The organism is Roseicyclus amphidinii (assembly GCF_030163755.1).
GTDB classification, from domain to species: Bacteria; Pseudomonadota; Alphaproteobacteria; order Rhodobacterales; family Rhodobacteraceae; genus Roseicyclus; species Roseicyclus amphidinii.
This window is the reverse complement of the sequence record NZ_JASJOE010000001.1, coordinates 110,290-166,031: the sequence shown is the minus strand read 5'-3', so window position 1 is coordinate 166,031 and position 55,742 is coordinate 110,290. Positions and strand designations below refer to the sequence as shown.

54 protein-coding genes and 1 tRNA gene (2 of these 55 only partly in view) are annotated in these 55,742 nt (G+C 67.1%); 27 read left to right on the top strand and 28 right to left on the bottom strand.

All coding sequences use genetic code 11. The features are described 5' to 3' along the window. Nucleotides 1–216 carry the start of a complex I NDUFA9 subunit family protein gene (locus QQK83_RS00825; protein ID WP_284260700.1) on the bottom strand. Its footprint begins 774 nt before the window's first position, so only the first 216 of its 990 coding nucleotides appear in the window; the start codon lies at nt 214–216; its stop codon lies beyond the left edge, outside the window. A gap of 152 nt (nt 217–368) precedes the next feature. Between QQK83_RS00825 and QQK83_RS00820 the strand changes: the two genes are divergently transcribed. The 9 genes from QQK83_RS00820 to QQK83_RS00780 all read left to right on the top strand — a co-directional run bounded on the left by QQK83_RS00820 (nt 369) and on the right by QQK83_RS00780 (nt 9,521). Further along, nucleotides 369–2,171 (top strand): autotransporter assembly complex protein TamA, encoded by a 1,803-nt coding sequence (locus tag QQK83_RS00820; protein ID WP_284260698.1) that lies wholly within the window; start codon nt 369–371, stop codon nt 2,169–2,171. Beyond that, on the top strand, nt 2,171–5,434 hold the full coding sequence (locus QQK83_RS00815) for a translocation/assembly module TamB domain-containing protein (protein WP_284260696.1): 3,264 nt from the start codon (nt 2,171–2,173) through the stop codon (nt 5,432–5,434). The genes QQK83_RS00820 and QQK83_RS00815 overlap by 1 nt, the downstream gene beginning before the upstream one ends. A gap of 74 nt (nt 5,435–5,508) precedes the next feature. Continuing rightward, nucleotides 5,509–5,595, top strand: a tRNA-Leu gene (locus tag QQK83_RS00810). A gap of 46 nt (nt 5,596–5,641) precedes the next feature. Next, nucleotides 5,642–6,253 carry a ribonuclease D gene (locus QQK83_RS00805; RefSeq protein ID WP_284260694.1) on the top strand — a complete coding sequence of 204 codons (612 nt, stop codon included), beginning with the start codon at nt 5,642–5,644 and terminating at the stop codon, nt 6,251–6,253. A gap of 37 nt (nt 6,254–6,290) precedes the next feature. Then, nucleotides 6,291–6,851 carry an LPS export ABC transporter periplasmic protein LptC gene (lptC, locus tag QQK83_RS00800; protein ID WP_284260692.1) on the top strand — a complete coding sequence of 187 codons (561 nt, stop codon included), beginning with the start codon at nt 6,291–6,293 and terminating at the stop codon, nt 6,849–6,851. Between the two features lie 32 nt (nt 6,852–6,883). Then, the gene (locus QQK83_RS00795) at nt 6,884–7,381 is read left to right on the top strand and encodes an LptA/OstA family protein (protein ID WP_284260690.1); all 498 of its coding nucleotides are present in this window, start codon (nt 6,884–6,886) and stop codon (nt 7,379–7,381) included. Continuing rightward, entirely contained in the window at nt 7,381–8,145 is a 765-nt protein-coding gene (lptB, locus tag QQK83_RS00790) for an LPS export ABC transporter ATP-binding protein (protein WP_284260688.1), read from the top strand. Before QQK83_RS00795 ends, lptB begins: the two co-directional genes overlap by 1 nt. Before the next feature lie 260 nt (nt 8,146–8,405). Then, complete coding sequence (gene hpf / locus QQK83_RS00785; RefSeq protein WP_284260686.1) at nt 8,406–8,981, top strand: ribosome hibernation-promoting factor, HPF/YfiA family; 576 nt, start codon at nt 8,406–8,408, stop codon at nt 8,979–8,981. 75 nt (nt 8,982–9,056) lie between these two features. Beyond that, on the top strand, nt 9,057–9,521 hold the full coding sequence (locus QQK83_RS00780) for a PTS sugar transporter subunit IIA (protein ID WP_284260684.1): 465 nt from the start codon (nt 9,057–9,059) through the stop codon (nt 9,519–9,521). Nucleotides 9,522–9,536: 15 nt separating this feature from the next. Here the strand turns inward: QQK83_RS00780 and QQK83_RS00775 are convergent, their stop codons facing one another. The 8 genes from QQK83_RS00775 to cysQ all read right to left on the bottom strand — a co-directional run bounded on the left by QQK83_RS00775 (nt 9,537) and on the right by cysQ (nt 18,761). Beyond that, a complete protein-coding gene (locus QQK83_RS00775; protein WP_284260682.1) occupies nt 9,537–10,943 on the bottom strand; it encodes a nodulation protein NodH in 1,407 nt (468 codons plus the stop codon). A gap of 33 nt (nt 10,944–10,976) precedes the next feature. Beyond that, nucleotides 10,977–12,677 (bottom strand): DUF5927 domain-containing protein, encoded by a 1,701-nt coding sequence (locus tag QQK83_RS00770; RefSeq protein ID WP_284260680.1) that lies wholly within the window; start codon nt 12,675–12,677, stop codon nt 10,977–10,979. Continuing rightward, nucleotides 12,674–13,684, bottom strand: a complete 1,011-nt coding sequence (locus QQK83_RS00765) for a glycosyltransferase family 2 protein (protein ID WP_284260678.1) — start codon at nt 13,682–13,684, stop codon at nt 12,674–12,676. The genes QQK83_RS00770 and QQK83_RS00765 overlap by 4 nt, the downstream gene beginning before the upstream one ends. Continuing rightward, entirely contained in the window at nt 13,685–14,950 is a 1,266-nt protein-coding gene (locus QQK83_RS00760) for a glycosyltransferase (protein ID WP_284260675.1), read from the bottom strand. A gap of 17 nt (nt 14,951–14,967) precedes the next feature. Then, on the bottom strand, nt 14,968–15,864 hold the full coding sequence (gene galU, locus QQK83_RS00755) for a UTP--glucose-1-phosphate uridylyltransferase GalU (RefSeq protein WP_284260673.1): 897 nt from the start codon (nt 15,862–15,864) through the stop codon (nt 14,968–14,970). 100 nt (nt 15,865–15,964) lie between these two features. After that, nucleotides 15,965–17,182, bottom strand: coding sequence for a glycosyltransferase family 2 protein (locus QQK83_RS00750; protein ID WP_284260670.1), 1,218 nt, complete (start codon nt 17,180–17,182; stop codon nt 15,965–15,967). Continuing rightward, nucleotides 17,182–17,982 carry a 3-deoxy-manno-octulosonate cytidylyltransferase gene (locus QQK83_RS00745; RefSeq protein WP_284260667.1) on the bottom strand — a complete coding sequence of 267 codons (801 nt, stop codon included), beginning with the start codon at nt 17,980–17,982 and terminating at the stop codon, nt 17,182–17,184. The genes QQK83_RS00750 and QQK83_RS00745 overlap by 1 nt, the downstream gene beginning before the upstream one ends. Then, a complete protein-coding gene (cysQ, locus tag QQK83_RS00740; protein WP_417750323.1) occupies nt 17,979–18,761 on the bottom strand; it encodes a 3'(2'),5'-bisphosphate nucleotidase CysQ in 783 nt (260 codons plus the stop codon). Before cysQ ends, QQK83_RS00745 begins: the two co-directional genes overlap by 4 nt. A 128-nt stretch (nt 18,762–18,889) precedes the next feature. On the opposite strand from cysQ, the gene QQK83_RS00735 reads away from it, so the two are divergent. Further along, nucleotides 18,890–19,711: an ABC transporter permease gene (locus QQK83_RS00735; RefSeq protein ID WP_284260661.1), complete on the top strand. Its 822-nt coding sequence runs from the start codon at nt 18,890–18,892 to the stop codon at nt 19,709–19,711. On the opposite strand, the gene QQK83_RS00730 is transcribed toward QQK83_RS00735, so the two are convergent. Beyond that, complete coding sequence (locus tag QQK83_RS00730; RefSeq protein ID WP_284260658.1) at nt 19,666–20,313, bottom strand: alpha-ketoglutarate-dependent dioxygenase AlkB family protein; 648 nt, start codon at nt 20,311–20,313, stop codon at nt 19,666–19,668. The two genes, QQK83_RS00735 and QQK83_RS00730, sit on opposite strands and share 46 nt — an antisense overlap. 182 nt (nt 20,314–20,495) lie before the next feature. Here QQK83_RS00730 and dnaK point away from each other — a divergent pair, with 182 nt between their 5' ends. Both dnaK and dnaJ read left to right on the top strand, forming a co-directional pair. After that, complete coding sequence (gene dnaK, locus QQK83_RS00725; RefSeq protein WP_284260656.1) at nt 20,496–22,409, top strand: molecular chaperone DnaK; 1,914 nt, start codon at nt 20,496–20,498, stop codon at nt 22,407–22,409. Between the two features lie 74 nt (nt 22,410–22,483). Beyond that, nucleotides 22,484–23,644, top strand: coding sequence for a molecular chaperone DnaJ (gene dnaJ, locus QQK83_RS00720; RefSeq protein ID WP_284260653.1), 1,161 nt, complete (start codon nt 22,484–22,486; stop codon nt 23,642–23,644). Between the two features lie 3 nt (nt 23,645–23,647). Here the strand turns inward: dnaJ and QQK83_RS00715 are convergent, their stop codons facing one another. The 3 genes from QQK83_RS00715 to QQK83_RS00705 form a co-directional block, all read right to left on the bottom strand. Continuing rightward, nucleotides 23,648–23,941: a CcdB family protein gene (locus QQK83_RS00715; RefSeq protein ID WP_284260652.1), complete on the bottom strand. Its 294-nt coding sequence runs from the start codon at nt 23,939–23,941 to the stop codon at nt 23,648–23,650. After that, nucleotides 23,941–24,159 (bottom strand): type II toxin-antitoxin system CcdA family antitoxin, encoded by a 219-nt coding sequence (locus QQK83_RS00710; RefSeq protein WP_284260650.1) that lies wholly within the window; start codon nt 24,157–24,159, stop codon nt 23,941–23,943. The genes QQK83_RS00715 and QQK83_RS00710 overlap by 1 nt, the downstream gene beginning before the upstream one ends. A 110-nt stretch (nt 24,160–24,269) precedes the next feature. Next, the gene (locus QQK83_RS00705; RefSeq protein WP_284260647.1) at nt 24,270–26,534 is read right to left on the bottom strand and encodes an NADP-dependent malic enzyme; all 2,265 of its coding nucleotides are present in this window, start codon (nt 26,532–26,534) and stop codon (nt 24,270–24,272) included. A gap of 130 nt (nt 26,535–26,664) precedes the next feature. Here QQK83_RS00705 and mutS point away from each other — a divergent pair, with 130 nt between their 5' ends. Further along, a complete protein-coding gene (mutS, locus tag QQK83_RS00700) occupies nt 26,665–29,310 on the top strand; it encodes a DNA mismatch repair protein MutS (protein ID WP_284260645.1) in 2,646 nt (881 codons plus the stop codon). On the opposite strand, the gene QQK83_RS00695 is transcribed toward mutS, so the two are convergent. Both QQK83_RS00695 and hrcA read right to left on the bottom strand, forming a co-directional pair. Then, nucleotides 29,307–29,864 carry a nucleotide exchange factor GrpE gene (locus QQK83_RS00695; RefSeq protein WP_284260643.1) on the bottom strand — a complete coding sequence of 186 codons (558 nt, stop codon included), beginning with the start codon at nt 29,862–29,864 and terminating at the stop codon, nt 29,307–29,309. The two genes, mutS and QQK83_RS00695, sit on opposite strands and share 4 nt — an antisense overlap. A gap of 30 nt (nt 29,865–29,894) precedes the next feature. Next, nucleotides 29,895–30,977, bottom strand: a complete 1,083-nt coding sequence (hrcA, locus tag QQK83_RS00690; protein WP_284260641.1) for a heat-inducible transcriptional repressor HrcA — start codon at nt 30,975–30,977, stop codon at nt 29,895–29,897. Between the two features lie 79 nt (nt 30,978–31,056). Here hrcA and rph point away from each other — a divergent pair, with 79 nt between their 5' ends. Genes rph through hemW form a run of 3 tightly spaced genes read left to right on the top strand, consistent with a single transcriptional unit; the run spans nt 31,057 to nt 33,531 of the window. Continuing rightward, the gene (gene rph / locus QQK83_RS00685; protein ID WP_284260639.1) at nt 31,057–31,770 is read left to right on the top strand and encodes a ribonuclease PH; all 714 of its coding nucleotides are present in this window, start codon (nt 31,057–31,059) and stop codon (nt 31,768–31,770) included. Beyond that, on the top strand, nt 31,770–32,378 hold the full coding sequence (gene rdgB / locus QQK83_RS00680; RefSeq protein WP_284260637.1) for an RdgB/HAM1 family non-canonical purine NTP pyrophosphatase: 609 nt from the start codon (nt 31,770–31,772) through the stop codon (nt 32,376–32,378). The genes rph and rdgB overlap by 1 nt, the downstream gene beginning before the upstream one ends. After that, the gene (gene hemW, locus QQK83_RS00675) at nt 32,371–33,531 is read left to right on the top strand and encodes a radical SAM family heme chaperone HemW (protein ID WP_284260635.1); all 1,161 of its coding nucleotides are present in this window, start codon (nt 32,371–32,373) and stop codon (nt 33,529–33,531) included. Before rdgB ends, hemW begins: the two co-directional genes overlap by 8 nt. Before the next feature lie 3 nt (nt 33,532–33,534). Here hemW and QQK83_RS00670 read toward each other — a convergent pair whose 3' ends face one another. From QQK83_RS00670 to rho, 6 genes are read right to left on the bottom strand one after another with little or no spacing between them, the layout of a single operon-like run. After that, nucleotides 33,535–34,449 carry a ParB/RepB/Spo0J family partition protein gene (locus tag QQK83_RS00670; RefSeq protein ID WP_284260633.1) on the bottom strand — a complete coding sequence of 305 codons (915 nt, stop codon included), beginning with the start codon at nt 34,447–34,449 and terminating at the stop codon, nt 33,535–33,537. Then, a complete protein-coding gene (locus QQK83_RS00665) occupies nt 34,449–35,249 on the bottom strand; it encodes a ParA family protein (RefSeq protein WP_284260631.1) in 801 nt (266 codons plus the stop codon). Before QQK83_RS00665 ends, QQK83_RS00670 begins: the two co-directional genes overlap by 1 nt. Continuing rightward, nucleotides 35,242–35,868, bottom strand: coding sequence for a 16S rRNA (guanine(527)-N(7))-methyltransferase RsmG (rsmG, locus tag QQK83_RS00660; protein WP_284260629.1), 627 nt, complete (start codon nt 35,866–35,868; stop codon nt 35,242–35,244). Before rsmG ends, QQK83_RS00665 begins: the two co-directional genes overlap by 8 nt. Beyond that, complete coding sequence (gene mnmG, locus QQK83_RS00655) at nt 35,865–37,739, bottom strand: tRNA uridine-5-carboxymethylaminomethyl(34) synthesis enzyme MnmG (protein ID WP_284260626.1); 1,875 nt, start codon at nt 37,737–37,739, stop codon at nt 35,865–35,867. Before mnmG ends, rsmG begins: the two co-directional genes overlap by 4 nt. Nucleotides 37,740–37,742: 3 nt before the next feature. Beyond that, nucleotides 37,743–39,023 carry a tRNA uridine-5-carboxymethylaminomethyl(34) synthesis GTPase MnmE gene (gene mnmE, locus QQK83_RS00650; protein ID WP_284260624.1) on the bottom strand — a complete coding sequence of 427 codons (1,281 nt, stop codon included), beginning with the start codon at nt 39,021–39,023 and terminating at the stop codon, nt 37,743–37,745. Between the two features lie 13 nt (nt 39,024–39,036). Then, a complete protein-coding gene (rho, locus tag QQK83_RS00645; RefSeq protein WP_284260622.1) occupies nt 39,037–40,308 on the bottom strand; it encodes a transcription termination factor Rho in 1,272 nt (423 codons plus the stop codon). A gap of 527 nt (nt 40,309–40,835) precedes the next feature. Between rho and QQK83_RS00640 the strand changes: the two genes are divergently transcribed. Genes QQK83_RS00640 through dnaQ form a run of 4 tightly spaced genes read left to right on the top strand, consistent with a single transcriptional unit; the run spans nt 40,836 to nt 43,561 of the window. Beyond that, nucleotides 40,836–41,444 carry a Maf family protein gene (locus QQK83_RS00640; protein WP_284260620.1) on the top strand — a complete coding sequence of 203 codons (609 nt, stop codon included), beginning with the start codon at nt 40,836–40,838 and terminating at the stop codon, nt 41,442–41,444. Continuing rightward, a complete protein-coding gene (locus tag QQK83_RS00635) occupies nt 41,441–42,277 on the top strand; it encodes a shikimate dehydrogenase (RefSeq protein WP_284260618.1) in 837 nt (278 codons plus the stop codon). Before QQK83_RS00640 ends, QQK83_RS00635 begins: the two co-directional genes overlap by 4 nt. Then, complete coding sequence (coaE, locus tag QQK83_RS00630; RefSeq protein ID WP_284260616.1) at nt 42,274–42,870, top strand: dephospho-CoA kinase; 597 nt, start codon at nt 42,274–42,276, stop codon at nt 42,868–42,870. Before QQK83_RS00635 ends, coaE begins: the two co-directional genes overlap by 4 nt. Beyond that, complete coding sequence (dnaQ, locus tag QQK83_RS00625; protein ID WP_284260613.1) at nt 42,863–43,561, top strand: DNA polymerase III subunit epsilon; 699 nt, start codon at nt 42,863–42,865, stop codon at nt 43,559–43,561. Before coaE ends, dnaQ begins: the two co-directional genes overlap by 8 nt. 1 nt (nt 43,562) lies before the next feature. Here dnaQ and secB read toward each other — a convergent pair whose 3' ends face one another. After that, entirely contained in the window at nt 43,563–44,078 is a 516-nt protein-coding gene (gene secB / locus QQK83_RS00620) for a protein-export chaperone SecB (protein ID WP_284260611.1), read from the bottom strand. Between the two features lie 59 nt (nt 44,079–44,137). Further along, a complete protein-coding gene (locus QQK83_RS00615; protein WP_284260609.1) occupies nt 44,138–44,620 on the bottom strand; it encodes an FxsA family protein in 483 nt (160 codons plus the stop codon). 140 nt (nt 44,621–44,760) lie between these two features. Here QQK83_RS00615 and QQK83_RS00610 point away from each other — a divergent pair, with 140 nt between their 5' ends. From QQK83_RS00610 to QQK83_RS00600, 3 genes are all read left to right on the top strand, one after another. Further along, entirely contained in the window at nt 44,761–45,420 is a 660-nt protein-coding gene (locus QQK83_RS00610) for a Tim44/TimA family putative adaptor protein (protein WP_284260607.1), read from the top strand. A gap of 66 nt (nt 45,421–45,486) precedes the next feature. Further along, nucleotides 45,487–46,455: a murein transglycosylase A gene (mltA, locus tag QQK83_RS00605; protein ID WP_349816208.1), complete on the top strand. Its 969-nt coding sequence runs from the start codon at nt 45,487–45,489 to the stop codon at nt 46,453–46,455. A 3-nt stretch (nt 46,456–46,458) separates the two neighbouring features. Next, nucleotides 46,459–47,070 carry a Smr/MutS family protein gene (locus QQK83_RS00600; protein ID WP_284260605.1) on the top strand — a complete coding sequence of 204 codons (612 nt, stop codon included), beginning with the start codon at nt 46,459–46,461 and terminating at the stop codon, nt 47,068–47,070. 12 nt (nt 47,071–47,082) lie between these two features. Here the strand turns inward: QQK83_RS00600 and hslU are convergent, their stop codons facing one another. The 3 genes from hslU to hslV are packed head-to-tail and all read right to left on the bottom strand — an operon-like array spanning nt 47,083 to nt 50,023. Further along, nucleotides 47,083–48,393: an ATP-dependent protease ATPase subunit HslU gene (gene hslU / locus QQK83_RS00595; protein ID WP_284260604.1), complete on the bottom strand. Its 1,311-nt coding sequence runs from the start codon at nt 48,391–48,393 to the stop codon at nt 47,083–47,085. Further along, nucleotides 48,390–49,469 carry a hypothetical protein gene (locus QQK83_RS00590; RefSeq protein ID WP_284260603.1) on the bottom strand — a complete coding sequence of 360 codons (1,080 nt, stop codon included), beginning with the start codon at nt 49,467–49,469 and terminating at the stop codon, nt 48,390–48,392. Before QQK83_RS00590 ends, hslU begins: the two co-directional genes overlap by 4 nt. After that, nucleotides 49,466–50,023 carry an ATP-dependent protease subunit HslV gene (hslV, locus tag QQK83_RS00585; protein WP_284260601.1) on the bottom strand — a complete coding sequence of 186 codons (558 nt, stop codon included), beginning with the start codon at nt 50,021–50,023 and terminating at the stop codon, nt 49,466–49,468. The genes QQK83_RS00590 and hslV overlap by 4 nt, the downstream gene beginning before the upstream one ends. A gap of 440 nt (nt 50,024–50,463) precedes the next feature. Here hslV and QQK83_RS00580 point away from each other — a divergent pair, with 440 nt between their 5' ends. Further along, nucleotides 50,464–50,877: a type II toxin-antitoxin system HicB family antitoxin gene (locus tag QQK83_RS00580; RefSeq protein WP_284260599.1), complete on the top strand. Its 414-nt coding sequence runs from the start codon at nt 50,464–50,466 to the stop codon at nt 50,875–50,877. 40 nt (nt 50,878–50,917) lie between these two features. Here the strand turns inward: QQK83_RS00580 and crtC are convergent, their stop codons facing one another. After that, entirely contained in the window at nt 50,918–51,790 is an 873-nt protein-coding gene (gene crtC / locus QQK83_RS00575) for a carotenoid 1,2-hydratase (RefSeq protein ID WP_284260751.1), read from the bottom strand. Beyond that, a complete protein-coding gene (gene crtD / locus QQK83_RS00570; protein WP_284260597.1) occupies nt 51,745–53,310 on the bottom strand; it encodes a 1-hydroxycarotenoid 3,4-desaturase CrtD in 1,566 nt (521 codons plus the stop codon). The genes crtC and crtD overlap by 46 nt, the downstream gene beginning before the upstream one ends. Nucleotides 53,311–53,425: 115 nt before the next feature. Here crtD and QQK83_RS00565 point away from each other — a divergent pair, with 115 nt between their 5' ends. From QQK83_RS00565 to bchC, 3 genes are all read left to right on the top strand, one after another. Further along, nucleotides 53,426–54,295 carry a polyprenyl synthetase family protein gene (locus QQK83_RS00565; RefSeq protein WP_284260594.1) on the top strand — a complete coding sequence of 290 codons (870 nt, stop codon included), beginning with the start codon at nt 53,426–53,428 and terminating at the stop codon, nt 54,293–54,295. A gap of 5 nt (nt 54,296–54,300) precedes the next feature. Next, entirely contained in the window at nt 54,301–55,440 is a 1,140-nt protein-coding gene (locus tag QQK83_RS00560; RefSeq protein WP_349816207.1) for a methyltransferase, read from the top strand. A gap of 123 nt (nt 55,441–55,563) precedes the next feature. Continuing rightward, a protein-coding gene (bchC, locus tag QQK83_RS00555; protein ID WP_284260592.1) for a chlorophyll synthesis pathway protein BchC crosses the window boundary here: on the top strand, nt 55,564–55,742 show its beginning. It continues 799 nt past the right edge of the window; 179 of the gene's 978 nt are visible here — the first part of the coding sequence; the start codon lies at nt 55,564–55,566; its stop codon lies off the right edge, out of view.

Below are 55,742 nucleotides of genomic sequence, written 5' to 3'. Positions count from 1 at the left end.
GTCAGCGCCGTGGATTGCCGCGCGCACGCTGTCGTCATCGCGGATATTGGCGAGCACCGGCTCCACCTGCCCCACCACGCCGTAGGGCCGCACGAACAGCGCCTCGTTCGGACGGCGCACCGCGACGCGGACACGCCAGCCTTCCTTGGCCATGCGCCGAGCGATGTAGCGTCCGACAAAGCCGGATCCGCCGAAAATGGTGACGAGCTTCGACATGGATGGTGTCCTCCGGTCACGGTCTTGGCTCGCGTGATAGAAGGGCCATCCCGGCGCGACAAGGCGCAAATCGTCCCAAGGTTGCGCCGGAACCCGCGCAGCGCCCCGGACACGGGTGGCAACGACTCGGTGCAGGGGCTAGGTATGAAGAGATGTTTGCTCGTATCGCCTTGGTCCATCTCGGCGCGCTGGCCTTGTCGGTCTGTGTCGCCGTCACCTCCGCGCCCGCCGCCGCGCAGGAGGTCCGCCTGATCGCGCCCGGCGCATCAGAGGACCTGCAGGACCGGCTGCGCGCCGCCGCGCTGCTGTTGCGCGACCTTGACGAGGGCACGACCCGCACCGGCGCCGATGTCGTCGCCGCCGCGCGTGCCGATTACGCGCGCCTGATCGGCGTGCTCTACGAAGACGGCTACTTCGCCCCGGTGATCGCCATCCGCCTCGACGGTCGGGATGCCGCGGGCATCTCGCCCTTCGATCCGCCCGGCCGCGTGCAGACCGTCGAGATCGAGATCGAGACCGGCGCGCCCTTCCGGCTGGGCGAAGCGCGGATCGGCCCGCTTGCCCCCGACACCGACCTGCCCGAGGGGTTCCGCCCCGGCGAACCGGCGTCCACCCCGCTTCTGCGCGACACCACCGCCGCGGCCCTGACCGCGTGGCGGGCGCAGGGCAACGCCTTCGCCGATGTCGGCGAGCAGTCGATCCGCGCCGACAACCGCGCCGCCGTCCTCGACGTGGCGATCCGCGTCGATCCCGGCCCGGTCATCTCCTTCGGCCAGCTTCTGCCCGAGGGGCAGGAGCGGATGCGCACGGCCCGTATCCTCGAAATCGCGGGCCTGCCCGTGGGCGAGGTCTATTCGCCCGAGGCGCTTGCCCGCGCCGAGGAACGGCTGCGCGAAACCGGCGTCTTTTCCGCCGTGGCGCTGCAACTGCGCGACCCGCAGGCCCGCGATGTCTCGGACGTGGCCGCCGTCCTCGACGAGGCGCCCTTGCGCCGCCTCGGCTTCGGGGCGGAGCTGTCCAGCGACGAGGGCATCCAGCTGTCGGCCTACTGGCTGCACCGCAACCTGTTCGGCGGGGCCGAGCGTCTGCGCTTCGACGCCGTCGTCTCGGGCATCAGCAGCGATACCGACGGCATCGACGCCGAGCTGACCGCCCGCTTCGACCGCCCCGCCACCTTCACGCCCGACACGGACCTCGGTCTCGAGCTGGGTGTCGCCGCGCTGAAGGAACCGCTTTACCAGCTCGATTCGGTAACGCTCGAGGCCGGTCTCACCCACCGGCTGACCGACCGGATCACCCTGCGCGGCGCGCTGGGTCTGGAACGGGCGCGGTTTTCCTCGCCGCTCGGCACCTCCACCATCACCCGGCTGACCCTGCCGCTGGGCGCGACCTACGACGGGCGCGACGATCCGCTGGATGCGCGCGCGGGTCTCTACGGCGACGTCGCGCTGACACCCTTCCTCACGCCGGGCGATGGCGGCGGCGCGCGGCTGACCTTCGACGGCCGCGCCTACCGCGCCTTCGGCGAAGGGGCCACCCGCCTTGCCGGGCGGCTGCAACTGGGCGCGCTGACGGGCGGGACAGTCGCGGATATCCCGCCCGACGAGTTCTTCTATTCCGGCGGCTCGGGCACCGTCCGCGGCCAACCCTACCAGACCCTCGGCGCGCTTCAGGGCGGCATCGCCAGCGGCGGCCGCTCCTTCGCGGGGCTGTCGGGCGAGATCCGACACGACGTAGGCGAGACGAATTTCGGCGTCGTCGGCTTCGCCGATATCGGCGCGATCAGTGCCGACAGCTGGGGCGGCGGCGACAGCGACTGGCACGCAGGCGCGGGCCTCGGGCTGCGCTACGCCACGCCCTTCGGGCCGATCCGCCTTGACCTTGCCACGCCCGTCACCGGCACGAACGCGGGGCGCGAGGCCTATCTCTACATCGGCATCGGGCAGGCCTTCTGATGCGGCATCTTCTGCTGGCCCTCATCGCCGTCACGGCCCTTCTCGCCGCGCCCGCCGCGGCACAGGACGACGACCGCTCGCGCATCGTGCGCTTCCTCGAAGACCAGCTTTCGGACGGCGCGCGCACCGTCACCATCGAGGGCTTTCGCGGCGCGCTGTCGGCCACCGCCGAGCTGGACCGCCTGACCATCGCCGACGCGCAGGGCGTCTGGCTGACGCTGGAGGGCGCGGAACTGAACTGGTCGCGCGCGGCCCTTCTGCGCGGCGCGCTGCAGATCGACCAGCTCACCGCCGAGCGGCTGGAGATCCTGCGCGCCCCCGTCACCGAGCCGGGGCTCGACCTGCCACCGGCCGAGGCGACACCCTTTTCCCTGCCCGACCTGCCGGTCTCCATCGCCATCGACCGCACCGCCATCGCGCGGGTCAGTCTCGGCCCCTCGCTCATCGGGCAGGCGGTCGAGCTGTCGGTGCAGGGCGCGGCGCAACTGGCCGGCGGCGAGGGCAGCGCCGCGCTCGAGATCACCCGCCTCGACGGGCCGCGCGGCGTCTTCGACCTTGCCGCGAGCTACACCAACGACACGCGGCTCCTGTCGCTGTCCCTGCTGCTCGAGGAAGATCCCGGCGGCCTTGCCGCCACGCTTCTGGGGCTTCCCGGCGCACCGCAACTGAGCCTGTCGGTCGCGGGCGAGGACCCGATCGACGATTTCGCCGCCGAGATCGCCCTTTCGACCGAGGGCGTGCCGCGCCTGTCGGGGACGGTGGCGACCGCGCTCACCCCCGAGACCGGAACGCGCAGGGTGACGGCGCGCGTCGGCGGCGACATCACGCCCCTGTTCCTGCCCGATTACCGCGCCTTCTTCGGCCCCGATGTCGCGCTCGACACGCAGATCACGCTGCTGCCCGACGGCGCCGTCGCGCTTGACCGGCTGTCGCTGAGCGCGGCGGCGCTGGAGCTGTCGGGCGAGATGTCGCTCGACCCCGGCGGGCGGCCCCGCGCCTTTGCGCTGACCGGGCGCATCGCCGACCCCGCGGGAACCGGCCCCGTGCGCCTGCCGATCCCCGATGCCGAGATCACCGTGACCGCCGCCGATATCGCGGTGCGCTATGACCGCGCCGCGGGCGACGCCTATGACGCGGTCGCGCGGGCGACCGGCCTCGACCTCGGGACGGCGACGGTCGACGCGATTCGGATCGACGCCGCGGGCGAGATCGCCGAGACGCCCGAGGGGCTGCGCGTGGACGCGCCGCTGCGCGTCGCCCTCGACGGGCTGCGGCACGACGATCCGGCGCTGCAACAGGCGCTGGGACAGGTCGCGCAGCTGACCGCGCGGCTCGGCTGGCGCACGGGCCGGCCCGTGACGCTCGACGCGCTGTCCGCGCGGGCGGGCGACCTTGCCCTGACCGGCGAGGCTGCGCTTGCCACCGGCGAGGCGCAACTGACCCTGACCACCGCGCTCACGGCCGAGGCCGCCGACCTGTCGCGCTTCGCCGCGCTGGCCGAACAACCCCTGTCCGGCCGCCTGTCCGCCACGCTGCAGGCCGAGGCCGAGCTTCTGTCGGGCGCCTTCGACCTGATGCTGGAGGGCACGGGCCGCGACCTGCGCATCGCCGAGGCGCTTCCGCCGCGGCTCTTCGCGGGCGAGACCCGGCTGACCCTCTCGGCGCTGCGCGACGAAACCGGCCTTACCCTGCGCGCGCTCACGCTCGACGGGGCCGAGGCGCGCCTGTCGGGCACCGGTCGCCTTGGCCCCGACGGCGCGGTGATCGGCCTTGACGCGCGGCTGGCCGATGTCGGGCTGTTCACCGACACCTTGAGCGGGCCGGTGACGGCCCGGCTCGACACCACCCGCGGCGCGGGCGAGGACGCGCCGTGGCGCGTGGTCGCCGAGCTGACCAGCGGCGCGGGCATCACCGCCGATGTCTCGGGCTCTGTCGCCGCCGATGCCGCCACCGCCGATCTGACGGCGCGGGGCCAGCTGCCCCTTGCGCTGGCCAACCGCGCGCTGGCGCCGCGCAGCGTCTTCGGCACGCTCGACTTCGACCTGCGCCTGAACGGCGCACCCGCGCTTGCGTCGCTGTCGGGCACGGTCCGCACAGGCGACGCGCGCGTCACCCTGCCCACGCTTCAGACCGCGCTCGAAGGCGTCTCGGCCACCGGCCAGCTGTCGGGCGGGCGCGTCAGCTTCTCGACCGACGGTCGGCTCGGCAGCGGCGGCACGGTGACCGCCGACGGCAGCGTCGGGCTGACCGAGCCCGGCCTGCCCGCCCGGATCGAGATTCGCGGCCGCGACCTGCGGCTGGTCGATCCCACGCTCTACGAGGCGCGCATCGACCGCGCCGATGTCGCCGTCACCGGCGCCCTGACCGGCGCGCTGCAGGTGGGTGGCGAAATCGCGCTGGGCGAAACCGAACTGCGCGTGCCCGAAAGCGGGCTGGGCGGCTCGGCCGCCATCCCGCCGATCACCCACAGCGCGGAAACCGCCGCCGAGCGGCGCACGCGCATCGCTGCGGGCCTCGGCCCACGGGCGCAAGGCGCAGACGGCGGCAGCGGCGGTGGCGCGCAGCGCATCGCCCTCGACCTGGCGATCACGGCCCCCGGCCGCATCTTCATCCGCGGCCGCGGCCTCGACGCGGAGCTGGGCGGGCAACTGCGCCTTGGCGGCACCACCGCCGAGGTCATCCCGGCAGGCCGCTTCGACCTCGTCCGCGGGCGGCTCTCGATCCTCGGCACGCGGCTCGACCTGACCGAGGGCTCCGCCAGCCTCGAAGGCAGCTTCGATCCGTTCATCCGGCTACGCGCCACCACCCGCGCGGGCGACTACCAGGTCAGCATCGAATTGAGCGGCCCGATCAGCGCGCCCACCGTCACCCTCGGGTCCAGCCCCAGCCTCCCCGAGGACGAGATCCTCGCCCAGCTTCTGTTCGGGCGCTCGGTCTCGGCGCTGTCGCCGGTGCAGCTGCTGCAACTGGCCGATGCCGCGGCCTCGCTGGCGGGCGGCGAGGGCCAGGGGGGCATCCTGTCGAACCTGCGCGAAACCCTCGGGCTCGACGATCTCGACATCCAGACCGACGCCCAGGGCAACGCCGCCCTGCGCGCCGGGCGCTACCTGTCGGACAATGTCTATACCGATGTCACGGTGGGCGGCGACGGCGGCGCGGATGTCTCGCTCAACATCGACCTGACGCCGAACGTGACCGCGCGCGGCAGCTTTTCCTCGGACGGAACCTCCAGCCTCGGCGTGTTCTTCGAGCGGGATTATTGAAGTCGCGCATTTTCCCGCACGACCCCCGTTGACACCCCCGCACACCGCCTTTATCAGCCCGCCTCACGACACCTGCCCAGGTGGCGGAATTGGTAGACGCGCTGGCTTCAGGTGCCAGTGATCGAAAGGTCGTGGAGGTTCGAGTCCTCTCCTGGGCACCACTCTTTCTCTCCGCCGCACCGCCTGCGAGATGAAAGGGACTGAACCGTGACGATCCACCTCTATCAGAACGATCTGCCCGATGGCCTCGACCTCGGTCCCGCGGTCGCAATCGACTGCGAGACGATGGGCCTCAACCCCCACCGTGACAGGCTTTGCGTCGTGCAGCTGTCGTCGGGTGACGGCAACGCGCACCTGATGCAGGTCGCCAAGGGCCAGACCGAGGCCCCCAATCTCGCGCGGCTTCTGACCGACCCCGATGTGCTCAAGCTGTTCCATTTCGGGCGCTTCGACATCGCGGTGATGTATCACGCCTTCGGCGCGCTGGCCGCGCCGGTCTATTGCACCAAGATCGCCTCGAAACTGGTGCGCACCTACACCGACCGGCACGGGCTGAAATACCTGCTGCAGGAACTGCTCGAGGTCGACATCTCCAAGCAGCAGCAAAGCTCGGACTGGGGCGCGGCCAAGCTGACCGAGCCGCAAAAGGCCTATGCCGCCTCCGATGTGCTGTATCTCCACCGCCTGAAAGCCGCGCTCGACGAGATGCTGGCGCGCGAAGGGCGCACCGCCACCGCGCAGGCCTGTTTCGACTTCCTGCCGACGCGCGCGCAACTCGATCTTGCCGGTTGGCCCGAGATCGACATCTTCTCGCACTGATCGGCCGATGGCGGCGCCCAACCGATATTCGCGGATCGTGAGCTGGGTCAAACTGGCCCTTCCGCTCATCGCTCTGGCGCTGCTGTCCACGATGTTCCTGTTCTCGCGCACCCCCGACCCCGAGGCGGCGCTGCCCTTCGCCACGGTCGACATCGACGAGTTGCTGCGCGAACAGCGCCTGTCGCAGCCGCGCTTCGCCGGAACGCTCGAGGACGGGCGCGCGGTGACGCTGGTCGCCGCCAGCGCCGCGCCCGAGCCCGCGAACCCCAACCGCATCCGCCTGACCGAGATCGAGGCGCGCGTCACCGTCACCGACGAGAACCGCATGGTGGTCAGCGCCGGCAACGGCGAGATCGACCTTGCCGCCCGCGCGCTGTCGCTCGACGGGCAGGTCTCTGCGGCGACGACCTCGGGCCTGTCGCTCGACACCGCGCGGCTGATCGTCTCGATGGACCGGATGCGCCTCTCCGCGCCCGGCCGGATCGAGATCGTCGCCGAGGGCGCCACCCTGACCGCCGGGGCGATGGAGATGACCGGCCCCGAAGGCGGGGCTTTCCTGAGTTTCACAGGCGGCGTTCGCCTGATATACGACCCTTGAGTGCCCCCCGAGTTCCCCAAGTAGACGTCACCATGTTTCGCCACCTGCTTCCTTCGGCCATCCTGGCCATCGCCCTTGCCACGGCCCACCCGGCATTCGCCCAGGTGGGGATCGGCTTTGGCGGCGTGGCGCATGATGCCGACCAGCCGGTCGAGGTGACCGCCGACAGCCTGTCCATCGACCAGGGCAACGGCCGCGCCGTCTTCGAGGGCAATGTCCTGATCGTGCAGGGCGATCTGCGCATGGCCGCAGGCCGGGTCGAGGTGGTCTATGCCGACACCGGCAGCGGCAACACCGTGCAGGAGGTTCTGGCCTCGGGCGGGGTTCTGGTCGCGCGCGGCGAAGACGCCGCCGAGGGCGCGCAGGCGCGCTACGACATCGGCGCCGCGCTGCTGACGATGTCGGGCGACGTGCTGGTGACGCAGGGGCCCACCGCCATCGCGGGCGACAGCATGACGGTCAACATGACCACCGGGAACGGCACCATCGACGGTCGCGTGCGCACGGTGATCGACCCCGAGGCGAACTGATGGAGGGCGGCAAACCCGCGCTCACCGTGACCGCGGGCGGTCAGGGTCTCGTCGTTCACAGGCTGCGCAAGAGCTACCGCCGCCGCCCGGTGATCCGCGATGTCTCGCTCACCCTCGCCCGCGGCGAGGTTGTGGCGCTGCTCGGCCCCAACGGCTCGGGCAAGACCACGTCCTTCTATTGCATCGCCGGGCTGATCACGCCCGACGGCGGCACCGTCACCATCGACGGACAGGACGTGACGCTCTTTCCGATGTATCGCCGCGCGCGGGCGGGCATCGGCTACTTGCCGCAGGAAATGTCGATCTTCCGCGGCCTTTCGGTCGAGGACAACATCATGGCCATCCTCGAGGTGGTCGAGAAGAACCGCAAGACCCGGCAGGACCGGCTCGAGGAACTCCTGTCCGAGTTCTCCATCGGCCACCTGCGCCGCGCGCCCGCCCTGTCGCTCTCGGGCGGCGAACGCCGCCGCGCCGAGATCGCGCGCTGCCTTGCCTCGAACCCCCGCTACGTGCTGCTGGACGAACCCTTCGCGGGCGTCGACCCCATCGCCGTGGGCGAGATCCGGCACCTTGTGCAGGACCTCAAGACGCGGGGCATCGGCGTTCTGATCACCGATCACAACGTGCGCGAAACCCTCGAGATCGTGGACCGCGCCTATATCCTGCACGACGGCACCATCATCAAGTCGGGCACCCCCGACGAGGTCGTCGACGACGAGACGGTGCGCCGCGTCTACCTTGGCCAGAGCTTCCGCATCACCTGACGCGCCGCCGCTCCGCTTTGCGGAAATCAGACCTGCGCGCCGCTCCGCTTTGCGTTGACAGCGCCCCCGCGCCGTCGCCTAATGGGTGTGATGTTCGCGTTCGCTTCATCCCAGATCCCCGCGTCCGCCCGCCGGACGAAGGCCCGCGAAAACGGCCCGGGATCAGCCATACCAAAACGCAGCCGAACAGCCTCTTGCAGGCGGCAGGCCACCCATTCCGGGCCGGCCACGATCCCCTGCATCTGAAGTCCGGAGGACCCATGCGCTATCAAATCAGCGGAAAACAGATCGACATCGGAGAAGCCCTGCAAACCCATGTGCAGGACAGCCTGGGTGCCGTGGTCGAGAAATTCTCGATGCGCCCGACCGATGCGACCGTGATCTTCTCGAAATCCGGCGCAGAATACGTCTGCGAAGCGACGATCCACCTCTCCACCGGCCTCACCGCCTCGGCCAAAGGCCACGCGCACGAGATCTATGCCGCCTTCGAAGGCAGCGCGGAAAAGATGGAAAAGCAGCTGCGCCGCTACAAGCGCCGCCTGAAAGACCATCACCGCGATAGGCAGGACCCCGTTGAAACCTTCGGAGCGGCCATGTATGTCCTCGCTCCATCCGGTCACGAGGCCGAGGAACAGGAACCCGAGGATCTGCAGCCGATCATCGTGGCCGAGATGGAGACCAAGATCCCCTCGCTTTCGGTCGGCGAAGCCGTGATGCAGATGGAGATCGCGGGCGCGCCGGTCCTTGTGTTCCGAAACGAAAAGCACAACGGGGTGAACGTGGTCTACCGGCGCGATGACGGAAACGTCGGCTGGATCGACCCCCCCGGCAAATGAGACACCGGCGCGGCGGTGGCCCCTCGGCCCCGCCGCGCGCAACCGATCCGGCTTCTGGGTCACGAAGGGGATGGGATGAACCTGTCGTCGTTGCTGAAACCGCGCGCCGTGAAGGTGCTGAGTGATGTGACCAGCAAGAAACGCCTGATGCAAAGCATCGCGGATCTTGCGCATGACCTGATCGGGCTGCCCGAAGGGCAGATCTTCGATGCGCTGCAAGAACGCGAAAGCCTGGGGCCCACCGGCGTGGGCCATGGCGTCGCCCTGCCCCATGCGCGGCTCTCGGACCTGACCGAGGTGCATGGCGCCTTCCTGCGGCTCGAGAAACCCATCGAGTTCGACGCCGCCGACCGGCAGCCGGTCGACCTTGTCTTCGCGCTGTTTGCGCCCGCCGATACCGGCGTCGATCACCTCAAGGCGCTGGCGCTCGTCTCGCGCACGCTGCGCGACCCGTCGCTCTGCGCCAAGCTGCGCGCGAATGCCGACGCGGCGACGCTCCACACCCTCCTGACCGAGCACGAAGCAAGCAAGGCCGCCTGACCGCGGCCCGGCACCCTACATCTTGTTCCAGCGCGGAAAGCCGAGCGTCTGGTAATCGCGCCGGTAGGCGTCGATCGCCGCCTTCTCGATCTTGCCGTCATGGACCTTGGCCAGCGGCACCGCGCCCGGCACCCCCTCGGCCCGCGGCTCGGGCGCATCCGCCACGCCCACCGCGCGCGCCAGCGCGGGCAGCGCGGTGGTCATCTCTTCCTCGCGCAGCAGGTGATGGGGCTGCGCCACCTGCGCCATGCCCTGCAGCGTCGCCGCTTGCGAGGCCCATGCCGCATCGATCCGCAGGCTGGTCTGCCCGGCAAGGTTCATCTTCAGAAACTCGAGGAACCCGGCGAATGCCGCCTTCTGCGACTCGGCGCTCCAGTCGTCGCCTGGGGCACCGGCCGGGATCGGCAGTTTGTAGCGTTGCCGCAGGATCTTGCGCGCCTCGGCATAGGCAGGCCGGTCATCGGGCAGGATGAACCGGTTGAAGGTCACATAGGCCCGCTTCACCGGGTGCCGCAGCACCGTGAAACTGCGATAGGCGGGGTGGGCCCTGATCCACTGTTTCAGGTCCTTCTGCGTCATCTTGCGCAAAAGCCCCTCGCGCCCGACGCCGCCGATCCCCGCCATCCAGTCGATCACCGCCTGTTCCGGCGCGCCCTTGATCGGCATGAACAACAGCCCGACCTCGGGATGCGCCACGAAACCGGGAACCGAGGCCCCGCGCACCGGCTCGACATCCGCGCTGGCGGTCAGGCCGAACCGGTCGACGTCGCGCAGCGCCGCGATCATCTCGTCGTAATTCTCGACCTTTTCCGACAGCGCGCCGGGGTTCTGCCGTTTCAGCGTGTTCGATGCCGCCTCGATCCGCCCCTCGGACCCGAGAAAGGCCGCCAGCCCGTTCAGCACGTCCGGGTCGTTGATATCCTCGTAACGGATCAGGAAGGCCCCCTGCCCGCCCAGCTGCAACCCCCGGCGCAGCCGGTCCTGAAAGGCGGCCAGCCGGTCGGTCAGCTCGGCGAATTCCTCGGCGTCGAAGCGGATCTGCGCGGTCTTCAGGTTCTTGCCATCGGTCAAGCGCCACTGCCCCGTGGCGGTGGCGATCTTGCGGCTGACATAGCTGTCCAGCGGATTGCGCGTCAGGATGATCTTGGCGATCCGCGGATCGGCCAGCACCCGCTCGACCACGCGGTCGTCGTGGTCATGGAACAAACGAAACCCCGGCAGCCCCTCGGTGCCGTCGATGATCCGCTCCAACAGGCCCAGCGGATCGCCCTCGCGGCGGTCCATGTCATAGCCCATCAGCTCGAACCGGTTGTGATGCCCGAGGAAGGTGGGGTTGTAGACCTCGCCGTAACAGGTCACGTCCGGCAGGGCGTTCAGGTTGTCCTCCAGGTAATTCGACCCGGTCCGCATTTCGGCGAACATGACAAAGGCATCAAATCGGCGGTTGGCCATGGATCAGGTCACCAGGTAGGGGCGGTTGCGATCGGCGGGTGGCCGGTGAACCGGACCCTCCATCGGGAAATCGCCCACCGTCATCGGGTTCATGCCCTGGTTCTTCAGCGACTGCAGGAAGCCCGCGAAGCCCGACAGGTCGGCCATGCGCGGCGCTTCGGTCAGGCGCATGGCATTGGCCCCCTCCATCGCGTCGAGGATGCCCTGCAGATGCTCCATCGGTTCCTCGATGAAATCCGCCAGCGTCCAGATGCGGATGTCGGCACGGCTGCGCACATGGCGCAGCGTGTTGACGAAATCGACCTCGTGGCGCTGCATCCGCGCGGCATCCTGCCGGATGTCCGAGAAATTCCGGTTCGACTGGTAGAGCCGCACCGCCCAGGCCCCCGTGATGACCGAGATCTGCGCATTCGCATCCGCCGCCATGAAGGCGCCCGGCCGCTGGTTGTCGCGCGGGCCGAACATGAACACCTGCCGCTCGCCCCGCGTGTTCCAGATCAGGTTCGTCAGGAACCCCTCGGGGTTGTAGTCGCGCAAGGCGGCATGGGCCGACAGGCACCCGGCATAGATCGGCGCATCCCCGGCAAAGCGGGCGCGCGCCGGATCGAAGATGTTGCCATGCACCACCGTGCCCAGCCGCCGCGCGAGCCAGGTCTCGAAATCCTCGAACAGGTCGTTGAACCCCTGGAACACCGAATAGGGCGCGGCGGTCTTGCCGTTCTCCCAATCGGGGTTGGGATAGCGGCTGTGCATGTAAAGCCCCGGCCGCCCCCGCGTCCGCCGCTCCAGCGCGCGCGAGAACACGCGGTCGATCTTGCCCGGCGCAGGTTCGGCCATGCGGCTGACCGTGGCGTCATCGGTCAGGAAGGTGGAATAGAGCCGGTTCGCCTTGGGCCAGATCTTGCGCGCGACGAAACAGTCGGACCGCCGCAACAGATGCAGGTGATCGTCGTAGAACACATGCGGCTTGCCCTGGAAATCGAACTTGGACAGCGTCAGCGACCGGCTTTCGATGGACCGAGAGTAGTTGCGCACCAGCGTCTGGTAATAGCTTTCGTCGGGAATCCACACGAGGCTGAAGAACCGCTCAAGCTCGCGCCGCCGCGGGTCTTGCAGGATCGCCGTCAGCGTCTGCCGCGTCAGGCACCACCATTGGCTGCCCAGGTGCGGCACCACCCCCTCGGGCAGCTTGCGCTTGAACCCCACCTTGCGCTGCAACTCGACATAGCGGTCGAACAGGAACCTGTGCCGCTTCCACGAGAACGGGAACCGCAGGTTGAACCGCTCGTCGTTCAACCCGCCCATGGTCCAGTCGACGTCCCGGATCGTGACGCTTTCGATGAAATCCGTCATCGGCCGCGCCGCAAGATAGGCCCGCAGCTCGTCCACCGGCCTCAGCGGCAGGCACGACCCCGACGCGAGATAGACATGCCGCACGCCCGGAAACTCGGCCAGCAGCTGCTCCGCCGCCCCCTGCGAGGCCTGCACCAGCGACCAGGTTCCCCATTCGCAGCGCACACGCCGCGAGAACCTGACGTTCTCGAGGTCCGACAGCTCCTTGCGGAACGCCTCGAACCGCTGGCGCTTCACCTGCCGGTCGACATGGATCACCACCGGGCAATCCCGCTCGGCCCAATGGCGGGCCACCTGCGCCGCGCGGTGCAGCGCGGTGTGGCAGAGCATCACGAAGCCCAGCGTGCTCATGCCCAGTTCCCCTTGGACATGAGGCCCAGGATCTCGAGCTGGCGCCAGTTGATGTATCGCTCCGACCACTTGGTCCAGAAATCCGGGTTCTCGTTCAGCCCTGCGTGATAGGCCCGATACTCGGCCGAGGCCGCGTAATGCTCGCGCCGCTCCAACTCCTCCGCGGCCTTCCGGGTGAAGGTATCGAGGAACTTCGCGTGCAGCAGCACGCCCGAGGTCTTCTCGCCCCCCCATTCGTCATAGACAAGGTTCAGCCCCCGCGGCAGCAGCATGTGGGTCGAGCTGGCATAGGCATAGCCCTTGTCCCACTTCACCAGCGGCACCTTGTTCAGCGCGGGCGCCTTGGCGGGCTGATCGGCGAAGAACGCCCGCGCGCGCGGCCCGCCCTGGATCCACAGGTTGCCGTATTGCCAGTTGCGCTTGATCGCGTAGTTGCCGGGGTCGAACCAGCAGGCGATCTCGAACGGGTCCTGCCCCTCGGAATAGGGCTGCGCGGTGATCGGCCCCTTGGGATACATGTCGAGGATCATCGCCCCGAAGCTCTTGATCGACGACGCATCGAGCCAATCGGTCAGCGCCGGGATCGGGCGGGTATCGCTGAACGGGTAGACCAGAAATTCGTCCGGATCGACGACAAGGCACCAATGCTGATGGCCGTAAAGCCGCAAAAGCCGGTTGATCCAGTCCATCCCGAACCGCGACCGCTTGTAGCTGGCGGGTGTCGTCCAGACCGAGCAATCGGGCTGCTCGGCAAGAAATTCGCGCGTGCCGTCGGTGCTGTCGTTGTCGACGAACAGGAAATGCGAAACACCCCTGTCACGATAGTAATTCAGGAAAAACTTCAGCCTGACCTTCTCGTTCCGCAGGGTGCAGAAACACAGCACATCCTGCGGCCCGATGGCCTCGGTGCGGTTGGCGACGACGCGCAGCGACCTGCTCTTTCGCCAGGCGCGAACGAGGTATTTCTTGCGCTCAAGGCGCAATGCATACCGTTTCACCGCCTTCATTCACAAACCATCCACTCGAACCACTCGCACCTGACCAAGCGCCGCGCCGACCGTTTCGAAATGACCGGACCAATCCGGCAGGGTCGGGCGACTGGGCAACGGCAGGGCCACCTTGCCCGATATGTGTTGCTCAATCGTTGTCACCCAACAATATGGATCTGCAACGTCAAGGTAAACTGCGCTATTGCCCAGCGTCTCGCGGAACACCGGCAGCTCGCTGCAGATCGGCAACGCCCCCGCGCGCAGCGCCTCGAGCGGGGGGTAGCCGTAGCCTTCGGCCAGCGACGGGAACACAAGCGCCCGCGCCTCGGCCAGGTGGCGGCGCAGCTCGGCCTCGGGCAACGGTCCATGCAGGTGGATCGACCGCCCCAGCAAGGGATGCGACCGCAGGCGCGCCATCAGCCCCTCGACCCGCCAGCCCACCGGCCCGATGATGTGCAGATCGGGCATCCGCTCGGGCGGCAGCCGCTCGGCCAGCCGCTCCCAGACCTCCAGCATCATCGCGTGGTTCTTGCGCGGCTCGATGGTGCCGAGCATCACGAAACGATCGTCGCGCCGCACCACGTCCGGCCGCGGCGCGGGGTCCGGCTCAAGCCCCAGAAGCGCCACGACACAGGGCGGTCGGGCCTGTCTGTCGTGCCAATGCGCGGCAAGCTCGGCCTCGGTCGCCGCCGAGTTGCAGATCACCAGGTCGGCATGGCGCGCGATGCGCGCGATCCGGCCGGCAAAGCGCGCGGGCATGCCATGCTCGACCAGCTCGGGATGCGTGAGCGGGATCAGGTCATGGACCAGCACCGCGACACGCACCCCCGCCGCGGTGGCCAGCGGGGCCAGCGTCGCCTCCGACAGGTTGGCGTGCCCGGTGTTGAGATAGAGGAACCCCCCGCCGCCATGGCGCCGGATCATCCGCGCAAGGCCGCCGCGCAAACACCGGTCACGCGCCACGCCACGCAGCGCGCGTTCGACCCTGTGCCGCGGGTCAGAGCCTTTCCCATACGCCTGCGACAGCAGGTCACCGCGCGGCGGCAACCCGGCCTCGCCCCGCACGAGCCGCGCCAGAAGCGCCCCGCCCTCCGGCCCGAGCAACAGGTATCCGCGCGTCGAGCGCAGAAGGAACCGGGCCGCGGGCCCGCCCTGCTCGAGAAGATGATCCAGATAGGCCGCCTCGACCCGGTCGATGCCCGTCTGCACGCCGCGCCCCGCCCGGCTGACCAGCCGCGTCACGTCGAGCCAGATCGGCCCCGCCTGACCCAAGCCGCCGGGCAACCCCGAGCGACCTTTCGCTACTGCGCCGCCGCGCTGCGCGACGCCATCAGGTCGCTGAGATACTCGGTGAACTCGTCCCGCAGATCCTCGCGCGCCATCGCAAAGGCGACGGTGGCCTGCAGGAACCCGGCCTTGGACCCGCAATCGAACCGTTGCCCGCGGAAGCGGTAGCCATAGACATTGCCCGCGCCCTCGATCTCCTGCGCGATGGCGTCGGTCAGCTGCACCTCGCCGCCCGCGCCCGACTTGATCCGCGTCAGGTTGTCCATGATCTGCGGCGTCAGGATATAGCGCCCGATCACCGCCAGGTTCGACGGCGCGCTGCCCTTCTCGGGCTTCTCCACCATGCCCTTGACCGACACGACGGACCCCATGTCTTCCTTGATGTCCAGCACGCCATAGGCGCTGGTCTTGTCGGCGGGCACCTCCATCGCGGCGACCATGTTGCCGCCGATCTCGGCATGGGCCTCGACCATCTGCTGAAGACAGGGGGTTTCAGCGGCGATCACGTCATCGGGCAGGATCACGGCAAACGGCTCGTCCGCCAGAAGCCGCCGCGCGCACCAGACCGCATGGCCAAGGCCCAGCGCCCGATGCTGCCGGATATAGGCAATCGCGCCCGAATCCATGTTGGTGGTCTTCAGGATCTCCAGCAGATCGGTCTTGCCCTTCTTGCGCAGCGCCGATTCCAGCTCGGGGGCGTGGTCGAAGTAATCCTCCAGCGCGGATTTCCCGCGCGAGGTGACAAAGATGAATTCCCGGATGCCGGCCGCGCGCGCTTCGTCGATGGCGTATTGGATCAGCGGCCGGTCGACGAGCGTCATGATCTCCTTCGGCACCGATTTCGTCGCCGGAAGGAACCGCGTCCCCAGCCCCGCAACCGGAAAGATCGCCTTCGTCACGCGTTTCTTCATCACTGCTGCTCCGTCCGATGCGCCGATATTCAACGTCGCATCTGTCCCACTCTTTACCATTGCCGACTGTCTTACTCATTTCGGGCTTGGGAATAAACGGTTATTCGAGCCGATCCGGGCAGGAAATACGGGCCAACCGGCCCCATTCCCGCGCCCTGCGCGCCGCGGGCGTCCAGGCTTGCAGACGCGGCGCGCTGCGCTCGGCCGGGCCGAACACCCCGCCGCGCTGTTCCCACCACCCGGTTTCGGTGAAACACAACCGGTGCTTGCGCGGTGTCGGCTCGAGCAAAAGCAGCGCCACGGGCTCACCGGCCGCGACATGTCTGGCGGCCTCCGAGCGGCTCGAACCCGCACGATAGACCCATCCGTCAAGGCACCGCATCGCGCCGGGCAGCGCATCGCGCATCGGGCGGAAGGGCCGCCCCGGCGCACCGATCCCCCCCACCTCCGAGGGCCGCCCCCGCCCCGCGGCGATCCCTGCCGCAAGGCTCTCCATCAGCCGCCGGATATCCTCCGGTCCCAGCTTTCGCTTGCGCGCCAGCCGCAACAGACGCGCGCGCTGCGCCGCTTCCAGCTCGGCCAGCCCCGCCTCAAGCGCCTCGGGCGCATGCTTGCGCAGGAACAGCGCCGAGGAGGCACCGATATCGAACAGGTCCAGCGGAACCCGGTCTTCGCGCCGCCGCGCGCTGGCGGCAAAGCCGTGATGCACCACGGCATCCGGCAGATAGCGCAGCCCCAGACCCGCGCGCGACAGCCGCAAGGCGAGGTCCGTCTCGTCGAGATAGAAGGCAAAACCGGTGTCGAACCCGCCGGTTCGGGTCAGAACATCGCGCTTCAGCGCCATGTTCGTGCCATGCAGCTTCAGCGCCTCGCCCGGCGCTGGCGCTTCGCCCTCGCCCAGCCAGCGGTCGCGCCCCTGCGCATCGACCGCCATCCGGCCCCATTGCAACGAAAACCCGTTGCGCCCGATCACCGGCCCGGTCACCGCGGCCGCCCCAAACGTCTCGAACCCGCCCAACAGAGCCTCAGCCCAGCCCGGTTCCGGCACCGCGTCATCGTCGATGAACGCCACAATTTCGCCCACCGCCGCCGCGATACCGGCGTTCCGCGCGGCCGAGATATTGGCCTCCTCCTGCGCCATCAGAACCAGCCGCTCGGCCATCGGCACGCCCTGCGCCACGGCCAGACCGTCGGCATCGGCGACGACGATCACCTCGAACCTCACCGAGCGCATCTGCCCCAGCGCCGTCAGACACCGCGCCAGCGCGCGGGGCCGCCCCCAACTGACCACCACGACACTCAGCCGCGGCGCGCTCATCAGGGCTGGCCCATCTCGGCCAGCATCCCCTCGATCCGCGGGATATCCTCGGGGTTGTTCAGCTCCCAGAACTTCGCCCCGCGCGCCTCGACCTCGACGCAACGCACCGAATGCCCGGCCTCGAGAAAGCGCAGCTGTTCCAGCCCTTCGAGCGTCTCCAGCGGCCCGACCGGCCAGGCGGGATAGGTCCGCAGCGCATCGGGGCGGTAGGCGTAGACGCCCACATGGTGAAACACCGGCGTCGGCGCCTCGGGCGCGTAGCTTTCGGCGGCGAAGGGGATCACCTCCTTCGAGAAATAGAGCCCCCGCATCGCGCGATCGACGACCGCCGTGGTCCCGCCCACGCGCCCGGCGGCCCGGTCGGCCTTCAAAGCGGCCAGCGTCTCGCCATCGCAGCGCAGGATCGGCGTGGCCACCGCGGCCCCCGGATCGGCGCGCAGCCCGGCGATCAGCGCCTCGAGGAACCAGGGCGGCGTCAGCGGCGCGTCGCCCTGCAGGTTCACCACCATCTCGACACCCTCGCCCAGCTGCGCCAGCGCCTCGGCGCAGCGCTCGGTGCCGTTGCGCGCCTCGGACGAGGTCATCAGCACCTGCGCACCAAAGCCGCGGGCGGCCTCGGCGATGCGGTCGTCATCGGTGGCGACATGCACCGCGTCGAACCCATCCACCGCCATGGCCGCGCGCCAACTCCGCTCGATCAGGCTCCGGGCGACCCCGGTCGCACCGCGCAGCAGGGCGAGCGGCTTGCCCGGATAGCGGGTCGAGGCATAGCGCGCGGGGATGACACAATGCACGCTCATGCCGGTTTCAACTCCACGCCCGGCGCATGGGCGATGAAAAAGCCGTTGGCGAAGCCCGGCTTGCCATAGGCAAAGGGCGCGTGATCCTCGAAGCGGATCACATGGCCCCCCGCGCCCCGCAGCACCGCGTCGCCTGCCGCCGTGTCCCACTCCATCGTGCGGCCGAGCCGCGGGTAAAGATCGGCCTCGCCCGTGGCCACAAGGCAGAACTTGAGCGACGATCCCGCGCTTTTCATGTCCGCCACGGCATATTTGCCGATGTAGTCATCCGTCGCCGCGTCGCGGTGCGATTTCGACGCCACGACGAACAGCGCGCCATTGTCGGGCGTTCTGACCCGAATGGGCGTTACAGAGCCTGTTTTTTCAGGGTCGAACGGCCCCGCCTCCTCCACGCTGCGCCCCTCGGCATCGGTGTAGAACAGCCGCCCCTTGGCGGGCGCATAGACCACGCCGCGAACCGGCACGCCGTCCTCGACCCACGCGATGTTGACGGTGAAATCGCCACGGCGCTGGACGAATTCCTTGGTCCCGTCCAGCGGATCGACGATCAGGAAACTGGTCACCTGCTGGTCATGGCTGCCCGATTGCTCCTCGGTCACCAGCGCCCGGTCGGGAAAGGCCGCGCGCAGCTGCGCCGAGATCAGCGCGTCGGCGGCCTCGTCGGCCTCGGTCACGGGGCTGTCGTCGGATTTCGCCTTCACCTCGAAATCATCGGCCTCGTAGATCTCCATGATGCGGTCGCCCGCCTCGATCGCGGCCTTGCGAAAAACCCGCATCATTTCTGCGTAATCCAAAAGCGCCTCCATTTGGCCTTGATTGTGTGCCAGGACTTCCCGCGTTATCGTCGCCACGGCACGTCCGGGCAAGGGCCGAGAGCGTCTGGGTAAGAGTAAGGGGCACAGCCTTCATGTTCGAGGCACGGCGCACGCAATCGACCTTCAGCCTTGCGCTGAACACGCTGCAACTCGCCTATATCTCGGCGGCGCGACAGGTGCGCCAGACCCACCGCAACGCGGTCTGGGCGATCCTGCTCAAGGTGATGCAGTCACTGCTCTTCATCGCGGCGTTTTACGTCATGTTCACCGTGCTGGGTCAGCGGTCGGTCTCGGTGCGCGGCGATTTCATGCTGTATCTTCTAACCGGCATCTTCGCCTATCTCACCCACATCCAGGCCGTGCGCCAGATGATGAACGCCGAAAGCTCCACCTCGGCGATGATGCAGCACGCGCCGATGAACACGCTCGTCTCGATCCTGTCGACCGCGCTCAGCTCGCTCTATGCCCAGACCATGAGCCTTTTCGTGCTGCTGCTGGTCCTGCACACCATGTTCAACCCGGTGGTGATCCACGATTGGCCCAGCGCCTTCATGATGTTCCTGCTCGCCTGGGCCTCGGGCTGCGCGATCGGCCTGGTGCTGATGGCGGCAAAGCCCTGGGCCCCCGAAGTCGTGAACATCATCCAGCTGGTCTACATCCGCGCCAACATGATCGCCTCGGGCAAGATGTTCGTGGCCAACATGCTGCCCACCTCGGTCATCGCCTTCTTCGACTGGAACCCGATCTTTCACGTCATCGACCAGGGGCGGGGGTTCGTCTTCGTCAATTACTTCCCGCATCACAGCAACTGGCAATATCCGCTCTATTTCACCCTCGTGACGCTGATCATCGGCTTCATGGCCGAGGCCTATACCCGCAAGCATGCCTCTTCCAGCTGGGCGGCCGGGCGCTGATCCACCACCCGCAGCGTCAGGTTGATCCGCCCGCCCCGCGGCAACAGCGTGGACGAGCCAAAGCGCAGCCGGTCGATGCCGTGATGCGCCAGCCGTGCCGCGCCGCCCATCACCGCGACATCGCCCGAGCGCAGCCAGATCGACCGCGTCGGCCCGCCGCGTTCGACCCCGCCCACGCGGAACAGCGCCTCGTCCCCCAACGAGATCGAGACGACCGGCATGTCTAGATCCGCCTCGTCCCGGTCCTGGTGCAGGCCCATCTTCGCCCCCTCGCCATACCAGTTCACAAGGCAGCATTGCGGGTCGCGGTCGACGCCGCTGACCGCCCGCCACACCGCCAGCACCGAAGCCGGGATCGGCGGCCAGTCCACACCCGAAGGGTGCCGCGGCTCGTAACGGTAGCCCTTGCGGTCGCTGACCCAGCCATAGCGCCCCGCCGCCGTCATCCTCACCGACATCTTCTGCCCGCGCGGCGTTTCCGGCGTGAAGAACGGCGCCGCCGCCGCGACGGCGCGGATATCTTCGACCATCGCCGCCTGCGCGCCCGCGTCCAGCCAGCCGGGCCAGACCGTCACACCGCCGACATCCACGCTCTCCGCCATGCGATTTTCCCCCGTTTTCCACGCAGCGGCCCCGCTTGCAGGCCCCTGACCCCCCTCCTATATACCCTCCGAACCGGTCGGGCGTGCTTCCCGGCCAAATCAAACAGGATCACGAAGGCGGCATTGGGGGCCGAAGCGGACCCGACACCGCCCGTTCGCTTGAAAGAAGGGACCAGACCGACATGGCCAAAGTCATTGGTATCGACCTCGGCACCACCAACTCCTGCGTTGCCATCATGGACGGCAGCCAGCCCCGCGTCATCGAGAACTCCGAAGGCGCACGCACCACGCCCTCCATCGTGGGCTACACCGAGGATGAGCGTCTCGTGGGCCAATCCGCGAAGCGCCAGGCGGTGACCAACCCCGAGAACACGATCTTCGCCGTCAAGCGCCTGATCGGCCGCCGTCTGGGCGACGCCGAGGTGGAGAAGGACAAGAAACTTGTCCCCTACAAGATCGTGGACGGCGGCAACGGCGACGCCTGGGTCGAGGTGCGCGGCGAGAAATATTCGCCAAGCCAGGTTTCGGCACAGATCCTCACCAAGATGAAGGAAACCGCCGAAAGCTACCTCGGCGAGGACGTGACGCAGGCCGTCATCACCGTGCCCGCCTATTTCAACGACGCCCAGCGCCAGGCGACCAAGGACGCCGGCAAGATCGCCGGCCTCGAGGTGCTGCGCATCATCAACGAACCGACGGCCGCGGCGCTCGCCTACGGTCTCGACAAGAAGGACACCAAGACGATCGCGGTCTATGACCTCGGCGGCGGCACCTTCGACATCACGATCCTTGAAATCGACGACGGCCTCTTCGAGGTGAAATCGACGAACGGCGACACGTTCCTCGGCGGCGAAGATTTCGACATGCGGATCGTCAACTACCTCGCCGACGAGTTCAAGAAAGAGCACGGCGTCGACCTGACGACCGACAAGATGGCGCTGCAGCGCCTCAAGGAAGCGGCCGAAAAGGCCAAGATCGAGCTGTCCAGCTCGTCCCAGACCGAAATCAACCAGCCCTTCATCTCGATGGGCGCGAACGGTCAGCCGCTCCACATGGTCATGAAGCTGACCCGCGCCAAGCTGGAAAGCCTCGTGGGCGACCTGATCAAGGCTTCGATGAAGCCCTGCGCCGCCGCCCTCAAGGATGCAGGCCTGTCCAAGGGCGACATCGACGAGGTTGTCCTCGTCGGCGGCATGACCCGCATGCCCAAGGTTGTCGAGGAAGTGACCAACTTCTTCGGCAAGGAGCCGCACAAGGGCGTGAACCCCGACGAAGTGGTCGCCCTCGGCGCCGCGATCCAGGCCGGCGTGCTTCAGGGTGACGTCAAGGACGTTGTCCTGCTCGACGTCACGCCGCTCTCGCTCGGCATCGAGACGCTGGGTGGTGTCTTCACCCGCCTGATCGACCGCAACACGACGATCCCGACGAAAAAGGCGCAGATCTTCTCGACCGCGGAAGACAACCAGAACGCGGTGACCATCCGCGTTTTCCAGGGTGAGCGCGAGATGGCCGCCGACAACAAGATGCTCGGCCAGTTCAACCTCGAGAACATCCCGCCCGCCCCGCGTGGCGTGCCGCAGATCGAGGTGACCTTCGACATCGACGCCAACGGCATCGTCTCGGTCGGCGCCAAGGACAAGGGCACCGGCAAGGAGCAGAAGATCACGATCCAGGCCTCGGGCGGTCTGTCCGACGAGGATATCGAGCGCATGGTGAAGGAGGCCGAGGAAAACGCCGACGCCGACAAGAAGCGCCGCGAGCTGGTCGAGACCACGAACCAGGCCGAAAGCCTGATCCACGCCACCGAGAAATCCATCGAGGAACACGGCGAAAAGGTCGATCCCTCCACCGTCGAGGCGATCGAGCTTGCCATCAAGAACCTCAAGGAACAGCTCGAGACCGGGGATGCCGGCAAGATCAAGGGCGGCATCCAGAACGTGACCGAGGCGTCGATGCGCCTGGGCGAGGCGATCTACAAGGCCAGCCAGGACGACGGCGACAGCGATGACGCCGACCCGGACGCCGCGCGCCCCGTGGATGACGACATCGTCGACGCCGATTTCGAAGACCTCGACGACGACCGCAAGCGCGGCTGATCGCGTGACGTGACCCTCATGAGACCGGCCGGGGTTCACCCCTGGCCGGTCCCTGCGTTCAAGGAAAGGGCGACATGGCAAAGCGCGACTACTACGAGGTGCTCGGAGTTTCGAAAGGCGCCTCTGCCGACGAGATCAAGAAGGGCTATCGCACCAAGGCGAAAGAGCTTCACCCCGACCGCAACGCCGACAACCCCGACGCCGAAAACCAGTTCAAGGAAGTGAACGAGGCTTACGACGTCCTGAAAGACCCCGACAAGAAGGCGGCCTATGACCGCTTCGGTCACGCGGCTTTCGACGGCGGCATGGCAGGCGGTGCGCGCGCCGGTGGCTATGGCGGGCGTCCCGGACAGGGCGATTTCGCCTCGGCCTTCTCCGACGTGTTCGAAGATCTCTTCGGCGATTTCATGGGCGGCCAGCGCGGCGGCGGCGGACGCAGCCGGGCCAGCCGCGGCTCAGACCTGCGCTACAACCTGAAAATCAGCCTCGAAGAGGCGCATTCGGGTCTGTCCAAGCAGATCACCGTTCCCACCTCGGTCGCCTGCGGCTCCTGCAACGGCTCGGGCTCCGAGGGCGGCGCCGAACCGACCACCTGCCCCACCTGCTCGGGCATGGGCAAGGTCCGCGCGCAACAGGGCTTCTTCACGGTCGAACGCACCTGCCCGACCTGTTCGGGCATGGGCCAGATCGTCAAGAACCCCTGCCGCACCTGCGGCGGCGCCGGTCGCCAGCAAAAGGACCGCGCGCTGTCGGTCAACATTCCCGCCGGCGTCGAGACCGGCACCCGCATCCGCCTGTCCGGTGAGGGCGAGGCCGGCCTGCGCGGTGGCCCCTCGGGCGATCTCTACATCTTCATCGAGGTCGCCGATCATCCGCTGTTCCAGCGTGACGGCATCGACCTGTTCTGCCGCGTTCCTGTCTCCATGACCAAGGCCGCCCTCGGCGGCGAGGTCGAGGTGCCCACGATCGACGGCGGCCGCTCCCGCGTGAAGGTGCCCGAAGGCTCGCAATCGGGCCGCCAGATGCGCCTGCGCGGCAAGGGCATGCCCCAGCTTCGCGGCCCCGGCGTCGGCGACATGTATATCGAGCTGGCCGTCGAAACCCCGGTCAAGCTGACCGCGGAGCAGAAAGAGCTTCTCAGGAAGTTCGAAGAGATCGGCAACCAGACCAACAACCCCAACGCCAGCGGGTTCTTCGACAAGGTCAAGAATTTCTGGGACGGGATGACGGGCTGACGCTCAGACGCCGGTGAACAAGAAATCCACGGCGCGGCGAATCGTGTAGTCGTGCTCCGAGAAATCACCCACGGGCCTGGCCAGGGTGGTATCGGGCACGGCCGCCATAAGGCTGGTATCCATAAGGTATTCTGTTCCGTCGAACAAAAAGATCGGTTCGAGGTTTGGAAGGGGCGGCCCGCTTTCCGCGCGAGCAATCAAGGGCGCAACCAGCCGCGTGGGCGTAGTTACCAGATCGGACTGCAAATCGAGGACAAGACGCCCGTTCGGCAAACGATAGACCTTGTTCTGCGCCATCAGTCGATCTTGAGAACCTGGTATTCTGCCAGCGGCAGCCCGTTTTTCTCGATCCACTTGCGCTTCGATTCAAGCGCCTCGGCATTCTCTTCCTGCCACGCCTTCTGCTGCGCCTTGCGCAGGGCCTCCTCGGCGATGGCCGAGACGTTCATCCCCCGCGCGCGCGCACCGGCCAGAACCTTGGCGTCGACGCTGATGTTGGTCCGCTGCTTGCCCATGGTGTGCGCCCTCCGTGTGCAGCGATGATACACACGATTGCCGCACATCCCAAGCCCGCATGCCGTATGCACGCGGTGTGTACGGCATGTGCACGCGCTGTGACCGGGCGTCAGCGCCGCCCGATCTCGCAAGCCGCCATCACCGCCATGTTCAGGATGTCATTCGCGGTCGAGACCGTCGAACAGATCTGGATCGGGCTTTTCAGCCCGGTCAGGATCGGCCCGATCACCGTCGCGCCCGCCATTTCCTGCATCAGCTTCACGCTGATCGACGCCGAATGCCGGGCGGGCACGACCAACACATTTGCAGGCCCCGACAGCCGCGTGAACGGGTATTGCGCCATCACTTCGGGGTTCAGCGCGACATCGACGGCCATCTCGCCATCATACTCGAAATCCACACCTTTTTGGTCCAACACCTCGGGCGCGCGATGCATCTTCTCGGACCTCTCACTGACCGGATAGCCGTAGGTCGAGAAGCTGACAAAGGCCACCCGCGGCTCAAGCCCCAGGTCGCGCGCCACCTGCGCGCCGCGCTCGGCGATGAGCGCCAGGTCCTCTTTCTCGGGCCATTCATGCACCAGGGTATCCCCGATCAGCACGATCCGCCCCTTGTGCAACAGCGCGGTCACGCCGACCGCCCCGTCCTGCGCCCGCGCGTCGAAGACTTTGCCAATCAGATCAATTACATGAGCCGATTTCCGCGTCGCCCCCGTGACCAGCGCATCGCCATGCCCATGCGCCAGCATCAAGGCCGAGAACACATGCCGATCCCGCGCCGCAAGCCGGTGAATATCCGCCCGGTCATGCCCCTTGCGCTGCAGCCGTTGGTAAAGAAACGACTTGTAGCTCTCGAGATGTCGGGTGTTGGCGGCGTTCACCACCTCCAGCTCCCGCACCGCGTCGGCAAGCCCCGCCGCCGACAGCTTTTCCTTCACATCGGCCTCGCGCCCCACGACCAGCGCCTTGCCCAGCCCCTGCCGCTGATAGGCCACCGCCGCGCGCAGCACGCGCACATCGTCGCCCTCGGCAAAGATCATCCGCGCCTGCGCCGATTTCGCCCGCGCATAGATCCCCTGCAGGATCGAGCTCGTCGGGTCCATCCGCGCGCGCAGCCCCTTGGCATAGCCCTCGAGGTCGATGATGGGCCGCCGCGCCACGCCCGTGTCCATCCCGGCGCGCGCCACGGCGGGCGGGATCGTGTAGATCAGCCGCGGGTCGAAGGGCGTGGGGATGATGTAGTCGCGGCCAAAGGCGAGCTTGCGGCCATAGGCCATCGCCACCTCGTCCGGCACATCCTCGCGCGCAAGTTCGGCAAGCGCATAAGCGCAGGCGATCTTCATCTCGTCGTTGATCGCGCGGGCGTGGATATCCAGCGCCCCGCGGAAAAGATAGGGGAATCCCAAGACGTTATTGACCTGGTTGGGATAATCCGACCGCCCCGTTGCCACGATCGCATCGACGCGCACCTCGTGCGCCTCTTCCGGCGTGATCTCGGGGTCGGGGTTCGCCATGGCGAAAATGACCGGGTTGTCGGCCATCGACTTCACCATCTCGGGCGTCACCGCGCCCTTGACGGAGACGCCAAGGAACACGTCCGCGCCCACCATCGCCTCTTCCAGCGTGCGCAGCTCGGTCTTGACGGCATGAGCGGATTTCCACTGGTTCATCCCCTCGGTGCGGCCCTGCCAGATCACGCCCTTGGTGTCGCAGACGATGCAGTTCTCGTGGCGCGCGCCCATGGTCTTGAGCAGCTCGATACAGGCGATTCCGGCGGCACCTGCGCCGTTCAGCACGATGCGGCAATCCTCGATTTTCTTGCCCGAGATATGCAACGCGTTGATCAGACCCGCGGCGCAGATCACGGCGGTGCCGTGCTGGTCGTCGTGAAAGACGGGGATGTCGCATTCTTCCTTGAGGCGCTGCTCGATGATGAAACACTCGGGCGCCTTGATATCCTCGAGGTTGATGCCGCCGAAGGTCGGGCTCATCAGCTTGACCGCGCGGCAGAACTCGTCGGGGTCCTCGGTGTCCAGCTCGATGTCGATGGAGTTCACATCGGCAAACCGCTTGAACAGAACCGCCTTGCCTTCCATCACCGGCTTGGAGGCCAGCGCGCCAAGGTTGCCAAGCCCCAGAACAGCCGTCCCGTTCGAGATCACGGCAACAAGGTTGCCCTTGGTCGTGTAATCATAGGCCGTCTCGGGCCGCTCCGCGATCACCTCGCAGGGGACGGCGACGCCGGGGGAATAGGCAAGGCTCAGGTCGCGCTGTGTCGCCATCGGGACCGAGGCCGAGATGTCGATCTTTCCCGGAAACGGGTCGAGGTGATAGGCCAGCGCCTCGTCACGGGTGATCTTGGTCTTGTCGGCCATGGCGCGGCGCCCTCCCTTTTGCCCGAAGGCCGGTTTATCCAACGTCACCCGCCCCGGCAACAACAGCCTTTTGCCGCTTCAATCCCGCGCGCGGCTTGCGTAGGGTCCACAAGCGATTGCGGGGGGTGGCATGAGCCAAGTGACGCCGATGATGGCGCAATACCTGGAGATCAAGGGGCAGCATGCCGATGCGCTCCTGTTCTACCGGATGGGCGATTTCTACGAGATGTTCTTCGACGACGCGGTCGCCGCCGCCGCGGCGCTGGATATCGCGCTGACCAAGCGCGGGCAGCATGCGGGCGAAGACATCCCGATGTGCGGCGTGCCCGCGCATAGTGCCGAGAGCTACCTGTTGACCCTGATCCGCAAGGGGTTTCGCGTGGCGATCTGCGAGCAGATGGAGGACCCCGCCGAGGCGAAGAAGCGCGGCGGCTCCAAGGCCGTGGTCCGGCGCGAGGTGGTGCGGCTGGTCACGCCCGGCACCCTGACCGAGGACACGCTGCTCGAGGCGCGGAGGCACAATTACCTTGCCGCATTCGCCGAGATCCGGGGCGAGGGCGCGCTGGCCTGGTGCGACATCTCGACCGGCGATTTCCACGTCCTGCCCTGCGCGCCCGTGCGGCTTGGCCCGGAACTGGCCCGGCTCGCCCCGCGCGAGGTGCTGGTCTCGGACGGCATGCCGCCCGAGCGCATCGCCGCGATGGAGGAGATCGGCGCGGCCGTCACGCGGCTTGCGCCGACGAGTTTCGACAGCCGATCCGCCGAGGCGCGCATCGCGCGGCTGTTTTCCGTCGCCTCGCTCGATGGGTTCGGCAGCTTCACCCGGCCCGAGGTCGCCGCGATGGGGGCGCTGATCGACTATCTGGAACTGACGCAGAAAGGCAGCCTGCCGCTGCTGCGTGCGCCGCGGCGGCAATCGGCGGGGCAGGTTCTGCAACTGGACGCCGCCACGCGGCGGAACCTGGAACTGACACAGGCGCTGTCTGGCGGGCGGGCGAACACGGTGCTGTCGGTCATCGACCGGACCCTGACCGCAGGCGGCGCGCGGCTGTTGGAGCGGCGTTTGTCGGGGCCGTCAACCGACCTTGGCGTGATCCGCGCGCGGCATGATGCGGTCGGGTTTTTCGTGTCTGACACGCTGATCAGAGACGAAATCGAGACCCATTTGCGCCGCATCCCCGACCTTGACCGCGCGCTGTCGCGGTTGGCGCTCGACCGCGGCGGGCCGCGCGACCTGGCCGCGATCCGCGACGGGCTGGCGGGGGCCGGGGCGCTTCATGCGGCCTTGGATCATGTCGACCTGCCCGAGGTTCTGGCCGAGGCAAAACAGGGTCTGACGGGCCATCAGACCCTGTCCGACCTGCTCGACCGCGCGCTTGTGGCCGAGCCGCCCGTGCAGCTGCGAGACGGCGGCAGCATCGCCCAAGGCTACAGCGAAGAGCTGGACGAGGTCCGCCGCCTGCGCGACGAGGGGCGCGGCGTGATCGGGGGAATGCAGGCCGAGTATATCGAGGCGACGGGTGTCTCCTCGCTCAAGATCAAGCACAACAACGTGCTGGGCTATTTCATCGAGACCACGGCGACCCATGCGCAGAAGATGCTGTCGCCGCCACTGTCCGAACGCTTCATCCACCGCCAGACCACCGCCAACGCCGTGCGCTTCACCACGCTTGAGCTGTCCGAGCTGGAAACCAAGATCCTCAACGCCGGCAACCGCGCGCAAGAGATCGAGCGCGCGCTGTTTCAGTCGCTGCGCGAGGCGATCCTGGCCGAACATGACGCCATCGGCAGCACCGCCCGCGCGCTGGCCGAGTTGGACCTGAGCGCCGCGTTGGCCCGTCGCGCCGCCGAGGGCAACTGGACCCGTCCCGCGATGCATGACGACCGCCGCTTCGACATCCAAGGTGGGCGGCACCCGGTGGTCGAGGCCGCGCTGTCGCGCGAGGGCGCGCCCTTTGTTGCCAATGACTGCGCCTTGAACCCCGAGGGCGACGGCGCGGCCATCACCCTTCTGACCGGCCCGAACATGGCCGGTAAATCCACCTACCTGCGCCAAAACGCGCTGATCGCTATTTTGGCTCAAATGGGTGGTTTCGTCCCTGCCGAACGGGCCGAAATCGGCCTTGTCAGCCAGGTGTTCAGCCGCGTTGGTGCGGCCGATGACCTTGCCCGCGGGCGCTCGACCTTCATGGTCGAGATGGTGGAGACCGCGACGATCCTGAACCAGGCGGACGACCGCGCGCTTGTCATCCTCGACGAGATCGGGCGCGGCACGGCGACTTATGACGGGCTGTCCATCGCCTGGGCCACGCTGGAACATCTGCACGAGGTGAACCGCTGCCGCGCGCTTTTCGCCACGCATTACCACGAGATGACGGGCCTTGCCGCGCGGCTCTCGGGGCTGCGGAACGCGACGGTTGCGGTGAAGGAATGGCAGGGCGACGTGATCTTCCTGCACGAGGTGCGCGAGGGGGCCGCCGACCGATCCTACGGGGTGCAGGTGGCCAAGCTTGCGGGCCTGCCCGAAAGCGTGATCGCGCGCGCCCATGACGTGCTCGAGGCGCTGGAAAAGGGCGAGCGCGAAGGCGGCGAGCGCAAGGCGGTGATCGACGATCTCCCGCTCTTCGCCGCCGCGCCCGTCGTCGCGCGCCCCGTGAAACAGGACGGGCCGTCGCCCTTGCAGGAACGCCTCGCCGCCGTGCATCCCGACGAGATGACGGCGCGCGAGGCGTTGATGCTGCTCTACGAGCTGAAGGACCTGGCCGAGAAGCCTTAGCCGGGGTTCGAGGACACGCCGACCTGCGCAGGCCGCACCAGCCGGTCATGCAGAAGGAAGCCCTCGGCCATCACCTGCAGGATCTCGCCCGCCTTGGTGCCGGGCACGGGGGCCTCGAACATCGCCTCGTGGCTTTGCGGATCGAACTGGTCGCCGACCTCGGGCACGATGGGCGTGACGCCGTGCTTGGTCAGCACCTTGAGCAATTCGCGCAGCGTTAGCTCGACGCCTTCCATCAGCGCCCTGTCGGCATCTCCCGCGGCCTCACCCGCGCTGTCGAGCGCGCGGCGCAGGTTGTCATAGACCGGCAGCAGGTCGCGCACGATGCGCGTGCCGCCATACCGCTCGGATTCGCGGCGGTCGCGCTCGGCGCGTTTGCGGACGTTCTCGGATTCGGCCAGCGTGCGCAGAAGGCGATCCTTCAGCTCGTCGCGCTCGATGCGCAGCGCATCCACCTCGTCGAGCGGCGCGTCAGCCGTCAGATCGACCTCGGGGGCTTCGCCCTCCTGCAGGGTTTCCTCTGTGGCCATGTTCTCCTGCCTGGTGTCGGACATGATTGCCTCGTCTACCTTCCTTTGTCCGGCCTAGCCGCGATCGGCGATCAATTTGCCGACCAGCTGCGCCGTGTAATCCACGATCGGAACGATGCGCCCGTAATTCAGACGGGTCGGCCCGATGACCCCCACCGCGCCCACGATCTTCCGGTCCGCGTTCATATAGGGAGAGACGACCAGAGCGGAACCCGAAAGTGAGAAAAGCTTGTTCTCGGAGCCGATGAAAATGCGCACACCCTCGCCCGTTTCAGCCAGCTCGAGAAACTCGGCGATGTCGCGCTTGCGCTCGAGGTCGTCGAACAACAGACGGATGCGCTCCAACTCTTCAGCCTGCGCCGCGTCGGCCAACAGGTGCGACCGCCCCCGCACGATCAGGCGGGCGGCATCATCGCCTTCGGCATCCCAAACGGCCAGCCCCGCCTCGATCATGTGATTGGCGATCTCGTCGATCTGGGCGCGGCGGCTGTCGACCTCGCGCTGCATCTCCGTGCGCAGGCTGCCCAGCGTGCGGCCGGCCAGATGCGCGTTGAGGTAATTCGCCGCCTCGCGCATCGCGCTTGGGGTATGGCCGGGCGGCGGCTGGAACAGCCGGTTCTCGACATGCCCGTCGGCATGGACCAGCACCACCAGCGCCCGGTCAGGCGACAGCGGAACAAAGTCGATATGCTTGATCGGCGCCTCGTGCTTGGGGGCCAGAACCACGCTGGCCCCATGCGTCGCCGCCGACAGGGCCGACCCGATGCGGTCCAGCGCGCCGGTCACGTCGCCGGTGTTCGAGCCAAGCGTGTCGTCCAGGTTCTGACGATCCGCTTCGCCCAGTTCGCTCACCTCGAGGAAGCCGTCGATGAACATCCGCAGCCCCAGCTGCGTCGGCACCCGCCCCGCCGAGATATGCGGGCTGCCCAGCAGGCCGAGGTATTCCAGGTCCTGCATCACGTTGCGCACCGTCGCGGCGGAAACCTGTTCCGACAGGCTGCGCGTCAGCGTGCGCGAGCCCACCGGCGCGCCGGTTTCCAGATACCCCTCGACCACGCGGCGAAACACCTCGCGCGAGCGGTCGTTGAGGTCGTTCATCACGTTGGACGGATCTGGCTTGCGATCAGGTGTCTTCATGGTCTTGCCGGCCATTCGGGCTTGCGTCGCGGGGGGGGCGCGGACTATCCCCGCCTCACGGATCATCAGGGGAATATCTATGCGTCCTTCCGGCCGAAACCTAGACGAAATGCGCGAGATCGTGATCGAAACCGGCGTCACGCGCCATGCCGAGGGGTCGTGCATGATCCGCTGCGGGGGCACGCATGTGCTGTGCACTGCGACGCTGGAAGAACGCGTGCCGCCCTTCCTCAAGAATTCGGGTCTCGGCTGGGTTACCGCGGAATACGGCATGCTGCCCCGCGCCACCCACACGCGGATGCGGCGCGAGGCGGCTTCGGGCAAGCAATCGGGCCGGACGCAGGAAATCCAGCGCCTGATCGGGCGCAGCTTGCGCGCCGGTGTGGATCGCTCGGCGCTGGGCGAACGGCAGATCACCATCGACTGCGACGTGATCCAGGCCGATGGCGGCACGCGCTGCGCCTCAATCACCGGGGGGTGGGTCGCGCTGCGGCTTGCCGTCAACAAGCTGATGAAGGCGGGTGATATCACCTCCGATCCGATCACGGATCACATTGCCGCGGTGTCCTGCGGGATCTACGCGGGCCAGCCGGTGCTGGACCTCGACTATCTCGAGGACAGCGAGGCGGGGACCGATTCGAACTTCGTGATGACCGGAGCCGGTGCGCTGGTCGAGGTGCAGGCGAGCGCCGAGGGTTCGGCCTTCTCCCGCGGGCAGTTCGACGAGATGTACGGCCTGGCCGAGCAAGGCATCGCGGCGCTTGTGGCAGCGCAGAAAGCGGCGACCAGCTGATGCGACGGTTCACCGGTGACCACCTGCTTGTGGCGACCCACAACAAGGGCAAGCTCGAGGAGATGGAGGCGCTTTTGGCGCCCTTCGGCATCCGCGTGACCGGCGCGGCTGACCACGACCTGCCCGAGCCCGAGGAAACCGGAACCAGTTTCGTCGAAAATGCCCGCATCAAGGCCCATGCCGCGGCCAAGGCCACCGGCCTGCCCGCCCTGTCCGATGACAGCGGGATCGAGATCGACGCGCTGAACGGTGCGCCCGGTGTCTACACCGCCGATTGGGCCGAAACGCCAAACGGGCGCGATTTCGTCATGGCGATGCGGAAAACCCACGAGTTGCTCGAGGCGCAGGGCGCGCCGCACCCCCGCACCGCGCGGTTCTGTTGCACGTTGGTGCTGGCATGGCCCGATGGCCATGACGAGGTCTTTCCCGGCGTGATGGAGGGTCAGGTCGTCTGGCCGATGCGGGGCGAGCAGGGTCACGGTTATGACCCGATTTTCCAGCCCGCGGGTTACGACGTCACCTTTGGCGAGATGGACCGCTGGGAAAAGAACAAGATCAGCCACCGCGCCCGCGCGGTCGAACAATTGAAACAGGCACTTGGTGGCTGAACACTGGCAGGCCGGGGGCTTTGGCCTTTATGTTCACTGGCCCTTCTGCCAGGCGAAATGCCCCTATTGCGACTTCAACAGCCATGTCGCCGCCCAGATCGACCAGTCGCGGTGGTTCTCCTGCTATCTATCTGAAATAAAAAGATATTCCTCTGAGGTTCCGGGCCGCACGCTGACCAGCATCTATTTCGGTGGCGGCACGCCTTCACTGATGGCGCCCGAAACGGTGGCCGCGATCCTCGAGGCGATCCGCGCGGAATGGCCGGTCGCCAACGATCTGGAGGTCACGCTGGAAGCGAACCCCACCTCGGTCGAGGCGGGCCGCTTTCGCGGCTTTCGGGATGCGGGCGTCAACCGCGTTTCCATGGGGCTTCAGGCGCTGAACGACGCCGATCTTCGCTTGTTGGGAAGGCTCCATTCGGCGGCGGAGGGTCGCGCGGCCTTCGACATCGCGCGCAGCGTCTTTCCACGCGTCAGCTTCGACTTGATCTATGCGCGCCAGCACCAGACCCTCGCGCACTGGCGCAGCGAATTGACCGAGGCGCTGGCGCTCGCCGCCGATCATCTGTCGCTGTATCAACTGACCATCGAGCCCGGCACCGCCTTCGGTGACCGGCACGCCCGTGGGCGGTTGCCCGGCCTTGTCGATGACGACACCGGGGCCGAGATGTATGACCTGACGCAGGAGATGTGCGAGGCCGCGGGCCTTCCGGCCTATGAGGTGTCGAACCATGCGGGCGACATGGCGCAATCGCGGCACAACCTCGTCTATTGGCGCGGCGGCGATTACGTGGGCATCGGCCCCGGCGCGCATGGGCGGTTGACGCTACAGGGTCTGCGCCGCGCGACAGAGACGGAACTTTCGCCTGCCGGTTGGCTGCGCGCCGTCGAAACCCGCGGCAGCGGAGAGACCCTGCGCGAGGTGATTTCGCCCGAGGCGCAGGCCGAGGAATACGCGATGATGTCGCTGCGCCTGTCCGAGGGTCTGGACCGCGCGCGCTATAGGGCGATACGCGGTCGGGATTTCGACCCTGACTTGCTCGGCAGGCTCGACTCTCTCGGCATGATCAGCGTCACGCTGGACCGGATCACCGCCACGCTTCAGGGTCGGCGCATCCTCAACACGGTCCTCGCCGAGCTGCTGGTGGACTGAGCCCTAACGGTGACCGCCAAGAATGCGGATGAGGTCATCGAGCTTTTCGAGATCGGCGTAGCGGATCGTCACCGCCCCACCCCCGCTTGCCGCGTCATGCGCAATCGCAACCGGCATCCCCAGCGTGGCGCTCAGATCCCCCTCGAGCGCGACGGTGTCGGCGTCCTTTCCCCCGGTCGGCGGCCGCTTTTTCGCCTCGCCACCCGGTTTCGCCTTGGCGCGCTTCTCCACATCCCGAACGGACAGCCCCTTGGCCACCGCCTCACGGGCCAGGGCCAGCGGATCATCGGCCGTCAACAGCGCGCGGGCGTGACCGGCGCTCAACCGACCGGCGCGCAGCATCTCCTGGATTTCCTCGGGCAGGCCGAGGAGACGCATCATGTTGGCGATATGGCTTCGGCTTTTGCCGAGCGCGGTCGCCAATTGCTCCTGCGTATGGCCGAAACGGTCGATCAGTTGCCGGTAGCCCAAGGCCTCTTCCAGCGCGTTCAGGTCAGCGCGCTGGATATTCTCGATGATCGCAACCTCGAGCACCTCGGTATCGTCAAAGTCCCGCACGATCACCGGCAGATCATGCAATCGCGCGCGTTGCGAGGCACGCCAACGGCGTTCGCCGGCGACGATCTGGAATTTCGACGCATCGCGCGGGTCCACCCGCACGATCAGGGGCTGAATCACCCCCTTTTCGCGGATCGACTCGGCCAATTCGTTCAGCGCATCCTCGGCGAAGGTCCGGCGCGGCTGGTCGGGGTTCGGCACGATCCGGTCGATGGGCACCGAACGCACGCCGCGCGGTGCCGCCTCGGTCGTGTTGCTCTCTGCATCCGTTTCGCTCGAGACCGCCTGCGGCGTCTCGATATCCGCCATCAGGGCCGACAGGCCCCGCCCCAATCCGGTTCTTTCGCGCCGCTTGACCATCAGGCCGGCTCCTTCCGTTTCGCATGCCGCGCCAAGACTTCCTCGGCCAGGTCGATATAAGCTTGGCTGCCCTTGGACGCCGGGTCATACGCCAGCACCGGCAAAGCGTAGGACGGCGCTTCGCTCAGGCGCACGTTGCGCGGAATGCGGGTGTTCAGCACCAGCTCACCCAGCGTGCCGCGGGCATCTTCCTCGACCTGCTGGCTCAGGTTGTTGCGCTGGTCATACATCGTCAGCACCACGCCCTCGATCCGGAGGCCAGGGTTCGCCGTCTCGCGCACGTCGCGCAGGGTCAGCATCAGTTGCGACAGCCCCTCGAGCGCGAAAAACTCGGCCTGAAGCGGAACCAGCACCGCGTCTGACGCGACAAGCGCGTTGACCGTCAGCAAACTCAGCGAGGGCGGACAATCAATCAGGACGTAATCGTAAGCCGCCAGACCATCGGTCCGCAGCGCATCCTTGAGCAGGAAAATCCGGTTCTCGTGCTGCCCAAGCTCGACATCGGTCGAGCTGAGGTCCGTGGTGCCCGGCGCAATATCCAGCCGCTCGACCCCTGTCTTGCGGATCACCGACGACAAGGGCGCCTCTTCGTGCAGCAACTCATAGGTGGTGTTGTCGCGGTCGCGCGCCGAGATGCCAAGGCCGGTCGACGCATTGCCCTGCGGGTCGAGATCGACGATCAGCACACGTTCGCCCAGATGCGCCAGCGCCGCGCCAAGGTTGATCGCGGTGGTCGTCTTGCCGACCCCGCCCTTCTGGTTGGTGATCGCTATGACCCGCGGGGCGGAGGGCTCAGACATGGCGGAGGTTTTCCAGTTTGAGAAGGACCGCATCGGCATCGGTGACGCTGGGCACGGTTGTCACATCCATGTGCCAGTCGCGCCGCGCGGTTTCAAGTTCCTCGGCGTGGCGGGCGCCTTTCTGGAACAGGCAGATGCCGCCGGATGACAGGTGCGGCACGGCATAGCCGCAAAGCGTGGCAAGCGGTGCAAGGGCACGTGCGCTGACGATATCCGAATTGGACGGGCGCGCATCCTCCACCCGGCGGGTCAGAACACCAACGGTCACGCCCATCTGTCGCGCCGTTTCGCGCAGGAACGCCCCCTTGCGAAGGTCGGATTCGACCAGCGTAACCTGAAGCTCGGGCCGCCTTTCGGCGGCGATGGCCGCGCAGACAAGGCCGGGGAATCCGCCGCCGCTGCCAAAGTCGATCCAGCGCGTCGCGGTCTCGGGGGCGTGGTCGAAAACCTGCGCGCTGTCGAGCATGTGGCGCAGCCAGAGCTGCGACAATGTCGTGGGCGAGACAAGGTTGATTGCCCCCTGCCATTTCGTCAGGAGCTGGGCGTAGAGCTCCAACCGCTCGAATGTTTCACGTGAAACACGCGCGGCCAGCGCCGCCTTTGCGTCATCCTCGGTCATGCGCGGCGGCGCTCGTCCTGGCGGATGCGCGTCAGAATCAACGCCAGCGCCGCAGGCGTCATCCCGTCGATCCGCCCGGCCTGCGCCAGCGTCCGCGGGCGAATCCGCTCCAACTTGCCGCGCAGCTCGTTCGAAAGGCCGCCGATCTCACCATAAGCGAGCGCGTCGGGAATCACCTGGTTCTCATCGCGGCGCAGCGCCTCGGCATCGCGGGATTGGCGGTCGACATAGGTTTTATACAACGCCTCGATGGCCAGCTGCTCACGAATCTCGGGCTGCATCTCGTCCAGCTCGGGGATGAGCGGCGCCAGGTCGGTAGGCGTGACATCGGGAAAAGCAAGCAATTCCATACCGTTACGGCGCTGACCATCCTGGTTGATGGTAATGCCCGTCTCGGCCACCTCGCGCGGGGTGAACCGCGCGTTTTCCAGGACTGTGCGCCCGGCCGCCAGCCGCTCCATCTTTTCCCCGAAGGCGGCGCGCCGCGTCTCGTCGATCAGGCCAAGACCATCGGCCAGCGCGGTCAGCCGCTGATCGGCGTTATCCGCCCGCAGCGTCAGACGGTATTCGGCGCGCGAGGTGAACATGCGGTAGGGTTCGCTGACGCCCCGTGTGACCAGATCGTCGATCAACACCCCGATATAGGCGTCGGACCGACCAAGGATCACTGGCCCCTCCCCCCGCGCCTGCCGCGCGGCGTTGAGGCCGGCCATCAGCCCTTGCGCCGCGGCCTCTTCGTAGCCGGTGGTTCCGTTGATCTGCCCGGCGAGGAAAAGGCCGCGCAGCGCAGGAAGCTCGAGCGAGGCATCCAGCGCTTGCGGATCGACGTAGTCGTATTCGATGGCATAGCCCGGTTGCAGGATCTCGGCCTGTTCCAATCCGGCGATGGAATGGACGTAATCGGCCTGCACATCCTCGGGCAGCGAGGTCGAGATGCCGTTGGGATAGACAACATCGCTATCGAGCCCCTCGGGCTCGAGGAAGATCTGATGCGAGCTCTTGTCGGCGAAGCGCACCACCTTGTCCTCGATCGAGGGGCAGTAGCGCGGGCCGACGCCCTCGATATGACCGCCGTACATGGCGGAGCGCGAGAGATTCGCGGCGATGATCTCATGGGTTTTCGCATTGGTATGCGTGATCCCGCAGGAGATTTGCCGGACCGAAGGCGCGCGCGATAGGAAGGAAAACAGCGTCGGGTCATCATCGCCCGGCTGCATCTCCAGCCCGTCCCACGCGATGGAGGAGGACCGCAACCGCGGCGGCGTGCCGGTTTTCAGACGCCCGAGCGGAAGCGCCAGTGCGTCGAGGCGTTGGGCAAGGCGTTGCGACGGGCGGTCGCCCATGCGCCCGCCATCCATCCGGCGGTCGCCGATATGGATGACGCCGCGCAGAAAGGTTCCGGTGGTGAGAACAACGGCGACGGTGGGCAGCTCGCTGTCATCGGCAAGGCGAACGCCGGCGATGCGGCCGCCCTCGACGATCAGGTCTGCGACCTCCCCCTCGATGATCGAAAGGTTGGGCTGATCGGCCAGCAAATCCTGGATCGCGGCGCGATAGAGCGCGCGGTCGGATTGGGTGCGCGGGCCGCGGACGGCGGGTCCCTTACGGCGGTTCAGCAAGCGGAACTGGATACCCGAACGGTCGGCGGCCAAGCCCATGATCCCGCCCATCGCGTCGATCTCGCGCACGAGATGGCCCTTGCCAAGGCCCCCGATGGCGGGATTGCAGGACATCACACCGATCTTCGCGCGCTCCATCGTGACGAGCGCGGTTCTGGCACCCGCGCGGGCAGCGGCATGGGCGGCTTCGGCACCCGCATGGCCACCGCCGATCACGATGACGTCGAAACGCTCATGTTTCACGTGAAACACCTTTCACTTGCCGATGCAGAACTGCGCAAAGATTTCTCCGAGGACGGCCTCTACATCTACACGCCCGATCAACGAGTCAAGCGCGGCCAATCCGTCGCGCAGGTGATAAGCGATGATCTCGGCCCCCTCGCCCGCGGTAAAGGCGCGCTCGGCAAGTTCCAGCGCGCCCCGCGCCGTCTGCATCGCCTGGCGGTGGCGGTCATGGCTGGCAACGGTTCCTTCGGTCACGCGCCCGGCCAACCGGTCCGCGACATCCGACAGGATGCGGTCAACCCCGTCGCCGGTCAGTCCCGACACCCCCTCCCCCGTCAAGTCGGCCTTGGTGCGATAGGTCAGGTCGATCTCCAGCCCCGGCTCGAACGGCGCGCCTTGCGCCGTGCCGTCCTGCAGCAGGATGCGCAGATCCGCGGCGGCCGCCCGTTCCCGCGCGCGGGCGACGCCGATCTGTTCAAGCCGATCCTCGGACTCGCGCAGGCCCGCCATGTCGAGGAAGGTCACCGGCAACCCCTGCAGGTCCACGCGCACCTCGAGGATATCACGGGTCGTGCCGGCGATCTCGGAGGTGATGGCAATCTCTCGGCCCGCGATGCGGTTGAGAAGCGTGGATTTCCCCGCGTTCGGCGGCCCGACGATGGCAACCTCGAAACCCGCGCGCAGCTTTTCCGCTCCGTCAAAGCCCGAAAGCTGGCCGTCAATGGCCGCGATCACGCCGTTGATCAACGCGCCGACCTCGGGCGAGACATCGACGGGCACCTCTTCGTCGGCGAAATCGATGGTCGCTTCGATCAAGGCCGCCGCGCGCAGCAAATCGCGGCGCGTGTCCTCGACGAAATCGCGCATCGCGCCAGTGAACAGCGATTGCGCCTGACGGCGCTGCCCTTCGGTTTCGGCCGCGATCAGGTCGGACAGGCCTTCGACCTGCGCCAGGTCAAGATTGCCGTTCAGAAGCGCGCGCCGGGTGAATTCGCCGGGTTCAGCCATGCGGGCAAGCCCGGTGGCGGCAATCGCCGCCTCGACCGCGCGGATCACCGCGATACTGCCGTGCGTTTGCAGCTCGACCGTATCCTCGCCCGTGAAACTGCGCGGCGCGTCGAACCGCAGGACAAGCGCCTCGTCCAGAACCGCGCCCGCCGCATCGCGCAAGGCGCGCAAGGCGAAGCGCCCCGGTCCCGGAAGGTCACCACTCAACCGCCGCGCGACCTCATGCGCCTCCGGCCCCGAGATACGGAGAACGGCCACGCCCGATTTCCCCCGGGCGGTGGCCAGGGCGAAAATCGTCTGCATCGGCCCCTGCCCCTTACGCGTTCATCGAATCGAAGAATTCGGAGTTCGACTTGGTCTGCTTGAGCTTCGAGATCAGGAACTCGATGGCGTCTGTTGTGCCCATCGGGTTCAGGATGCGCCGCAGGACATAGGTTTTCTGCAGGTCGGACTTGTCGACCAGCAGATCCTCTTTCCGGGTGCCGGACTTGAGAATGTCCATCGCCGGGAAGACGCGCTTGTCGGCGACCTTGCGGTCCAGCACGATCTCGCTGTTGCCGGTGCCCTTGAATTCTTCGAAGATCACCTCGTCCATCCGGCTACCCGTGTCGATCAGCGCGGTGGCGATGATGGTGAGCGAGCCACCCTCTTCGATGTTGCGGGCCGCGCCGAAGAACCGCTTGGGCCGTTGCAGCGCGTTGGCATCCACGCCGCCGGTCAGAACCTTGCCCGAGGACGGAACCACCGTGTTGAAGGCGCGGCCAAGGCGCGTGATCGAGTCGAGCAGAATCACGACGTCGCGCTTGTGTTCCATGAGGCGCTTGGCCTTTTCGATCACCATCTCGGCCACGGCGACGTGACGCGTTGCGGGTTCGTCGAAGGTCGAGGAAATCACCTCGCCCTTCACGCTGCGCTGCATGTCGGTGACTTCTTCCGGGCGCTCGTCGATCAGAAGAACGATCAGGTAGCACTCGGGGTGGTTCTTCTCGATCGAGGTGGCGATGTTCTGCAGCAGAACCGTCTTGCCGGTGCGCGGCGGCGCCACGATCAACGACCGCTGGCCCTTGCCGATGGGCGCGACCAGGTCGATGATGCGGGCCGAGCGATCCTTGATCGTCGGATCCTCGATTTCCATCTTCAGGCGCTCGTCCGGGTAAAGCGGCGTCAGGTTGTCAAAGGCGACCTTGTGGCGCGCGCGCTCGGGATCCTGGAAGTTGATCGCCTGCACCTTCACGAGGGCGAAATACCGCTCGTTGTCGCGCGGCGCAGTCATCGTCCCCTCGACCGTGTCGCCGGTGCGCAGGCTGTGCTGGCGGATCATGTCGGGGCTGACGTAGATGTCATCGGGGCCCGGCAGGTAGTTGGCCTCGGGCGAGCGGAGGAAGCCGAACCCGTCCTGAAGCACCTCGAGCACACCATCGCCCGAGATCTCCCAGCCCTCGTCCGCGCGTTCGCGCAGGATCTCGAACATCATCTCGCCCTTGCGCATGGTCGAGGCGTTCTCGATCTCAAGCTCCTCTGCCATCGCCAGCAGGTCCTTGGGAGACTTGGCTTTCAGATCGGCCAGCTTCAGCGTCATCGAAGTCATGGGAATATCCTGTCGCAGGGCGGCCCGAATGGGGCGATCCTGTCTGTCATCATCGGTCGGAAGATGCGCTTTCGGACGAAAGGCCTGTTTCGTCTATGTCTCGGCCTTCTGTCTGTCAAGCTTGGTGCCCGAGGCGGCCAAGAGTCATAAAAAAATAAGAATATAAAAAGATTGTTGTGTCTTTAGGACCGTTAGGAAGCCGGAAAACCCGGTTCGTCACAAGTTACCCCCAGTCTTGTCCCGGTGGCGAAAACTATCCCCGCCACGATGGACCGATCTTGAGAAACGCGGATTTTCACATATTTAATAAGTGTTTAAGATATATGAGACCTGTGGATGACAAAGGGAAAACGGTGGATGATCGGGGTCATCCGCGGCAGGTCAACAGCGCGACGTGAATGTCTTGTCCCCGTGGACAACCCCCGGAGCGGAGCCGCGAAACCCCTCCTCGCACCGGGAGCCTTCCCGCTGCCGCGAGTCATCAACCGGATTGTCGGCCATAACTCCCCTCCGTTATGCACAGACCTATGGACAAGACATTCGCGCCCCACGGGCCCCTGACCCTCGCCTCGGCTTCGGCCATCCGCCGTCAGTTGCTGGAAACGGCGGGCGTTACGCTGTCGATTCGCCCCGCCCGCATCGACGAAGGCGCGATCCGCGACGCGCTGCTGGCCGAGTCCGCCCACCCGCGCGACGTTGCCGACGCGCTGGCCGAGTTCAAGGCGCGCAAGGTCGCCGGTGAGGGGCTGACGCTGGGCTGCGACCAGGTTCTCGCGCTGAAGACCGCGATCTTCGAAAAGCCCGACAGCCGCGAGATGGCGAAGGATCAGCTGACGCGCCTGTCCGGGCAGACGCATCACCTCTATTCCGCGGCGGTCATCTACGACGGGGCCGAGCCCGCCTGGCGGCATGTCGGGCTGGCGCGGATGACGATGCACAGCCTGACCGAACCCGAGATCGACGCCTATCTCGACCGCGCCTGGCCCGAGGTGGCCAGCTCGGTCGGAGCTTACCAGGCGGAAAGCATCGGCGCGCGGCTGTTCAGCCGGATAGACGGCGACTGGTTTTCCGTGCTTGGGTTGCCCCTGCTCGACATCTGTTCGTTCTTGCGATTACGTGGTTGGAGATTGACATGATCCGTCCCGAGATTCCGCTGGCCGGCGTGATCGGTGATCCGATTGCGCATTCCCTGTCGCCGAAGCTGCACGGGCACTGGTTGCGCCGCTACGGTCTGCGCGGGCATTACGTGCCGCTGCACATCACCCATGCCAATCTTGCCGATGCGTTCCACATGCTGCCGCACATGGGGTTCGTCGGGGTGAACGTCACGATTCCGCACAAGGAATACGTGTTGTCGCTGGCCACGACGGTCACCGACAGGGCCGCCTTGATCGGTGCCGCCAACACGATCAGTTTCATGTCGGACGGACGCATCCAGGCCGACAACACCGATGGGCAGGGGTTCTTGTCGAACATTCGCCAAAGCCTGCCCGGATGGACCGCCTCGAACGGGCCTGCGCTGGTGCTGGGCGCGGGCGGCGCGGCCAAGGCGATCGTCTCGGCGCTGATCTCGGACGGCGCGCCGCGTGTGATCGTGGCGAACCGCACGCGCGCGCGGGCCGATGCGTTGAAGGATCAGTTCGGCGCACGGGTCGAACCGCAGGACTGGACCCGCATTTCCGATTTCGTGCCGGACTGCGCGTTGATCGTGAACACCACCTCGCTGGGGATGGAGGGGCAGCCGCCGCTGTCGCTGAACCTGTCGCGGGTGTCGCCGCTGACCGTGGTGACGGATATCGTCTACAAACCGCTGGAAACCGACCTTCTGCGCGCCGCGCGCGAGGCCGGATGCGAGACCATCGACGGGCTGGGCATGCTTCTGCACCAGGCGGTGCCGGGCTTCGAACGCTGGTTCGGCTATACCCCGCTGGTGGATGACGATCTGCGCCGGGCGGTGCTGGCAGAATGACCCATCGGCTTGGGCTGACCGGCTCCATCGGCATGGGCAAATCCACGACGGCGCAGATGTTCCGCGACCATGGCGTGCCGGTCTGGGATGCCGACGCGGCGGTGCATCGCCTTTACGCGCCCGGCGGCGCGGCGGTTGCGCCGGTCTCGGCGCTGTGTCCCGAGGCGCTCGAGGGCGGCGGGGTCAGCCGCGACAGGCTGAAGGCGGCGCTTGCGCAAGACCCTGAATTGCTGGGCAGGCTCGAACAGGTGGTGCATCCGCTTGTGGCCGAGGATCGCCGCGCCTTTCTGGCCGCGCAGGGCGATGCGGCGCTGGTGGTGCTGGACATCCCCCTGCTGTTCGAGACGGGACACGCCGATGTCGACAGCGTTCTGGTCGTCAGCGCCGACGCCGAGACGCAGCGCGCCCGTGTCCTTGCGCGCCCCGGAATGACCTCGGAGATGCTGGACCGCATCCTTGCGCGGCAGATGCCCGATGCCGAGAAGCGCGCGCGCGCGGATCACGTGATCGAGACGAAGACGCTGGAACAGACCCGCGCCGCCGTGGCAGACCTGATCGAGACCCTGACCCAAGCGGAGCGGCCCGATGCGTGAGATCGTCCTCGACACCGAAACCACCGGCCTCGACCCGTTCGACACGCCCGCGCACCGGATCGTCGAGATCGGCGCGGTCGAGCTGTGGAACCAGGTGCCGACCGGCAAGACCTATCACCAATACATCAACCCCGAGCGCGACATGCCGGCCGAGGCTTTCGCCGTGCATGGCATCGGCGAGGAGTTCCTGGCCGACAAGCCGCGCTTTGCCCAGGTCGCGCAGGCCTTTCTCGAGTTCCTGGGCGATGCGCGCATGGTGATCCACAACGCCAGCTTCGACATGCGGTTCCTGAACGCGGAACTGGAATGGGCGGGGTATCCGACCCTTCCCGACAATCGCGCGCTGGACACGCTGATGATCGCACGGCGAAAGTTTCCCGGCTCGCCCGCGTCGCTGGATGCGCTGTGCCGCCGGTTCGGCATCGACAACTCGAACCGCACGCTGCATGGCGCGCTTCTCGACTCCGAGATCCTGGCCGATGTCTACCTGGAACTGACCGGCGGGCGTCAGCCCGATTTCGCGCTGTCCACGGGCGGCGGCCGGAACCGCGCCGATACCGCCGCGACCGAGTGGCGTCCGCGCCCTCGGCCCACGCCCCTCCCCTCCCGCGTCACGGAAGAGGAGCGCGCCGCCCATGCCGCCTTCGTGGCGGAGCTGGGGAACGGCGCGCTCTGGTCGAAACAGGGTTAGATCAGGCGTCGGCCTTGGGGGCCGCCGCGGCGCGCTGCGCCAGCTGCTGACGGTAGAGCGCCAGGAAGTCGATGGTGTCGAGGTTCAGCGGCGGGAAGCCGCCGTCGCGGGTTACGTCCGACACGATGCGGCGCACGAAGGGGAACAGCATCCGCGGGCATTCGATCAGAAGGAACGGATGCAGCTGCTCGTTGGTGACATTCTCGACCTTGAAGATGCCGCCGTATTCCAGCTCGAGCAGGAAGACCGACTGCGGCGTCTCTTCCTTGGTCTTGCTCTCGATCTTCAGCTTCATGATGACGTCGTATTGATCGTCGGTCTCGCGCTTGCGCGCGTCCAGCGCGACCTGCACCTGGATGTCGGGCTGCGCGTTGGTCTTGAGCGCCTTCTGCGCCGCGATGTTCTCGAAGGACATGTCGCGCACGAACTGGCCGAGGATCTGCAGCTTGGGCAGAACCGGTTGGCCGTCGGACGCTGCGGCGGTTGCGGGCGAGGTGCTCCCGTTGGTATCGGACATTTTCGTCTCCAGACGTCAGGATATGTTGCCGCGGGGTCTAGCAGCCCCGGTCAGGGGGCTCAATGCCTCGTCCAGCCCGAGGGGCCGTTGCGCGGCGGCTCGTCCACGTCCTCGACGGTGTAGCTGACGTCGATCACCTCGTCGCGCGGGTGCGGCGGGTGGCCGGGCCGATGGCCGCCCATCGACATGCCGCGGACTTGAACGCGCTTCCTCAGTTCGCGCAGCACGATGTTGCGCACCGCGGGCACCAGCAACGCGAAACCGACGGCGTCGGTGAAAAAGCCCGGCGTCAGCAGGAGCGCGCCGGAAAACAGGATCATGGCGCCATGCGCCAACGGCTCGGTCGGGTCATGCAGCGTTTCGAAGCTGCTGCGCAGCCGTGCCAGCGCCAGCGCCCCCTGCGAGCGCACCAGCGCCGTGCCCGCGACCGCGGTCAGAACCACGATCAGCAAGGTCGGCCACAGGCCGATCGCCCCGCCCACCTGGATGAACAGGCCGATCTCGATCAGCGGCACGAGGAGAAAGGCGAGAAACAGCCACATGAACCGGCTCCGTCAGCTTGGGCGCGTCGCCGCGCGGTCGAAAGGCGGGCCACGGTCATGGACTTGACCCGACCCCTGCCTTACATATGTGCCTTGCGATATCGATTAACAGAACCCCGACGCCCTTTCGAGGATCCTTCATGAACTCGTCCCTGCTGTCCTTGCTGGTGCTTGCCGGCATAGCGATCTTCCTCATCCTGCGCCTGCGCAGCGTGCTCGGGACACGTGAAGGCCATGAAACGCCGGCAGCCCCGCGCCCCGGCCCCAGCGAAACGCGCCGCCGCGACTTCGAGGTGATCGAGGGAGGCCCCGACCGCGACATCACCGACCATGTCGAGGATGGCAGCGAAAGCGCCCGCGCACTGGCGGCGATGAAGCTGGCCGAGCCGGGCTTTTCGGTGTCCGAGTTCCTGCAGGGCGCCCGCGGTGCCTATGAAATGATCCTCATGGCCTTCGAGAACGGCGACGTGGACGAGCTGCGCCCGTTCCTCGCCGAGGACGTGATGGAGACCTTCGAGACCGTGATCCGCCAGCGCCAGGAGCAGGGGCTGACGATTGACGCCTCCTTCATCGGGGTGCGCGAGCTGACGCTGGACAGCGCCAGCTTCGACCGTGCGACCGGTGTGGGCGAGATTACCGTGCGCTTCGTGGGCGAACTGACTTCGGTGGTCAAGAATGCCGACGGACAGGTCATCGAGGGCGATCCGAACGAGATCAAGCGTCAGCGCGACGTCTGGACCTTTGCCCGCAACATGGGCGCCGAAAATCCCAATTGGGAACTGGTCGCTACCGACGGATGAGCGATGCGCGGGCTCGCTGCGATCCTTGGCGCCTGCCTTTCCGTCCTGGCATCCATCGGGCCCGCCATGTCTGAAGAAACGGTCGAACTGCTGTCCTTTTCCGATCTCGACGGGTGGGCCGAGGATGACCATGCCGCGGCCCTTTCCGTGTTCCGCGGCACCTGTGCCGATCTCGACGATCCCGAGTGGCGTCCGATCTGTGCCTTTGCCGAAGCCGCCGCCGATCCGCGCAGCTTTTTCGAGCTGTTCTTTCGACCCGTCGTGATCGGCGGCGATGCCCCTGCCCTGTTCACCGGCTATTACGAGCCCGAGCTCGACGGCTCGCTCAGGCCGACGGCGCGGTTTCGCTACCCGCTCTACCGCGTTCCGCCCGAAGCGCGGGACGGTCAATGGGTCAGCCGCCGCGAGATCGAGGAGGGTGGCCTGCTCGAGGGGCGTGGCCTCGAGATCGCCTGGGTCGATGACCCGGTCGAGCTGTTCTTCCTTCAGGTGCAGGGATCGGGGCGCATCCGGCTGCCGGACGGCTCGGTGATCCGCGTGGGCTATGGCGGGCGCAACGGCCAGCCCTACCGCTCCATCGGGCAGGAACTGGTGCGCCGCGGCGTCTACCAGCCGCACCAGGTCTCCGCGCAGGTGATCCGCGCCTGGGTCCGGCGCAATCCGGCCGCGGGGCGCGAATTGCTGTATCACAACCCCTCCTACATCTTCTTCCGCGAGGTGGATATCAGCGATCCGGGCCTTGGCCCGCTGGGCGCGATGAACCGCTCGATCACGCCCCTCAGGACCATTGCGGTCGACCCGCTCCATACGCCGTTGGGCGCGCCGGTCTGGATCGAAAAGGACGGCGCGGGGCCGATGCGCCGGTTGATGGTCGCGCAGGACACCGGCGGGGCGATCCGTGGCGCGCAGCGCGCCGATATCTTCTTCGGCTTCGGCGATGCGGCGGGCGAGGCCGCGGGCACGATCCGCGATCCGGGGCGGATGGTCGTCCTGCTGCCCATCGAGCTGGCGCATCGCCGCGCGCCGGACGCCTGAGACGTGGCGCGCCGCGGAAAGAAGGGCCTGAGCGCCGAGGACCGCGAGCTGTGGAGCCGCGTGGCCCAAAGCGCCACGCCGCTCGACCGCTCGCGGCTGCGCACCGGCCTGCCCGAGATGCCGGGCGCGAAAGCGCCACCCAAGCCCAAGCCATCCGATCCGGTGGGCGACCGGCTCCCGGCCTTTCGCCTCGGCGAAAAGGCGACGCAGGCGGCGCACCCACAGCAGCCCGCGCGCGACCTGTCCATGCGGCTGGCGCAAGCGCCCGTGCGGATGGATCACGGCATGCATCGCAAGATGCTGCGCGGCAAGCTGTCGCCCGAGGCGCGGATCGACCTGCATGGCATGACGCTGGCCCAGGCGCATCCGGTGCTGATGCGCTTCATCCTCGAGGCCCATGCCTCGGGCAAGCGGCTGGTTCTCGTCATCACCGGCAAGGGCAAGGACCGCGACGAGGGCGGTCCGATCCCCATCCGCCGCGGCATCCTGCGCCACCAGGTGCCCGGCTGGCTGCACGCGCCGCCGCTGGGCGCGCTTGTCCTCGAGATCCGCGAGGCGCATCTGCGCCACGGCGGCGGCGGGGCCTATTACGTCTATCTCAGGAAGGGCCGCTGACGGCCCCCCGGTTTACAGCACGTAACGGCTAAGGTCCGTGCTCCGCGTCAACTCGCCCAGGTTGGTCTCGACGAAATCGGCATCCACGGTGACCGTGTCCCCCGCCCGGTCGGGCGCGGTGAAGCTCAGTTCCTCGAACACCCGCTCCATCACCGTGTAAAGCCGCCGCGCGCCGATGTTCTCGACCGACTGGTTCACATCGGCCGCGATCTTGGCCAGCGCCGCGATGCCGTCGGGGGTGAAGCTGACACTCACCTCCTCGGTCGCCATCAGCGCGGTGTATTGCAGCGTCAGGGCGTTGTCGGTCTCGGTCAGGATGCGGACGAAATCCTCCTCGGTCAGCGCGCGCAGGTTCACCCGGATCGGCAAACGGCCCTGCAACTCTGGCAACAGGTCCGAGGGTTTGGCGATGTGAAACGCACCCGACGCGATGAACAGGATATGGTCCGTCTTCACCGGCCCCAGCTTTGTCGACACGGTCGTGCCCTCGATCAGGGGCAGCAGGTCGCGCTGCACCCCCTCGCGGCTCACGTCACCGCCGCGCACGTCTTGCCGGGCGGCGACCTTGTCGATCTCGTCGATGAAGACGATGCCGTTCTGCTCGACCGCTTCCAGCGCGGTCTTCTTCACCGCGTCATCGTCCAGAAGCTTGTCGGCCTCTTCCGCGATCAGCAGATCGTAACTGGCCGCGACGCTCAGGCGCTTTTTCACCATTCGCTGACCAAAGGCTTTCCCGAAGATATCGCCGAGGTTCATCATCCCCCCGCCCATGCCCGGCGGCTGGCCGGGGATCTCTAACCCCTGCATCGGGTTCGAGGTATCGGCGACCTCCAGCTCGATCACGGTGTCGTCCAGCTCGCCCGAGCGGAGCTTCCGGCGGAACATCTCGCGCGTCTGCTCGCGGGCGTCCTTGCCGGCCAGCGCCTCGATCACGCGTTCCTCGGCGGCGTCATGGGCGCGGGCCTTGACCTCTTCGCGCATGTGCTCGCGCACCATGACCTGCGCGGCGTCCACCAGATCGCGGATGATCTGCTCCACGTCGCGGCCGACATAGCCCACTTCGGTGTATTTCGTGGCTTCGACCTTGATGAAGGGCGCGCGGGCGAGTTTCGCCAGACGCCGCGAAATCTCGGTCTTGCCGACGCCGGTGGGGCCGATCATCAGGATGTTCTTCGGATACACCTCTTCGCGCAGGTCATCGCCCAATTGCTTGCGCCGCCAGCGGTTGCGCAGCGCCACGGCAACGGCGCGCTTGGCGTCGCGCTGGCCGATGATGAACCGGTCGAGTTCCGAGACAATCTCGCGGGGGGTCAGGTCGGTCACGATGCGGACTCCTGTTGGATCAGGTCATAGGGGGGCAAGCGGTCCTTGCCCGGAAAACGGGGTAGCGCGTGCATGACACGGCGGCGCAGCGCCTCCCATTGCGCGCCGAGCAGCACGAGGCCTGCGCCGAGGATGAGAATGATGAAGAACGCCTGCCCTTCCACCACGGTGATGGCCAGCGCCACGACATAACCGACGCCAGCCACGAGGAAGGACCGGCGGTCGATCACCACGGCGAAAAGCGCCATGAGCGCGATGAAACCGGTCAGGAGCAGTTGCGCCGCGACGGTGCCGGTGTCGAAGAGCGTCAGCGCCACGGTGTTCACGATGGCGGGCGCCGCGATGACATGCAGCCAGAAGCCCGAGGCAGCGCGGCGCGTCACCCGGTGCGGGTCCGACATGTCGAAGCCAAGCGCGATGATCAGGCCGACAAGGCCGAGAAGGATGGTCATCAGCGCAAAGGGACCGTCCGCCGACAAAAGGAAGATGTCGCGCGGGTCGCTGGGGAAATTGCCGCCCAGCGTGGCGAGGCCGAAGGTGGTGGCAAAGACCGACAGCGCGATCAGCGCGACGGTGAAGGGCACCCGGAACAGAAGGTAATAGCCCGACAGGCAGACCGCCGAGAGGCCCGCCGCCGTGGTCAGCGTCGCGGGTGTGCGCATGTCGAGCATGGCCGCGAAGGCGAAGCCGAATTGCGCGGCCAGAAGCCCGAAGATGATCGCCAGCGCGATCGAGGGGGCGACCATCCGGCGCGTCAGCGTGAAATACCGCGCCAGCCAGATCACGCCGCCCATGCCGATCACGGCATAGACCATCCCGAGGATATAGCCCTGCGTCGTGCCCAGAAGCGTCATCCCCGTGACCCCGGCATAGCCGAGGTAGAGGATCGTCAGACCCACGACGATGAAGATCTCGTTGAAGCCTTTGAACAGCTCGAAGGGTTCATCGAGGCCCGACATATGCGCCCGCACGCCCGCGCGCTGCTGGGCCAGCACCACGAGCGAAGCCGCTTGCGCCTCGGTCAGGGTTCCGGCGGCCACGGCAGCGCGGATGTCGTCGCGGGTGATGTCGGTCATCCGCCGATCTTTTCCACGGTCAGGTTGCCGTTGGTGTAGACGCAGATTTCCGCGGCAATCGCCATGGCGTCGCGCGCCACGGTCTCGGCGTCCTTGTCGCTGTCCATCATCGCCCGCGCCGCGGCCAGCGCGTAATTCCCGCCCGAGCCGATGGCGGCGACGTCATGCTCGGGTTCCAGCACGTCGCCCGCACCGGTGATGATGTAGAGCTCGCGCCCGTCGGTGACGATCAGCATCGCCTCGAGCTTTTGCAGGTACTTGTCGGTGCGCCAGTCCTTCGCCAGTTCCACGCTCGCGCGTTGGAGCTGCCCCGGCGTCGCCTCGAGCTTCTTTTCCAGCCGTTCCAGCAGGGTGAAGGCATCGGCGGTCGACCCGGCAAAGCCTGCGACCACGTCATAGCCGCCGGGGCTAAGCCTGCGCACCTTGCGCGCGCTGCCCTTGATGACGGTCTGGCCAAGGCTCACCTGCCCGTCACCCGCGACGACCACCTCGCCGCCCTTGCGGACGCCGATGATCGTGGTGCCGTGCCAGCCGGGGAAATCGCTGTCTGCCATGGGGTCTCCTGCCGTTGTCCGGACCTATATGGCGGGCGGGCCCCCAGCCCGCAACCTCCCGGCCCGCGCACCGCCGTAGGCCGGGCTTCAGCCCGGCACCCCTACAACCACCCCGGCCAGCCGCGCTTGACTTGCCAAACCCGTGGCGCGCAAGCTTCTGGCATAGTGGTAAGAGGTCACCGTGGTAAAACCGTCCAGGACACTCTCGGACATGGGAACAAACCCGAGAGCAGACTGGACCATTGGTGACATTGAAAGGATTTGCAGCCACTACGGGATCGACTGCGTGCCGCCCACCGGCGGCGGAAGCCACTACAAGATCAACATCCGTCATCTTGAAGGCATCTTGACGGTTCCTGCGAAACGACCAATTAAACCTGTGTATATCAGGAAATTCACAAGTTACGTGGCCGCCCACCGAAGCGCCGGGGAGAGTAGCGATGGATGATTACGTCATTGTGATATTGCCCCTCAGCGAAGAGGACGGCGGAGGTTTCGTCGGCCTTGTGCCCGATCTGCAAGGCTGCATGTCTGACGGCGAGACGCGAGAGGAGGCTCTGGCCAATACCCAGCAGGCGATGCAGGAGTGGATTGAGCTGAAACAGGGGCTTGGAGAACCACTTCCCGAGCCTGGCATCGCGGTCAAGCGGACATCCGAACAGGGCAAGGCGCTGATGCGCGCATTGCAGGCGCTGATGTCGGTTCTTGACGTGAAGGACGGCCGTATCGCAGAGCTGGAAAGCGCGCTGGAGGCGGCGGTTCACGATGTGTCATCGAGTTGGGAACGAAACCTTCCCTTGTTCGAGTCGCCTGCGGGTTTCCTGTATCGGGCAGATACGACGCACTGGCTTTAGCCGATCTGCATGGCCACGAGCAGCGGCTTGAACGGCACCCCTACAACCACCCCGGCCAGCCGCGCCTGCGCGGGACGCGCACGGCGAGCATCGGCATCAGCCAAGGGCCCCGGAAGCGGTCGAGGTCGAGCGCCTCGAATACGCCCACGGTTTCCTCGCCGTTGATCCGCGTCTGCACCGCAGCGCGGTTGTAGAAGGGGGCGTCGAGCATCGCCTTGATCTGCCGCGGCCTGTAGCCGGCATCGGCCCGCGTCTCGCGCCGCACCATCCAGCCGGGGCGTTTCAGCCGCGCCTTCGGCGGCATCTCGATCGCGCGGGGCGTGCCGTCCTCGGCGAAGCCGATGGCGGCGGCAAGCTCGGTCCCGTCGCGGCGCTGGGCGTCGTAGAAACAGGCCGCGCCGTCGCGCAGGGGGAACCGGCCCCAGGTCCAGTAGCTGAAATCGGCCTCCAGCGCGCGCGTCCCGAAATTCGCGTCGAAATAGCCGTGGCCGGTCCAGCTCCAGCCGGGGCGGTTCAGGCGCACCTCGATATCCGCCTTGGGGGCGAAGGGCCGCCAGACATGCGCGCCGTCCGGCGTGAGGGCCATTTCCACCTGCGTCAGGGCGCTCGGCCGCACGATCACCTCGCCGGTGATGCGCTGGGCGTGGGGCGTCGACATCTCCTCGATCTCGATGCGCAGGTGATCGCCCGCCCAGACCATCGCCGAGGGGCCGATCTGGATCCGGTCGCGCGACAGGCCAAGGGCATCCTGCCCCCGGTCGGTCATCGTCCAGCGACCGCCGCGGCCGTAGGTGACCACGTTCAGGCAGCAATGGTTGGCCGGGGTCTTGCGCCCCGACCAGCGATACCAGGGCGAGAAAACCGACCCTATGAAGCCGATGATGGAGATCGCGCGCTCGCCATCGTCGCTGATCCCGTCGACATACCACCAGGCGTAGCCGTCCGGCGGGACGTCGAGGTCGAAGCAAGGTCGCTCAAGATCGCCGCGGCCGCGTGCTGCCCGGAGAGGCAGGCCATCGGTATCCCCGCCCCCGGATGCGCCCCGCCCCCCGCGAGATAAAGACCCCTCAGCGTCGTCCGCGCCGTGGGGCGCTGGAAGGTCGCCATCATCCCATGTGGGGAAAGCCCGTAAAGGGAACCGTCCGACGCCGGAAAGGCCCGGTCGAAATCCCCCGGCATGGTCAGCGCGGTGATGTCCGGCGTCGGGGAAAACCTCAGCCCCATCCGGGCCAGCGTCTCGAATGTATGTGTCCGGCATCTGTAGGCGTCCTCCGGGGTCGACGGGTGCCCGGGCGGCCCGTTCAGGATGATCTCGAAACGCTCGGGGCCTTGGGGCGCGTCGCCACCGCGGTCCTGGGCGCAGACATAAAGCGTGCCGTCTGCGGGCATCCGCCCGGCGGCAAGGTCGTCGAACTCGCGCTTGGGGTCGGTGCAGAAGAACACGTTGTGATGCGCAAGCTCCACCCCAGCGGGCGTGGCGGCGAAGCCCCAGACAAAGGCCGAGAGGCTCCGCGCCTCCACCCCATTGCGGGGGACGGCGGCGGCGGGGCCTTGGCCCAGGTGACCGTCGACCAGCGCCTTGGGGTCGCCGTTGAAGACGATCAGGTCGGCGGGGATGCGGGTGCCATCCTCCAGGTGGACCGCGCAGACCTGCCCATCCTGCTGTTCGATCCGCGCGGCACGCGCGTTGAAGCGGAAACGCGCGCCCTTGTCCTGCGCAAGGCGTTGCATCGCCTGAGCCAGCCTGTGCATCCCCCCTTCGACGCGCCAGACGCCGCTGGCCTCGGAATGCCAGATCAGGCCGAGAACGGCCGGGCTGAGATAGGGGGAGCCGCCGACATAAGTGGCATAGCGCCCGAAAAGCTGCCGGAGGCGGGGGTCGGTGAACTGTGACGACAGGCTCGCGGCAAGGCTGCGCCCCGGCGCCATCGCGGGGATCAGCGCGGGGTTTTTCAGAACATGCGCGGTCAGCGCAGGAAGGCTGGGCTTTTGCGCAAGCATCACCGGCCCTTCGAAGGCCTCGAACAGCCGCCTTGCCCGGTCGGAGAAGCGGCGGAACTGCGTTTCGGCCCGCGCGCCGCCGAAATCCCGGAGCGCGGCGGCGCTGCGTTCTGGATCATGGAACAGGTCGAGCGTGCTGCCGTCGCGCCAGTGGTGGCGCGCGAGGATCTCGTCGGGAATGAGCGTGACATGATCCGACAGCCGCGCACCGACATCGGCAAAAAGCGTCTCGAACATGCCTTTCAGGGTCATAACCGTCGGCCCGATATCCACCGGCCCCGCCACGCTGTCCCGCGTGCGCATCTTGCCGCCCGGCCCGGCGGCCATGTCCAGCACCGTCACCGACAGCCCGGCATGGGCCAGCCGCATCGCGGCGGATAACCCGCCGATCCCGGCCCCGATCACGACCGCCTGCCTGGTGGCACCTGTCACGCCATTCTCCAATCCATGTGTCAGATTATGTTGACACCTTGGGTCGATTTGTCCACCCTAGTTTACAACACCCGTGTCAATCCGCACGGATTCTTTTTGGACAGAGGGGGCGACCATGCCTTTGAAACCCCGGATCGAAGCGGCCATTGCCAGCGCCATCCGGCAGGGACAGGCGGGCGCGGCCCCTCCGAAACTCGCCTCGGCGCTGGATTACGCGGTCAGCCCCGGCGGCGCGCGCATCCGGCCGACGATCTGCCTGTCGGTGGCCATGGCCTGCGGCGACAAAAGCCCGGCCCTGTCGGATGCGGCGGCAACCGCGATCGAGCTGATCCATTGCGCCAGCCTCGTCCATGACGACATGCCCTGTTTCGACAATGCCGACACCCGCCGCGGCAAGCCGGCGGTGCATCGCGCCTATGGTGAGCCGCTGGCGCTTCTGACGGGCGATTCGCTGATCATCATGGCTTTCGAGGTGCTTGCCCGCGCCGCCGCCGACGATCCGGCCCGCGCGGTGCAGCTGATCCGCATCCTGGGCGAGTCCACCGGCATGCCGGGCGGCATCTGCGCCGGCCAAGGATGGGAGAGCGAGGCCAAGATCGACCTTTCCGCCTATCACCGCGCCAAGACAGGCGCGCTGTTCACCGCGGCCACGCGCATGGGTGCGGCGGCGGCCGGCGAAGAGCCGGACGCCTGGACCGAACTGGGCGCGCGCATCGGCGAGGCGTTCCAGGTTGCCGACGATCTGCGCGACGCGCTCTATGACGAGGTGACGCTGGGCAAGCCCGCGCAGCAGGACGAGATCAACGGCCGCCCCAACGCCGTCAGCCAGCTGGGCGTGCGCGGCGCGATCCGGCGGCTCGAGGATATCCTGTCGGGCGCGATCTCATCGATCCCCTCCTGCCCGGGCGAGGCCGCGTTGTGCGAGATGGTGCGCAAGACCGCCGAACGCCTGACGCCGGTCCTTCCGGCGCATCAGACGGTCTAGGGCGCGTGGCGCTGGCCGATCACACCGACCCCGACAGGCCGCGCCTGCGCGACAGGCTCTATGCATGGAAGACGGGCCTTTTGCGCTCGCGCCGGTTCCAGAACTGGGCCGCGCGCACGCCCTTTGCCGCGCGGGTCGCGCGCAAGGATGGCGAGGCGCTGTTCGACCTGGTGGCGGGGTTCCTGCACAGCCAGGTGTTGATGGCTTTTGTCGAGCTGGATCTCGCCGAACACCTGTCTAACCAGCCGCGCAGGGTCGAATCTCTCGCGCTTCTGACCGGCATCAACCCCGACCGGATGCGCGTCTTGTGCCAGGCCGCCACCGCGCTGGGCCTGATGACGCGGGGCCGCGACGGGCGCTATGCGCTGGGCCGCCTTGGCGCCGCGCTGCCCGGTATTCCGGGGCTGGCGCAGATGATCCGACACCATGACGTTCTCTACCGTGACATGGCCGACCCGGTCGGCTTCTTCCGCGATGCGCCCGAGACGGAACTGGCTGCCTTCTGGCCCTATGTCTTCGGCGCGACCGGCCAGATCGACCCGGAAACGGCCGCGACCTATTCCGAGCTGATGGCCGAAAGCCAGACCCTCGTCGCCGAGGAGGCGCTGCGCGCCCTCGACCTGCGCGGGATCGGGATGCTGCTCGATATCGGCGGCGGCACCGGGGCTTTCCTGACCGCGGTCGGCAAGGCCTATCCGGCGCTCAAGCTGCACCTCTTCGACCTGCCGCAGGTCATCGCGCCCGCGACGGACCGCTTCGCGCAGAACGGCCTGACCGAGCGTGCGACCATCACCGGCGGGAGTTTCCGCACCGATGCGCTGCCGCAGGGGGCCGATGCGATCAGCCTGATCCGCGTGCTTTACGATCATTCCGACGACACCGTGCGGATGCTGCTGGCCAAGGCGCATGCCGCGCTTCCGCAAGGCGGGCGGATCATCGTCTCGGAACCGATGTCGGGCGGCGCGCGGCCCGAGCGCGCGGGGGATGCCTATTTCGGCCTCTATTGCATGGCGATGGGCACCGGCCGCGCGCGCAGCGCCGCGGAGATCGCGCAGCATCTCGAAACTGCAGGTTTCGCCGATATCCGCCCGCGCAAGACCGCGCGGCCCTTCATCACTTCGGTGGTCGAAGCGCGGAAGGCGTAAAGAAACGCTGACAGGTATGTCTATTGAGATTGACATACAAGAGTGTCAGGTTAAACTGACAGTCAAGTTGCCGCAGGATCAGGATTCTCCTCCAAACCTGCCAAAAGACCGGGAAAGACCCTCGTGAAGACCACCGCCGTCATACTGGAAGGACCGAAAACCCTTGGATTGGGACAGGTCACGCTGACCGATCCGGGCGAGGGTGACCTGGTTGTCGACGTGCGGCATTCGGGGATTTCCACGGGAACCGAGAAACTTTTCTGGTCCGGCCAGATGCCCCCCTTTCCGGGCATGGGCTACCC

What these genes read in the sequence shown, in the direction of transcription:
- QQK83_RS00820 (WP_284260698.1), top strand. Translation starts at nt 369, where the DNA reads ATGTTTGCTCGTATCGCCTTGGTCCATCTCGGCGCGCTGGCCTTGTCG.
- QQK83_RS00815 (WP_284260696.1), top strand. Translation starts at nt 2,171, where the DNA reads ATGCGGCATCTTCTGCTGGCCCTCATCGCCGTCACGGCCCTTCTCGCC.
- QQK83_RS00795 (WP_284260690.1), top strand. Translation starts at nt 6,884, where the DNA reads ATGTTTCGCCACCTGCTTCCTTCGGCCATCCTGGCCATCGCCCTTGCC.
- lptB (WP_284260688.1), top strand. Translation starts at nt 7,381, where the DNA reads ATGGAGGGCGGCAAACCCGCGCTCACCGTGACCGCGGGCGGTCAGGGT.
- hpf (WP_284260686.1), top strand. Translation starts at nt 8,406, where the DNA reads ATGCGCTATCAAATCAGCGGAAAACAGATCGACATCGGAGAAGCCCTG.
- QQK83_RS00780 (WP_284260684.1), top strand. Translation starts at nt 9,057, where the DNA reads ATGAACCTGTCGTCGTTGCTGAAACCGCGCGCCGTGAAGGTGCTGAGT.
- QQK83_RS00775 (WP_284260682.1), bottom strand. Translation starts at nt 10,943, where the DNA reads ATGTTCGCCGAAATGCGGACCGGGTCGAATTACCTGGAGGACAACCTG.
- QQK83_RS00770 (WP_284260680.1), bottom strand. Translation starts at nt 12,677, where the DNA reads ATGAGCACGCTGGGCTTCGTGATGCTCTGCCACACCGCGCTGCACCGC.
- QQK83_RS00765 (WP_284260678.1), bottom strand. Translation starts at nt 13,684, where the DNA reads ATGAAGGCGGTGAAACGGTATGCATTGCGCCTTGAGCGCAAGAAATAC.
- galU (WP_284260673.1), bottom strand. Translation starts at nt 15,864, where the DNA reads ATGAAGAAACGCGTGACGAAGGCGATCTTTCCGGTTGCGGGGCTGGGG.
- QQK83_RS00750 (WP_284260670.1), bottom strand. Translation starts at nt 17,182, where the DNA reads ATGAGCGCGCCGCGGCTGAGTGTCGTGGTGGTCAGTTGGGGGCGGCCC.
- QQK83_RS00745 (WP_284260667.1), bottom strand. Translation starts at nt 17,982, where the DNA reads ATGAGCGTGCATTGTGTCATCCCCGCGCGCTATGCCTCGACCCGCTAT.
- cysQ (WP_417750323.1), bottom strand. Translation starts at nt 18,761, where the DNA reads ATGATGCGGGTTTTTCGCAAGGCCGCGATCGAGGCGGGCGACCGCATC.
- QQK83_RS00735 (WP_284260661.1), top strand. Translation starts at nt 18,890, where the DNA reads ATGTTCGAGGCACGGCGCACGCAATCGACCTTCAGCCTTGCGCTGAAC.
- QQK83_RS00730 (WP_284260658.1), bottom strand. Translation starts at nt 20,313, where the DNA reads ATGGCGGAGAGCGTGGATGTCGGCGGTGTGACGGTCTGGCCCGGCTGG.
- dnaK (WP_284260656.1), top strand. Translation starts at nt 20,496, where the DNA reads ATGGCCAAAGTCATTGGTATCGACCTCGGCACCACCAACTCCTGCGTT.
- dnaJ (WP_284260653.1), top strand. Translation starts at nt 22,484, where the DNA reads ATGGCAAAGCGCGACTACTACGAGGTGCTCGGAGTTTCGAAAGGCGCC.
- QQK83_RS00715 (WP_284260652.1), bottom strand. Translation starts at nt 23,941, where the DNA reads ATGGCGCAGAACAAGGTCTATCGTTTGCCGAACGGGCGTCTTGTCCTC.
- QQK83_RS00710 (WP_284260650.1), bottom strand. Translation starts at nt 24,159, where the DNA reads ATGGGCAAGCAGCGGACCAACATCAGCGTCGACGCCAAGGTTCTGGCC.
- QQK83_RS00705 (WP_284260647.1), bottom strand. Translation starts at nt 26,534, where the DNA reads ATGGCCGACAAGACCAAGATCACCCGTGACGAGGCGCTGGCCTATCAC.
- mutS (WP_284260645.1), top strand. Translation starts at nt 26,665, where the DNA reads ATGAGCCAAGTGACGCCGATGATGGCGCAATACCTGGAGATCAAGGGG.
- QQK83_RS00695 (WP_284260643.1), bottom strand. Translation starts at nt 29,864, where the DNA reads ATGTCCGACACCAGGCAGGAGAACATGGCCACAGAGGAAACCCTGCAG.
- hrcA (WP_284260641.1), bottom strand. Translation starts at nt 30,977, where the DNA reads ATGAAGACACCTGATCGCAAGCCAGATCCGTCCAACGTGATGAACGAC.
- rph (WP_284260639.1), top strand. Translation starts at nt 31,057, where the DNA reads ATGCGTCCTTCCGGCCGAAACCTAGACGAAATGCGCGAGATCGTGATC.
- rdgB (WP_284260637.1), top strand. Translation starts at nt 31,770, where the DNA reads ATGCGACGGTTCACCGGTGACCACCTGCTTGTGGCGACCCACAACAAG.
- QQK83_RS00670 (WP_284260633.1), bottom strand. Translation starts at nt 34,449, where the DNA reads ATGGTCAAGCGGCGCGAAAGAACCGGATTGGGGCGGGGCCTGTCGGCC.
- QQK83_RS00665 (WP_284260631.1), bottom strand. Translation starts at nt 35,249, where the DNA reads ATGTCTGAGCCCTCCGCCCCGCGGGTCATAGCGATCACCAACCAGAAG.
- rsmG (WP_284260629.1), bottom strand. Translation starts at nt 35,868, where the DNA reads ATGACCGAGGATGACGCAAAGGCGGCGCTGGCCGCGCGTGTTTCACGT.
- mnmE (WP_284260624.1), bottom strand. Translation starts at nt 39,023, where the DNA reads ATGCAGACGATTTTCGCCCTGGCCACCGCCCGGGGGAAATCGGGCGTG.
- rho (WP_284260622.1), bottom strand. Translation starts at nt 40,308, where the DNA reads ATGACTTCGATGACGCTGAAGCTGGCCGATCTGAAAGCCAAGTCTCCC.
- QQK83_RS00640 (WP_284260620.1), top strand. Translation starts at nt 40,836, where the DNA reads ATGGACAAGACATTCGCGCCCCACGGGCCCCTGACCCTCGCCTCGGCT.
- QQK83_RS00635 (WP_284260618.1), top strand. Translation starts at nt 41,441, where the DNA reads ATGATCCGTCCCGAGATTCCGCTGGCCGGCGTGATCGGTGATCCGATT.
- coaE (WP_284260616.1), top strand. Translation starts at nt 42,274, where the DNA reads ATGACCCATCGGCTTGGGCTGACCGGCTCCATCGGCATGGGCAAATCC.
- dnaQ (WP_284260613.1), top strand. Translation starts at nt 42,863, where the DNA reads ATGCGTGAGATCGTCCTCGACACCGAAACCACCGGCCTCGACCCGTTC.
- secB (WP_284260611.1), bottom strand. Translation starts at nt 44,078, where the DNA reads ATGTCCGATACCAACGGGAGCACCTCGCCCGCAACCGCCGCAGCGTCC.
- QQK83_RS00615 (WP_284260609.1), bottom strand. Translation starts at nt 44,620, where the DNA reads ATGTGGCTGTTTCTCGCCTTTCTCCTCGTGCCGCTGATCGAGATCGGC.
- QQK83_RS00610 (WP_284260607.1), top strand. Translation starts at nt 44,761, where the DNA reads ATGAACTCGTCCCTGCTGTCCTTGCTGGTGCTTGCCGGCATAGCGATC.
- mltA (WP_349816208.1), top strand. Translation starts at nt 45,487, where the DNA reads ATGTCTGAAGAAACGGTCGAACTGCTGTCCTTTTCCGATCTCGACGGG.
- QQK83_RS00590 (WP_284260603.1), bottom strand. Translation starts at nt 49,469, where the DNA reads ATGACCGACATCACCCGCGACGACATCCGCGCTGCCGTGGCCGCCGGA.
- hslV (WP_284260601.1), bottom strand. Translation starts at nt 50,023, where the DNA reads ATGGCAGACAGCGATTTCCCCGGCTGGCACGGCACCACGATCATCGGC.
- QQK83_RS00580 (WP_284260599.1), top strand. Translation starts at nt 50,464, where the DNA reads ATGGATGATTACGTCATTGTGATATTGCCCCTCAGCGAAGAGGACGGC.
- QQK83_RS00565 (WP_284260594.1), top strand. Translation starts at nt 53,426, where the DNA reads ATGCCTTTGAAACCCCGGATCGAAGCGGCCATTGCCAGCGCCATCCGG.